The 57,671-nt window shown below is 64.7% G+C and carries 43 protein-coding genes and 1 riboswitch (2 of these 44 cut by a window edge); of the genes, 32 read left to right on the top strand and 11 right to left on the bottom strand.

Features of this window, described 5'->3' with window-relative positions; genetic code table 11:
• On the bottom strand, positions 1–1,423 hold the 5' portion of the coding sequence (locus tag Q0L48_RS11310; RefSeq protein WP_296721018.1) for a recombinase family protein. The gene continues 149 nt to the left of window position 1, outside the view; only the first 1,423 of its 1,572 coding nucleotides appear in the window; the start codon lies at positions 1,421–1,423; its stop codon lies beyond the left edge, outside the window.
• A 68-nt stretch (positions 1,424–1,491) separates the two neighbouring features.
• Between Q0L48_RS11310 and Q0L48_RS11315 the strand changes: the two genes are divergently transcribed.
• Both Q0L48_RS11315 and Q0L48_RS11320 read left to right on the top strand, forming a co-directional pair.
• Positions 1,492–1,848, top strand: a complete 357-nt coding sequence (locus Q0L48_RS11315) for a hypothetical protein (RefSeq protein ID WP_296721022.1) — start codon at positions 1,492–1,494, stop codon at positions 1,846–1,848.
• A 30-nt stretch (positions 1,849–1,878) separates the two neighbouring features.
• Positions 1,879–3,318 carry an anti-phage deoxyguanosine triphosphatase gene (locus tag Q0L48_RS11320; protein WP_367274037.1) on the top strand — a complete coding sequence of 480 codons (1,440 nt, stop codon included), beginning with the start codon at positions 1,879–1,881 and terminating at the stop codon, positions 3,316–3,318.
• Positions 3,319–3,524: 206 nt separating this feature from the next.
• Here Q0L48_RS11320 and Q0L48_RS11325 read toward each other — a convergent pair whose 3' ends face one another.
• From Q0L48_RS11325 to Q0L48_RS11335, 3 genes are read right to left on the bottom strand one after another with little or no spacing between them, the layout of a single operon-like run.
• On the bottom strand, positions 3,525–5,717 hold the full coding sequence (locus Q0L48_RS11325; RefSeq protein WP_296721024.1) for a xanthine dehydrogenase family protein molybdopterin-binding subunit: 2,193 nt from the start codon (positions 5,715–5,717) through the stop codon (positions 3,525–3,527).
• Positions 5,714–6,706: a xanthine dehydrogenase family protein subunit M gene (locus Q0L48_RS11330; protein WP_296721027.1), complete on the bottom strand. Its 993-nt coding sequence runs from the start codon at positions 6,704–6,706 to the stop codon at positions 5,714–5,716. The genes Q0L48_RS11325 and Q0L48_RS11330 overlap by 4 nt, the downstream gene beginning before the upstream one ends.
• Positions 6,703–7,203: a 2Fe-2S iron-sulfur cluster-binding protein gene (locus tag Q0L48_RS11335; protein WP_296721029.1), complete on the bottom strand. Its 501-nt coding sequence runs from the start codon at positions 7,201–7,203 to the stop codon at positions 6,703–6,705. Before Q0L48_RS11335 ends, Q0L48_RS11330 begins: the two co-directional genes overlap by 4 nt.
• Positions 7,204–7,621: 418 nt before the next feature.
• On the opposite strand from Q0L48_RS11335, the gene Q0L48_RS11340 reads away from it, so the two are divergent.
• The 14 genes from Q0L48_RS11340 (at position 7,622) to Q0L48_RS11405 (ending at position 29,157) form a co-directional block, all read left to right on the top strand.
• The gene (locus tag Q0L48_RS11340) at positions 7,622–9,238 is read left to right on the top strand and encodes a TldD/PmbA family protein (protein ID WP_296721032.1); all 1,617 of its coding nucleotides are present in this window, start codon (positions 7,622–7,624) and stop codon (positions 9,236–9,238) included.
• Positions 9,239–9,261: 23 nt separating this feature from the next.
• Positions 9,262–10,593, top strand: coding sequence for a TldD/PmbA family protein (locus tag Q0L48_RS11345; RefSeq protein ID WP_296721033.1), 1,332 nt, complete (start codon positions 9,262–9,264; stop codon positions 10,591–10,593).
• Between the two features lie 24 nt (positions 10,594–10,617).
• Positions 10,618–11,352 (top strand): DUF4159 domain-containing protein, encoded by a 735-nt coding sequence (locus Q0L48_RS11350; protein WP_296721036.1) that lies wholly within the window; start codon positions 10,618–10,620, stop codon positions 11,350–11,352.
• A gap of 14 nt (positions 11,353–11,366) precedes the next feature.
• Complete coding sequence (locus Q0L48_RS11355; RefSeq protein ID WP_296721039.1) at positions 11,367–12,374, top strand: MoxR family ATPase; 1,008 nt, start codon at positions 11,367–11,369, stop codon at positions 12,372–12,374.
• A 3-nt stretch (positions 12,375–12,377) separates the two neighbouring features.
• Complete coding sequence (locus Q0L48_RS11360) at positions 12,378–13,274, top strand: DUF58 domain-containing protein (protein WP_296721041.1); 897 nt, start codon at positions 12,378–12,380, stop codon at positions 13,272–13,274.
• Positions 13,271–14,413, top strand: a complete 1,143-nt coding sequence (locus Q0L48_RS11365) for a BatA domain-containing protein (RefSeq protein ID WP_296721044.1) — start codon at positions 13,271–13,273, stop codon at positions 14,411–14,413. The genes Q0L48_RS11360 and Q0L48_RS11365 overlap by 4 nt, the downstream gene beginning before the upstream one ends.
• Positions 14,410–16,518, top strand: coding sequence for a DUF4175 family protein (locus Q0L48_RS11370; RefSeq protein WP_296721047.1), 2,109 nt, complete (start codon positions 14,410–14,412; stop codon positions 16,516–16,518). The genes Q0L48_RS11365 and Q0L48_RS11370 overlap by 4 nt, the downstream gene beginning before the upstream one ends.
• A complete protein-coding gene (locus Q0L48_RS11375) occupies positions 16,519–18,321 on the top strand; it encodes a carboxypeptidase regulatory-like domain-containing protein (RefSeq protein WP_296721049.1) in 1,803 nt (600 codons plus the stop codon). It begins immediately after the preceding gene.
• 86 nt (positions 18,322–18,407) lie between these two features.
• Positions 18,408–19,400, top strand: coding sequence for a hypothetical protein (locus Q0L48_RS11380; RefSeq protein ID WP_296721052.1), 993 nt, complete (start codon positions 18,408–18,410; stop codon positions 19,398–19,400).
• 34 nt (positions 19,401–19,434) lie between these two features.
• Positions 19,435–19,926, top strand: a complete 492-nt coding sequence (locus Q0L48_RS11385; RefSeq protein ID WP_296721055.1) for a hypothetical protein — start codon at positions 19,435–19,437, stop codon at positions 19,924–19,926.
• Positions 19,927–19,996: 70 nt separating this feature from the next.
• The gene (locus Q0L48_RS11390) at positions 19,997–21,070 is read left to right on the top strand and encodes a hypothetical protein (protein WP_296721057.1); all 1,074 of its coding nucleotides are present in this window, start codon (positions 19,997–19,999) and stop codon (positions 21,068–21,070) included.
• Between the two features lie 26 nt (positions 21,071–21,096).
• Positions 21,097–26,229 carry a hypothetical protein gene (locus tag Q0L48_RS11395; RefSeq protein ID WP_296721124.1) on the top strand — a complete coding sequence of 1,711 codons (5,133 nt, stop codon included), beginning with the start codon at positions 21,097–21,099 and terminating at the stop codon, positions 26,227–26,229.
• A 2-nt stretch (positions 26,230–26,231) separates the two neighbouring features.
• A complete protein-coding gene (locus tag Q0L48_RS11400; protein WP_296721060.1) occupies positions 26,232–28,160 on the top strand; it encodes a CshA/CshB family fibrillar adhesin-related protein in 1,929 nt (642 codons plus the stop codon).
• Between the two features lie 49 nt (positions 28,161–28,209).
• The gene (locus Q0L48_RS11405; protein ID WP_296721062.1) at positions 28,210–29,157 is read left to right on the top strand and encodes an NAD(P)H-binding protein; all 948 of its coding nucleotides are present in this window, start codon (positions 28,210–28,212) and stop codon (positions 29,155–29,157) included.
• Here the strand turns inward: Q0L48_RS11405 and Q0L48_RS11410 are convergent, their stop codons facing one another.
• Together Q0L48_RS11410 and Q0L48_RS11415 are read right to left on the bottom strand one after the other, a co-directional pair.
• The gene (locus Q0L48_RS11410) at positions 29,158–31,059 is read right to left on the bottom strand and encodes a beta-galactosidase (RefSeq protein ID WP_296721065.1); all 1,902 of its coding nucleotides are present in this window, start codon (positions 31,057–31,059) and stop codon (positions 29,158–29,160) included.
• Positions 31,056–33,146, bottom strand: coding sequence for an alpha-galactosidase (locus tag Q0L48_RS11415; protein ID WP_296721067.1), 2,091 nt, complete (start codon positions 33,144–33,146; stop codon positions 31,056–31,058). Before Q0L48_RS11415 ends, Q0L48_RS11410 begins: the two co-directional genes overlap by 4 nt.
• Positions 33,147–33,249: 103 nt before the next feature.
• Here Q0L48_RS11415 and Q0L48_RS11420 point away from each other — a divergent pair, with 103 nt between their 5' ends.
• From Q0L48_RS11420 to gcvPB, 13 genes are all read left to right on the top strand, one after another.
• On the top strand, positions 33,250–34,737 hold the full coding sequence (locus tag Q0L48_RS11420) for a sodium/solute symporter (RefSeq protein ID WP_296721070.1): 1,488 nt from the start codon (positions 33,250–33,252) through the stop codon (positions 34,735–34,737).
• Positions 34,737–35,771, top strand: a complete 1,035-nt coding sequence (locus Q0L48_RS11425) for a UDP-glucose--hexose-1-phosphate uridylyltransferase (RefSeq protein ID WP_296721072.1) — start codon at positions 34,737–34,739, stop codon at positions 35,769–35,771. The genes Q0L48_RS11420 and Q0L48_RS11425 overlap by 1 nt, the downstream gene beginning before the upstream one ends.
• The gene (gene galK, locus Q0L48_RS11430; RefSeq protein ID WP_296721074.1) at positions 35,768–36,931 is read left to right on the top strand and encodes a galactokinase; all 1,164 of its coding nucleotides are present in this window, start codon (positions 35,768–35,770) and stop codon (positions 36,929–36,931) included. The genes Q0L48_RS11425 and galK overlap by 4 nt, the downstream gene beginning before the upstream one ends.
• Before the next feature lie 112 nt (positions 36,932–37,043).
• The gene (locus Q0L48_RS11435) at positions 37,044–38,027 is read left to right on the top strand and encodes a metalloregulator ArsR/SmtB family transcription factor (protein ID WP_296721127.1); all 984 of its coding nucleotides are present in this window, start codon (positions 37,044–37,046) and stop codon (positions 38,025–38,027) included.
• Positions 38,024–38,953 (top strand): methylenetetrahydrofolate reductase [NAD(P)H], encoded by a 930-nt coding sequence (gene metF / locus Q0L48_RS11440; protein ID WP_296721076.1) that lies wholly within the window; start codon positions 38,024–38,026, stop codon positions 38,951–38,953. The genes Q0L48_RS11435 and metF overlap by 4 nt, the downstream gene beginning before the upstream one ends.
• The gene (locus tag Q0L48_RS11445; RefSeq protein ID WP_296721079.1) at positions 38,950–39,996 is read left to right on the top strand and encodes a homocysteine S-methyltransferase family protein; all 1,047 of its coding nucleotides are present in this window, start codon (positions 38,950–38,952) and stop codon (positions 39,994–39,996) included. The genes metF and Q0L48_RS11445 overlap by 4 nt, the downstream gene beginning before the upstream one ends.
• A 117-nt stretch (positions 39,997–40,113) precedes the next feature.
• Positions 40,114–42,744, top strand: coding sequence for a methionine synthase (gene metH, locus Q0L48_RS11450; protein ID WP_296721130.1), 2,631 nt, complete (start codon positions 40,114–40,116; stop codon positions 42,742–42,744).
• Between the two features lie 23 nt (positions 42,745–42,767).
• Positions 42,768–43,985, top strand: a complete 1,218-nt coding sequence (locus Q0L48_RS11455) for a serine hydrolase (protein WP_296721082.1) — start codon at positions 42,768–42,770, stop codon at positions 43,983–43,985.
• Complete coding sequence (locus Q0L48_RS11460; RefSeq protein WP_296721085.1) at positions 43,986–44,933, top strand: sulfite exporter TauE/SafE family protein; 948 nt, start codon at positions 43,986–43,988, stop codon at positions 44,931–44,933.
• 78 nt (positions 44,934–45,011) lie between these two features.
• A riboswitch (glycine riboswitch) is annotated at positions 45,012–45,113 on the top strand.
• Between the two features lie 176 nt (positions 45,114–45,289).
• The gene (gcvT, locus tag Q0L48_RS11465) at positions 45,290–46,429 is read left to right on the top strand and encodes a glycine cleavage system aminomethyltransferase GcvT (RefSeq protein ID WP_296721088.1); all 1,140 of its coding nucleotides are present in this window, start codon (positions 45,290–45,292) and stop codon (positions 46,427–46,429) included.
• A 4-nt stretch (positions 46,430–46,433) separates the two neighbouring features.
• Positions 46,434–46,805, top strand: a complete 372-nt coding sequence (gene gcvH / locus Q0L48_RS11470; RefSeq protein ID WP_296721091.1) for a glycine cleavage system protein GcvH — start codon at positions 46,434–46,436, stop codon at positions 46,803–46,805.
• A gap of 46 nt (positions 46,806–46,851) precedes the next feature.
• The gene (gene gcvPA, locus Q0L48_RS11475; protein ID WP_296721093.1) at positions 46,852–48,228 is read left to right on the top strand and encodes an aminomethyl-transferring glycine dehydrogenase subunit GcvPA; all 1,377 of its coding nucleotides are present in this window, start codon (positions 46,852–46,854) and stop codon (positions 48,226–48,228) included.
• A gap of 32 nt (positions 48,229–48,260) precedes the next feature.
• Positions 48,261–49,781: an aminomethyl-transferring glycine dehydrogenase subunit GcvPB gene (gene gcvPB, locus Q0L48_RS11480; protein ID WP_296721133.1), complete on the top strand. Its 1,521-nt coding sequence runs from the start codon at positions 48,261–48,263 to the stop codon at positions 49,779–49,781.
• Position 49,782: 1 nt separating this feature from the next.
• Here the strand turns inward: gcvPB and Q0L48_RS11485 are convergent, their stop codons facing one another.
• Together Q0L48_RS11485 and Q0L48_RS11490 are read right to left on the bottom strand one after the other, a co-directional pair.
• Positions 49,783–51,102 (bottom strand): lipopolysaccharide biosynthesis protein, encoded by a 1,320-nt coding sequence (locus tag Q0L48_RS11485; RefSeq protein ID WP_296721095.1) that lies wholly within the window; start codon positions 51,100–51,102, stop codon positions 49,783–49,785.
• A gap of 23 nt (positions 51,103–51,125) precedes the next feature.
• Positions 51,126–51,968, bottom strand: coding sequence for an NTP transferase domain-containing protein (locus Q0L48_RS11490; protein WP_296721097.1), 843 nt, complete (start codon positions 51,966–51,968; stop codon positions 51,126–51,128).
• Between the two features lie 89 nt (positions 51,969–52,057).
• Here Q0L48_RS11490 and Q0L48_RS11495 point away from each other — a divergent pair, with 89 nt between their 5' ends.
• A complete protein-coding gene (locus Q0L48_RS11495) occupies positions 52,058–52,798 on the top strand; it encodes a hypothetical protein (protein ID WP_296721136.1) in 741 nt (246 codons plus the stop codon).
• On the opposite strand, the gene Q0L48_RS11500 is transcribed toward Q0L48_RS11495, so the two are convergent.
• Positions 52,795–53,253 carry a hypothetical protein gene (locus tag Q0L48_RS11500; RefSeq protein WP_296721100.1) on the bottom strand — a complete coding sequence of 153 codons (459 nt, stop codon included), beginning with the start codon at positions 53,251–53,253 and terminating at the stop codon, positions 52,795–52,797. The two genes, Q0L48_RS11495 and Q0L48_RS11500, sit on opposite strands and share 4 nt — an antisense overlap.
• Positions 53,254–53,258: 5 nt before the next feature.
• The gene (locus Q0L48_RS11505; RefSeq protein WP_296721103.1) at positions 53,259–54,752 is read right to left on the bottom strand and encodes a CoA-acylating methylmalonate-semialdehyde dehydrogenase; all 1,494 of its coding nucleotides are present in this window, start codon (positions 54,750–54,752) and stop codon (positions 53,259–53,261) included.
• A gap of 141 nt (positions 54,753–54,893) precedes the next feature.
• Between Q0L48_RS11505 and Q0L48_RS11510 the strand changes: the two genes are divergently transcribed.
• The gene (locus tag Q0L48_RS11510; protein WP_296721106.1) at positions 54,894–55,862 is read left to right on the top strand and encodes an SMP-30/gluconolactonase/LRE family protein; all 969 of its coding nucleotides are present in this window, start codon (positions 54,894–54,896) and stop codon (positions 55,860–55,862) included.
• Between the two features lie 6 nt (positions 55,863–55,868).
• On the opposite strand, the gene Q0L48_RS11515 is transcribed toward Q0L48_RS11510, so the two are convergent.
• On the bottom strand, positions 55,869–57,308 hold the full coding sequence (locus Q0L48_RS11515) for a M24 family metallopeptidase (protein WP_296721109.1): 1,440 nt from the start codon (positions 57,306–57,308) through the stop codon (positions 55,869–55,871).
• Positions 57,309–57,431: 123 nt separating this feature from the next.
• Here Q0L48_RS11515 and Q0L48_RS11520 point away from each other — a divergent pair, with 123 nt between their 5' ends.
• On the top strand, positions 57,432–57,671 hold the start of the coding sequence (locus Q0L48_RS11520) for an efflux RND transporter periplasmic adaptor subunit (protein WP_296721112.1). Its footprint extends 810 nt past the window's final position; 240 of the gene's 1,050 nt are visible here — the first part of the coding sequence; it begins with the start codon at positions 57,432–57,434; its stop codon lies off the right edge, out of view.

The following is a 57,671-nucleotide window of genomic DNA, read 5'->3' on the forward strand; positions in this document are numbered from 1 at the left end:
CCTTTGCCACCGCATTATCCGTGTCCATCCGGACAGCCAAAGTGAGGTCGGGACGCAGTTTTTCATCGAGCCGCAATTTCCAGCGATTGCTCCCGGCAGCGGTCTGAAAGCAGCGAGCCATGGTGAGCGAGACCGAGAACTCGTCATTAATGCGGAGCAAATCAGTTTCGGGGTCACACACGACACTGCCGCCCGCCTGCTGGATGCCGGCGATGATTGCGGCGACGATGTCAGGGTGCATCGATCGGAGGCGCCGGTTGATCTCGAGGTAGCGGTAGTCACGGTCGGGAGCAAAGCCGACGAGTGTGTAGGCGCGCAGCAAGCTGCCGAAACGCGAGCGGAATGCGCTGCTCGAGGGACACTCTTCTGCTTCATCGATTATCAAACCCGACAGATAGCCGCGCTGCGCAAAGATTTGGGACAGCGCGGCGAGCATCTCGTCGTCGCTAAGCGTCTCGGATCGTCTGGCGATGATTGCTTGTGCTGCTTCAAATTGCCGAACGTCGACAATAGCTTCAAAGGCACCGTCAGCGCGGACCCAGTCCTCCGGCGCGTTCTCGACATGCTCGCCCTTCAGTTTGCACGAGGTCCGTGCCCAAACATTGTTGCCGATGTACTTCTCGTTGATCAGCAACTGGTGAACCGTGCCGCGGGTCCATTCGCGCCCGAGGTCTGTCCGCAATCCGTTGGCGTTGAGGTCGGATGCGATCGCAGCTTCGCTTTGCCCCTGCTCGACGAAGCGTCGATAGACCTCCCGAACAATAGCGATCTCCTCCTCGGGACCCGGAACGAGGATGACGCGATCGGTGGCAATACTCTTGTGCTCGCCGCGGCCGAGCACGCTTTTCGCATCGCCATGCTGGTCCACGAGCAACCGACGAAGGCCAAATCCAGCAGATCCACCTTGACGATAGCCACGACGGATAAGATTAGCCTGGCCTGCGAACACCTTAACTGACAGCTCTCGGCTGTACTCGCCGGCCATCGCACGTTTAACCGTCTTGATGATCGAAGAGCCGATGCTCCCGTCGTTCTCCCATTCCTCACCTGGGTAGAGAACCCGGACGCCTCGGCTGCGGCAGCGCAGTTCATAGCTGGCAGCTTCGTCTGGATCCTGAAACCGGCCCCAGCGGCTGACATCATAGACCAGAAGGACCTCAAAGTTAGCGCTTCCGCTTTCGATGTCGTCAAGAAGTGCGCGAAGCGCGGGCCGGCCTTTAATGTTCAACCCGCTTTTGCCTTCGTCTGCATAGGTTTTGACGATCTCGAGACCGTGCTTTTCCGCATAGATGGCAATCCTCGCTGCCTGGTTGTCGGTTGAGTACTGCTGATGCTCGGTGGACATGCGAACATATTGCGCCGCCCGGATGGTTGGGGGCGGCTTTGGATCTTCATGATCGTCGTCGGTCCATCGAATGATCATGCGATTCCTTAAGCGCAGAATGCGAAAAGCGCTTTGGCCCTCTGCGCTACACGAGAAAGGAGGGAAAAATGGTTCCTATTAGCGGAAGCAAACTTCGCGGCCCGCCCACGGACCTCTCCGATGCGCTACTCGCGCATATGATTGGCGCGGCGTTACAAGCAGATCTCGGCGGGACACGTCAGGCGACAAAGACGGTGATGCGATGGACGCATGTCAGTGACCATACTGCTCGGTCTTGGCTCAACGGTCACACAAGTCCAAGCAGCCTGCATCTGCTCGAGCTGGCAACGCAGTCGCAAACCGTGATGGCGGTGATACTAAAGGCAACTGGCTATGGCGGATTGGAACTTGCTCATGATCTCGCTGTAGTCGAAAACGCACTCGAGGAAGCATTGGCAAGAGTCAAAGCGCTTCGCGACGCCTAGTTCGCTGTGTCTAGCGAATAGCTCGATCCGATGATGCGAAGGGCGGACGAGCGCGACTCTGATATTCCTCTTGGCTGCGCTTGTGCGGTTACCGCCAATCCTGCATCAGCGTTGGATGAGTTGGAGCAGATCATGAGTTGGAGCGAGCGGCGCGAGAATTGGACACCACAAACTGAGGACGCGCGTGCGGACGGTGACGTCGACTATGGCCGTGTTATCCATTCGGCGTCTTTCCGCCGTCTTCAGGGCAAGACGCAAATTCTCAGCCTCGGCGATAGCGACTTTTATCGCACCCGGTTGACCCATTCACTTGAGGTCGCCCAAATCGCCGGGAGTATCGCTAGACAGCTCGGAAAGAGTTTTCCTGACCATCCGGGAGCAGCACATCTCCCCGATCGCAGCATGATACATGCGATCGGCTGCACGCACGATCTAGGGCATCCGCCCTTCGGTCATGGCGGCGAAGTGGCGTTAAACTACTGCATGCGAGATCACGGGGGCTTCGAAGGTAATGGGCAGACACTCCGGATCCTTTCCCGCATTGAGAGTTTCTCGAGTGAGGCTGGCGCCAACCTGTCACGACGCACACTGCTCGGTGTGCTGAAGTACCCTCTGCCGTACACACAAGTGCGAAATCTGGCTATTCAGCCTTCGCTTCTCAAAGGCACCGCAGTTGTCAGCCTGCTCGACGTAAAATCCTGCAAGCCTCCCAAATGCTATCTGGATTCCGAGCGGGATGTTGTAGATTGGATCCTCGAACCGCTGAGTTTAGCGGACCGAGTGCGCTTCGAAGAAAGCGATGAAAGACCGGGAAAGCACGCACTGCCGAGGCATAAATCGCTTGACTGCAGCATTATGGATGTTGCGGATGACATCGCTTACGGGGTTCATGATCTTGAGGATGCGATCGCACTCGGCCTTGTTTCCAAGGACGAGTTCTTCGCTGCCCTGCTGGATAAATGCCCGACGTTTCTAGATGCCTTGAAAGCAAAATACAGAAATGAGAGTGGCAACGACGTATTCTCGGCGATGGTAACGGATTTATTCGGGGGCAATGCCAGCCGCAAGCACTGCATCAATCGATTGGTACATCACTTTGTTACGGCGGTAGAATTCGTCGAACTTCCTGACTTCAAAGAACCCTTGGCTCGATATCGTGTCGTAATGCAGTCCGGACAGCGGGAGTTCCTGAATGCGCTTCAGGGCTTTGTGGTTGATAAAGTCATCACCTCGCCAGAGGTGCAACATCTGGAGTTCAAAGGCCAATCCATGGTCGTAGCCGTGTTCGAAGCAATCAATTCCGATCCGAAACGCCTTTTGCCACGCGACCAGTATGTGCGGTTTGTGAACTCAGGCAGCGACGTGAGGGTTCTCTGCGACTTTGTAGCCGGAATGACGGATGCTTACCTACTCAGAACCTATGAGCGGCTGTTTAGTCCCAGGATGGGGTCTGTCTTCGACAAGCTCTGATCATATTCGATCCTCAGCGCTGCGAGGTCACTTAACGAGAAATTGGTTGTGGTGCACCCCACCGCAACGATCAGTCTCGCAGGCCCACAACTACTGTCCAATGAGAGTTTTGGTTCCCATTTTCGGACTCCATGGGGCACCAGCCACTCTCCCTTAAAATCAGGCAGTTAATACCGAAGCATGCCGCCAACTTGGCGCCGCCTGTCTCAGGTTTCGGGCATGGCTGCCAGCACCCGGTCGGGCGTCATGGGATAGGCGAACACCCGCGCCCCGCAGGCGTCGTGGATGGCGTTGGCGATTGCCGCCGCGCCGCCGCACAGGCCCAATTCTCCCACACCCTTCGCCTGAATCGGGCTGGCGGCTGCATCGCGTTCCTCCAGCAGCAGCACTTCAAGATCGGGCACGTCGCGGTTCACCGGCACGTGGTATTCGGCGAGATCGCAATTCACCAGATGACCGTCGACCGGGTCGAACAGCAGGCTTTCAGTCAACGCGTTGCCGATGCACCACGTCAGCCCGCCAAGGCATTGCGATCTGGCCGTGCGGGCGTTGAGCACCCGCCCGAAGCCGAAAGCGCCGGTCATGCGCCGGACTCTGGTTTCCCCGGTCCAGCGATTCACCGCTACCTCGGCGAAGAATGCGCCAAAGCTGGAAACCGCCATGTCTTCGGTCGAGGCGCCGGGTTCGAAGTGGCCGGTGCATTCGATCGGTTCTTGGTTCAGCAATTCGGTCAGCGCCTTCTGGCCGCCGCTCCAGCGCGCGAAGCCGTCCTTCAGCGTCAGAGATTCGGGCGCGATGCCGAGCCGTTCGGCCAGTTCCTTGCGCAGGCCTTGGCAGGCAAGGAACACCGCCGAGCCGCACGACGCCGCACCCACGCTGCCGCCCGAGCCCGATCCGGGAGGCAGATCGGTGTCGCCGAGCCGCACTTCGATATCGTCGGGCACAAGTCCCAGCATTTCCCCCGCGACCTGCCCGAGGATGGCGTAGCTGCCGGTGCCGATATCGGTCATATCGGTTTCGACCAGCGCGGTGCCGCCCGGCCGCAATGTTACCCGCGCCTTGGCCTCGACCACTGAGTGGACGCGCGCGGCGCTGGCCATGCCGGTGCCGATCCACCATTCGCCCTCGCGGGTGTGGCGGGGTGTGCGGGGACGCGGCTCCCACCCGAACGCCGTGGCACCTTCACGCAAGGCTTCGGCGAGCTTGCGCGAGCTGAACGGCTTGCCATTGGCGGGATGCTTGTCGGGAATGTTGCGCAGGCGCAGTTCGACCGGGTCGATGCCCACCTTTTCCGCGAGCATGTCCATTGCCTGCTCCACCGTCTGCACGCCCACCGCCTCGCCCGGCGCGCGGACCGAACCGGCGGTCATGCGGTGGATGCGGGCGACCTCGAGCCGGAGCAGCCGGTTCTCGCCCGCGTAGAGAAAATGGCTTGATTGCAGCACCGGTTCGGCAAAACTCTCGCCCGGCAGGTTGGAGACGCGCGCTTCGTGGCCAAAGCCGGTCAGCCGTCCCTCGGCATCGGCGGCGAGGCGGATGCGCTGGTGCGTTTCGGAGCGGCGCTCCACGGTCTGGAACACCTGCTGGCGGCTCATCACCACGCGCACCGGGCGGCCCAGATGCATCGCCGCGAGCGAGGCTGCGACCACTTCCTGACTTACACCGAGTTTCGATCCGAACCCGCCGCCGACATAGGGCGACAGCAGCCGCACTTGCTCCTCCTCCAATCCGATCGAATCCGCCAACTCGGCGCGGTTGAACTTGAGCATTTGCAGCGAGGCGTGAACCGTGAGCTTGCCATCCTCCCACTGTGCCAGCGCCGCATGCGGCTCCATCGCGGCAGACGCATGGCCTTCGGTGGTGAAGACCACGTCGACGCTGTGCGCGGCCTCGGCCATCGCATGCGCCAGATCGCCCTGCCGGGTGCTTTCGCTTTCCTCGGTTTCTACCGCTGCTGGATCGAGCGGAGCCTGTTCGCTGCGCCAATCCATTGCCACGTGCTTGGCGGCGTCGCGTGCCTGCTCGAAAGTTTCGGCCACCACCAATGCGACCGGCTGGCCCCAATAACAGACATCCTTTGCAGGCTGGAACGGAGCTTCGCCCGCCATGCCCTGCGCGGGGCGCCCGGTCATACGCTCGTCGCTAAGCACCGCTATGACGCCGGGCATCGATAGCACCGATGCTTCATCGATCGCAGTCACTTCGCCGCGCACCACGGGGAGCGTAACCAGCACGCCTTCGCAGCATCCATCGACCTCGTATTCAGCGGCGTAGGTGGCGGTGCCGGTGACTTTCAGCAGGCCTTCGGGTCGGGACAGGGGCTCGCCGATCACGCTCTGCCCGGTGAAGTCGAGCACGTTGCGCTCGTCCGGCGCGTCCTGCTTCAGATGCACGGTCATGGCTCCACTCCTGTCGCTTCGCACAGCACAGCGGCGAGCGTCCGGCGCGCGAGCGGGATCTTGAAATCGTTCTCGCCGTAGCCTTGCGCATCCTCGAGCAAAAGGTCGGCGGCCTTGTCGAACAGCGCCAGCGAAGGTTCGTTACCGATCAGCAGGTCGGCGATACGCGGATCGTGCCACGGCTTGTGCGCCAGCCCCCCGAAGGCGAGATCGGCGCGGGTGAAGCGGTTGTCCTCAAGCGCAATCACTGCGGCGACCGAACACAGCGCAAAGGCATAAGACGATCGCTCGCGCACCTTGCGGTACAGATGAATGCCGCCGACCGGAGCGGGCAGGGTGACGGCGGTGATGATCTCGCCGGGTTCGAGCACGTTGTCGCGTTCCGGCGTATCCCCCGGCAGACGGTGGAAGCCGCGCACCGGCACGCTGCGGCTGCTGTTCTCGCTTGCAATTTCGACTGTCGCGTCGAGCGCGGCCATCGCCACCGCCATGTCGCCGGGATAGGTGGCGATGCAATGCGGACTGGTGCCCAGCACCGCATGGATGCGTGCAATACCTTTGATCGCCCCGCAGCCGGAACCGGGCTCGCGCTTGTTGCAGGGCTGGTCGATATTGGTGAAGTAGTAACAGCGTGTGCGCTGACACAGATTGCCGCCGGTGGTTGCCTTGTTGCGCAATTGCTGCGTCGCTCCGGCCAGAATCCCGCGCGCCAGCACCGGGTAATCGGCCCGCACGCGCGGGTGGGCGGCGGTCGCAGTATTGGTGGCAAGCGCGCCGATGCGCAGGCCCCTTGCCTTTCCCGCGCCCTCGTCGGCAATCTCGCCCAGCGAAAGCCGCCCGATATCGACCAGGGTCTGAGGCGTTTCGACCTGCAGCTTCATCAGGTCGATCAGGTTCGTCCCGCCTGCCAGCGCCAGGGTGTCTGCATCCGCTGTTAGTTGCGCGGCGTGGGTGAGCCGTTCGGCGCGCTGGTAATCGAACGGCCTCATGCGCTTTCTCCCGCCACGTCGCGAATGGCGGCCAAGATGTTCGCATAGGCCCCGCAGCGGCACAGGTTGCCGCTCATCCGTTCGCGGATTTCATCGTCGGTCAGGTTCGGCGCGGCCTCCAGATCGGCCGTGGCATCGCTCGGCCAACCGGCGGCCAGTTCCTGCAGCATCGCGGTCGCGGAACAGATCTGCCCCGGGGTGCAATAGCCGCATTGGAACCCGTCATGCGCAACGAACGCGCTTTGCATCGCACTTGGCGCGGCGAGCGTGCCGAGGCCTTCTATAGTCGTGACCTCGTCGCCATCATGCGTCACCGCCAGCGACAGGCAGGAATTGATCCGCACGCCGCCCACCAGCACGGTGCAGGCACCGCATTGGCCATGGTCGCAGCCCTTTTTCGTGCCGGGCAGGCGCGCATCGCGGCGGATGAAATCGAGCAGGCTGGTGCGCGGGTCTTCAGGCAGCGGATAGTCCTGCCCATTGATCGATATGGCCACGGGGTCTGGTCCTCATCTGGCGAAACACAGCGTCGTGAGTGACTTTGGGGCGGACAGCCGCGACAAACCCTAACCTTCATCATCTTTCAGGCGCGCGCCGGAGGTTCCGCAGATCGGACGGCTTGTGCCGACCAATGGTGGACAATGTCCGATCCGGTGGCCCGTTCGTCGATAAAGTCCTGCGGTTCGTCGTCTCGCTTGCCTGATGTGAGGCGCGGTCGTTACCGTTGCTCCTTCGGGCGACATGGTTGCCGCAAGTGAGGAATCTGCCGGCCATTCCCGCGCGGCGATTTGACCATTGCGCAGCTTTTCGGCAGCTATGTCGCCCGTAGCAAATCATTTGCCGGCGGGCCTTCGGATTCCCCGGAGGAAGCCACCGTCCGGGTTGGGGAGTATTACCATGGACCGAAGGGATTTCTTGGCGCTCAGTACCTTTTTTACAGGTGCCGCGCTTTCGCCCTCTATATTCGGCAAGGCAATCGCCGCCAGCCAGTTGCAGGACGGGATCGAGCTGGCGGTGAAGAAGCGCCTTGCTGACGCGGCGCTCGCGGCCGCGACTGCTGCCGGAGCCAGTTATTGCGACGTGCGTGTCGGGCGGTATCTGCGCCAGTTCGTGATTACTCGCGAACGCAATGTGGAGAATATCGTCAATACCGAAAGCACCGGAACCGGTGTGCGCGTGATCGCAGACGGATCGTGGGGCTTCGCGGCGACCAACGGCATGACCGAGGACGCCGTTGCCGATGCTGCACGGCAGGCGACCGCCATCGCCAAGGCCAATGCCCGCACCCAGACCGCACCGGTGCAACTTGCGCCCACGCCCGGCGTCGGTGAGGTGAGCTGGCGCACTCCGATCAAGAAGAACGCGATGGAAGTGCCGATCGCGGACAAGGTCGACCTGCTGATGAGCGTCAACGACGCCGCGCTCGGCGCGGGCGCCAGCTACGTCAATTCGCTGCTGTTCCTCGTCAACGAGCAGAAATATTTTGCCTCGACCGACGGCTCCTACATCGATCAGGATGTCCACCGCATCTGGGCGCCGCTGAGTGTGACCGCTGTCGATACGTCGACCGGCAAGTTCCGTTCACGCGACGGCCTGTCTGCACCGATGGGGCTCGGCTACGAGTACCTCGACGGGAAGCCGGAGGACAAGTTCGTGCTGTCCAACGGACACACCACCTACGGCAATTCCTATGACATGAAGGAAGATGCCATCGCTGCGGCGAATGATGCGCAGGCGAAGCTCAAGGCGCCTTCGGTCAAGCCGGGCAAGTATGACCTCGTGCTCGATCCGGATCATCTCGGGCTGACCATTCACGAATCGGTCGGTCACCCGCTCGAACTCGACCGCGTGCTCGGCTATGAAGCCAACTACGCAGGGACCAGCTTTGCGACGCTCGACAAGCGCGACGCCGCCTTCAAATACGGCAGCGAGATCGTCAATCTGTTCGCCGACAAGACGCAGGTCGGTTCGCTCGGCGCAGTCGGTTATGACGACGAGGGCGTGCAGACCAAACGCTGGGATCTGGTCAAGGACGGCACCCTGGTCGATTACCAGACCATCCGCGATCAGGCGCATATCGTCGGCAAGGATGCATCCGACGGCTGCTGCTATGCCGACAGCTGGTCGAGCGTCCAGTTCCAGCGCATGGCCAATGTCAGTCTCGCGCCCGGCAAGACCAAGCTGAGCCCCGCCGACATGATCGCCGGGGTGGAAAACGGGGTCTATATCTCGGGCCGTGGTTCGTTCTCGATCGACCAGCAGCGTTACAATGCGCAGTTCGGCGGGACGGTGTTCTACGAGATCAAGAACGGCAAGCTCGGGCCGATGATCGAGGATGTCGCCTACCAGATGCGTACGCCCGAATTCTGGGGCGCGTGTTCGGCGATCTGCGACGAGAGCGATTACCGCATGTTCGGTTCGTTCTTCGATGGCAAGGGGCAGCCAAGCCAGGTTTCGGCGGTCAGCCACGGTTCGTCGACCACCCGTTTCGACGGCATCAACGTCATCAACACCGCCCGGTCGCTGGGTTGAGCCTCGCGCAGGAGACAAGAGACATGAGCATTCTTACAGAAGCGCAGGCCAAAGCCATTCTCGAGAAGGTGATCGCCTTCTCGACCGCCGACGAAGCCAGCGCCCAGTTGAGCGGCGGCATTCAGGGCAACGTCCGCTTTGCCCGCAACGACATCTCCACCACGGGCATCGTTGACGATACCGAGCTTGCCGTGCAGGTCGCATTCGGCAAGCGGGTCGGGATTGCGACGATCAACCAGTTCGACGACGCCTCGCTCGAGCGGGTGGTGCGCCGGGCGGAGGATCTGGCGAAACTGGCTCCGGAAAATCCCGAGTTCATGCCCGCCGTCGGCAAGCAGACCTACCGGGCGACCGATACCTTCAGCGAAGCCACGGCAGCGCTGACGGCGGAAGCGCGCGCAAGGATCGCCGAAGCCTCGATCGCGCCCTGCCGGGATCGCAAGTTGATTGCCGCAGGCTTTCTCGAAGACGGCAACACCTTCTTCGCCCACGCCAATTCCAACGGCAATTTCGGCTATCAGCGCTCCACGATTGCAGACTACACCTGCACCGTGCGCACCGAAGACGGCCGCGGATCGGGCTGGGTCGGCAGCAACGTCAAGGACGTCACCGAATTCGACACAGCCACCGACATCCAGATTGCGATGCGCAAGGCTGCGGCGTCGGCGGACGCACAGGCGCTCGAACCCGGCAAGTACACGGTTATCCTCGAACCGGCGGCGGGCGCGGGTCTCGTCAGCTTCATGATGGGCTATTTCGACGCGCGTTCGGCTGACGAAGGGCGCAGCTTCCTCAGCAAGCAGGGCGGCGGTAACAAGCTCGGCGAGCAGATCATGGATCCGCGCGTCAACATCTACACCGATCCCTGGCACCCGGAAGTGCCCGCCATGCCGTGGGACAGCGACGGCCTGCCGCGCGAGCGTGCCATGATCATCGATTCGGGCAAGGTCGCGAACCTCGAATATTCGCGCTACTGGGCGTCCAAGCAGGGCAAGCCCGAGACAGCGGGCTGGGGCAACATCATCATGGATGGCGGCACCAAATCGACCGCCGAGCTGATCGCCGGAACCGAGCGCGGCATCCTTGTCACCCGCACCTGGTACATCCGCATGGTCGATCCGCAGACCGTGCTGCTCACCGGCCTGACCCGCGACGGAACTTTCTACATCGAGGATGGCCAGTTGCGCTACCCGATCAAGAATTTCCGCTTCAACGAAAGCCCGGTGATCATGCTCAACAACATCGAGGAGCTGGGCCGTTCCGTGCGCGTCAAGGCAGACGAGGGCGGATCGATGCTGTTGCCGCCGATGAAGATCAGGGACTTCACCTTCACCTCGCTTTCGGACGCGGTCTGAGGGGACAGAGCGAGCGCGGGTGAAATGAGCCAAACAGCTATCACCCGCGCCGGATTCCTGCGTTTGCTCGGCTGCGCGCTGGCGGGCACAATCAACGCCGGTGCCCTGTCCGCCGCGCAGCGCGCAGGCGGTGCAGGGGCGGGCGGTTACGATTTCTGGTTCACCCGGCTCAGCTACAATTCGGGCGACTGGGATGTCGATCAGCGCATGCCTGCAAATCTGATCACGTCCCTTATCGACTACACCAGCCTGCGGATCGATCCCGAGGAGCATGTCATCGCTCTGAGCGATCCCCGGATGCTGTCGGCGCCGTTCTGCTATCTCGCCGGGCACAAGGCGGTGGAGTTTTCCGATGCCGAACGCCGCAATTTCGAACGTTATGTGCGCAATGGCGGGTTCGTGTTCGTGGACGATTGCAACCACGACATTGATGGGCTGTTCGCCAAGTCTTTCGAGGCGCAAATGGCGCGCATCTTCGGCGGCGAGGCGCTGAAGAAGCTGCCCAACGGGCATCCGATCTATTCCAGCTTCTTCAAGTTCGAAGGCCCGCCTGCGACTTCGTTCGAACTGAACGGCTGGGGGGATGACCTGATCCACGATTACCTGAAGGGCATCACCATCAACGACCGCCTCGGCCTGCTCTACAGCAACAAGGATTACGGCTGCGAGTGGGACTACGACTGGCGCAACAAGCGCTTCCTCGCCGAAGATAACACCCGCTTCGGGGTCAACATCGTCATGTACGCGCTCAGCAATTGAAGGGTTTGGAACAGGTGGCACAGCAGAGTGCGGCGGATGCCGCGCAGATCGAACAACGGATCGCGAAGCTCGACGATCTGAAGCGCGCCATCGCAACCGCGATTGTCGGCCAGACCGATGTCGTCGAACAATTGCTGATCGGGCTGCTGGCGGGCGGGCATTGCCTGCTAGAAGGCGTGCCGGGGCTCGGCAAGACGCTGTTGGTGCGGACGCTGGGCGAGGCTCTGGAGCTCGATTTCCGGCGCGTGCAGTTCACCCCCGACCTGATGCCGAGCGACATCCTCGGCACCGAACTGCTCGAAGAGGATCACGGCACCGGCCATCGGTCTTTCCGGTTCCAGAAGGGGCCGGTGTTCACCAACCTGCTGCTGGCTGACGAACTCAACCGTACTCCGCCCAAGACGCAGGCCGCGCTGCTTGAGGCAATGCAGGAAAAGACAGTCAGTTACGGCGGGCAGACCTATCAACTGCCCAAGCCGTTTTTCGTGCTGGCGACGCAGAACCCGCTGGAGCAGGCCGGCACCTATCCGCTGCCCGAGGCGCAGCTCGACCGCTTCCTGCTGCTGGTGCGCGTCGGCTATCCCACCGAAAGCGAGGAACGCGATATCCTCGCGCTCACCACCGGCCGCGCCGGAGAGCCTGTGCCTTGCGTGATGCACGCAGCCGATGTGCTGGCGCTGCAGGCCAATGTGCGCGATGTTTACCTGAGCGATGATCTGCTCGGCTGGATCACCGCTTTGGTGCGCGCCACTCGGCCCGGCGATCCCGCCGCGCCTGTCGAGGTCGGGAACTATGTCCGCTGGGGCGCAGGGCCACGCGCAGGGCAGGCGCTGGTGCTGTGCGCCAAGGCGCGCGCGCTGCTGCACGGGCGGCTTGCCGCGACGCGCGAGGATATCGCCGCGCTCGCCGCACCGGTGCTGCGTCACCGCCTGCTGCTGTCCTTCGCGGCCGAAGCCGAAGGCAAGAGCGCCGACGATATCGTCGCTGCGCTGCTGGCGCACCTGCCGCCGCCGACGGCTTGATCCATGGGGCGTGCGCCGCTCACGATACCACCGGAAATCCGCAGCCGTCTTAAGCGGCTGATGCTCGGGACCCGGCGCGATCTGGGCTCTGGCGGTTTCGGGATGCATCCCAGCCGCAACAAGGGTGCTGGGCTCGAATTCGCGCAATACCGCGCCTACGAGCCGGGCGATGAGCCGCGCCGGATCGACTGGAAGCTGTTCGCCCGGTCGGACAAGTTCTTCGTGCGCGAGGCAGAGCAGGAAAGCCCGGTTGCAGTGTGGATCCTGATCGATGCCAGTGCCTCGATGGCGCAGGCCGACCGGAGTGCGCCGGACTGGTCCCGCCTCGATGCGGCAAAGCTGCTCGCGCGGTGCACCGCTGAACTTGCGCTTATGCAGGGCGACCGCTTCGGATGGGTCGCCTTGCAGGCAGGGGCGCTCGGCGTGGCGGACCCGCGCGGCGGGCGCGCCCAGATTGATCGCTTGCAGATCGACTTTGCCCGTTTGACGGCGGGGGGCACGTTCCCGGACGCAGGCACGCTCGCCCCGTTGTGGGAACGGATCGGCACGCACGATCTGGTGCTGTTCCTCAGCGACTGTTTCGATGAAGGCGGCATTGCGCTGATCGAGCGGCTGGCCAAGGCGGGCCGCGAGGTGCTGGCGGTGCAAATGCTCACCATCGAGGAGCGCGATTTCCCCTTCGATGGCGGTTACCGCTTCCTCGATCAGGAAAGCGGGGAGGCGTTGATCGGTGACGGGAAAGCCTTGCGCGACACATTCCTCACCCGCTTCGCTGCCGCCCGCGCGGCGCTGGACGAGCGGCTTGACCGTGCAGGGATTCGCCACACTGCTTATGTGCTCGACGAGCCGATCGACCGCCCCTTGCAGGTTTTCTTCGGTCGCGGAGGAGAGCCGCGGTGACGCCGCTGCTGATGGTCCCGCTCGGTCTGGCCGCGCTTGCAGCGTTGGCCGTGCCGCTGCTGATCCACCTGCGGCGGCGGACCGAGGAAGTGCCGCTCGAATTCGCGGCGATGCGCTGGCTTGACGCGCGACCTCGACCGCGGCGCAAGCTGCAATTCGACGAGCTGCTGCTGCTGGCCTTGCGTTTGCTGCTGATCGCGCTGCTGGCGCTGTTGCTGGCGCGCCCTGCGGTGCTCGGCTGGGAGGACGAAAGTCCGCGCATCATCGCCGCTGCCGGGGTTGATCCGGCCGCGGCGCGCGAGGTCGCCGGTCCGGACACGGATGTGCGCTGGATTGCTCCGGGGTTTCCGGAACTCGACACAGCAGCTCCAACGGTCCGGGCGCAAACTTCCAGCCTGATCCGCCAATTCGATGCCGAGCTGCCGCCGGGCGCACCGCTGACGATCCTTGTCCCGCCGGTGCTGGACGGGGTCGATGCCGAGCGCCTGCGCCTCACCCGCAAGGTCACGTGGCGGATCGTCGAGAATGGCACGCCAACTGCGCCGTCCGCTGCGCCGACCGCACCGGTGTTGTCGGTGCGCCACCCGGAAGGACAGGACAGTGCGGTGCGATACTTTCGCGCCGCAGCGCAGGCTTGGAGCGACAAGCCCCGGTTCGATGCAGGCACCGGCACTGCGCTGCCGCCGCGCGCGTCCGTGCTGGTTTGGCTTCAGCCCGGCCCGGTCCCGCAGGCGGTCACTGACTGGATCAGCGAAGGCGGTACCGCTTTGCTGGGCAGCACCGCCGAGATTGCCATGCCTGCGGCCAGCCAAGCGCTGTGGTCCGACGCGATGGGCCGCACACTGGTCGAAGGCGGACCACTCGGCGCGGGGCGGATCATGCGGTTTACGCTGCCGCTGGTGCCAGCGCAGATGCCCAACGTTCTCGCCCCCGGTTTCGCCGCAACCCTGCGTGATCTCGTCGCGGAACCCGCATCGCCGCCCGCGCGGGTCAGCGCTGCGGCCTTTGCGCCGGCCACAGGGGCTGCGCCTTATGCGCTGCCGCCGCGCGAGCTTTTGGCTTGGCTGGGCGTACTGATAGCGCTGGCGTTCCTTGCGGAGCGGCTGCTTGCGACCCGGCGGCGGAGGTTCGCCGGGTGAGCAGCGAGTTTCGCTTCGACGAATGGCTGCGTCCAGCGCGCCGCCGCGCGCTGAGTGATGTCGTGCTGGTGTGGAGCCCGCTGGTGCTGGTGCTCGCGGTGCTGGGCTGGGCGCTTGGCGGCGTTGCGGCGGCGGCGGGCGTTTTTGTGATCGGCGCGCTGGCGCTGGGATGGGCGGCGAGGCAGCGTGCAACACGGCTCGATCGCGGCTGGCTGGTGCGCCGCCTGAATGCGCGTGAGGCGCAGCTTGAAGACAGCGCTGCGCTGGTCTTTGCCGATGCCGATCTCGGCCCGGTCGAGCAATTGCAGGCCGAACGGATTGCTGAGCGGATCGCCGCGATTGATCCGGTGACTATCGCAGACGGCTGGTCGCGGCGCGCCATCGCTGCCGCTTGGGCGATGGGCGTGGTGGCGCTGGCGGGGATCGTCTATTGGCAGGCGCAGGCATCCGCGCCGCCCCCGCTCGCACCAGCCGCGCCCAGCACCGCCACCGCCCCCGGCGAGCCGCGCCTGACCGGTCAGCGCGTGCGGATTGTGCCACCCGCCTATACGGGCCTGCCTGCGCGCTTTGCGACCAGCCTCGACATTCGTGCCCCGATGGGTTCGCGGATCGAATGGACGCTCGCCTTCGCGCCGCAGCCCGCATCCGCGGCGCTGCAACTGGTCGGCGGCCAGCGCCTGCCGCTCAAGCAGGGCGCGGACGGCTGGGGCGGATCGCTGCGGCTCGACGTGCCGTCGCTCTACCGTGTCACCGCCGAGGGGATGGGCGAAGCGCAGCCCGCCCACCGGCTGGAGCCGGTCGCCGACGAACCGCCGCAGGTGCGGGTGATAGAACCGGCCTCGGGCCTGGTTATGACGCAGCCGGGCCAGCGCAGCTGGCGCGTGGTGTTCGAGGCGAGCGATGATTACGCGGTGGACGCGCTCGCTCGCCTCACCGTCACCACCGCGATCGGCGAGGGCGAGAACGTGCGCTTCAGCGAACGCAGCCAATCTGTCAGAGGCATCGGCGATCCCCGCCGCAGGCGCTTTGTCGTCGACCTGCCGCTGGCCTCCTATGGCCTTCAGCCCGGCAGCGATCTGGTCGCGCAGCTGACCGTCGCCGATACGCGCGCGCCCGGTCCGCAAGTGGTGCGCGGCCCCGGCGTAATCCTGCGCCTTCCCGCGCCCCGGCCCCCGCAGGCCGAAGGGTTGGACCTGATGGCCAAGCAGCAGATGCCCGCCTATTTCCGAAGCCAGCGTCAGGTGATCATCGACACCGAGGCGCTGATCAAACAGCGCAGCAATCTGAGCGCGGACGAATTCATGGTGCGATCCGACACAATCGGAGTCGATCAGCGCCTGCTGCGCCTCAGATACGGGCAGTTCGTGGGCATGGAAGCGGAAGAAGCGCCCCGGCCGCCGATGCCGACCGCCGACAAGGATGCGCCTGCCGAGCCGGACCATTATGACGGCGACGGCCACGATCACGGTGCTGCACCGGAATCGCCGGTGTTCGGCGATCTCGGCAACATCACTGCCGAATTCGGCCACGTCCATGACGAGAGCGAGGCGGCGACCTTGCTCGATCCCGATACGCGCGCTTTGCTCAAGTCCGCGCTCGACGCGATGTGGGAGGCCGAGCTCAACCTGCGTTCGGGGCGGCCCGAAGCGGCGCTGCCGTTCGAGAACACGGCGCTCGATTACATCAAGCAAGTGCAGCAGGCGACCCGCATCTATCTGCCGCGCATCGGCTCGCAGCAGCCGCCGATCGATATGGCGCGGCGGTTGGCCGGCAAACGCGAAGGGATCGTCGGCGGCGGTGCGCAGTTGACCCCGTTTGCCATCGAGGACGCGGTGCCGGCTACGGCATGGCGGGCGTTGGCACAGCCGGGCGCGATCGATCTTGACGGGCTGGATCAGTGGGTGCGGGGCAACAGCGCCCGGATCGGCGATCCGCTCGGCGTGCTTGGCGCAATCGATGCGGTGCGCGGCGAACCGGCGTCGAGCAGGCTGCGGGCGAAGCTTCGCGCGCAGCTTTGGACCGTGCTGACCCGTCCACCTGCGCAAGTCCGGCGACGCGGTGATGGCGGGACGCTGGGCCAGCGCTACATGCAGGGCCTGCGCTAAATGATCGGGGCCGAGACCTTGGCAGGGCTGCTGATCGCGGCAGGTTCGCTGGCTGCGGCGGTGCGGCTGCTGATGAAGCTGCGGGGCTGGCAGGCGTGGCTGCTCGCGGCGCTGTCGGTGGTGAGCGGTGTGCTGCTGTATCTCATCCTGTTCCCGCCGTTTCTGCCGATTGGCGGCGAGACGTTGCTGGTGGCGACCGCCGAAACACCGCGCGACCTCCGCGCTAGGCCGGGCGAGCGGCTGATCACACTCCCCGAAGCACCGACGCTAGCAGGGGCCGAGCGCGTACCCGATCTTGCCACCGCATTGCGCCGCCATGCGCAGGTCCAGCGCATCCGCATCCTCGGGCGCGGGTTGACCGCGCGTGATCGTGATGGCGGCGCGGGCTTGCCGGTCGACTTCTCCGCGATGGCGCTCCCGCGCGGCCTTATCCGGCTTGATCCCCCTGCAGACACGCCTGCCGGATCGGTCTTTGCACTGGCGGGCGAAGCGTCGGGACTGGAAGGCGGCATCGCGGAACTGCTCGATCCGGCCGGACGGCAGGTGGACAGCCGGGCAATCGGCAATGAAGGGCGTTTTACCTTGGGCAGCACAGCGCGCGCTCCGGGCCTTGCGCGCTTTACCTTGCGGCTGCGCGGCAGTGACAAGACGATCGTTTCGGACACGCCGGTGCCGCTGCACACAATTCCCGAACGGCCCCTTCGTGCGATCCTGATCGGCGCGCCTTCGCCCGAAGCGAAATATCTGCGCCGTTGGGCCGAGGATGCGGGAATTGCGCTGCAAAGCAGGCTTGAGGCAGGCGGCGGCGTCGACCTTGGCGGCGATGGGGTCAGGCTCGATCCGGCAAGCTTGCGCAACGCCGATGTCGTCATCATCGATGATCGGTCGCTGGCGGGCATCGGCAGCGCCGGGCGCGCTACCTTGGCGCAGGCGGTGGCAGGCGGGCTGGGCGTGGTCGTGCGGATGACGTCCCCCGCAACCGCCAGCATGCGTGACAATTGGCGCGCACTAGGCCTCTCTGTGAACGGCGGCAGCGATGTCGCACCGGTCGCGCTTCCTCCGCTCGCGGCTGATGCAGATGCGCTTGCTGTTAGACGCGGACCCGGCTCCGACGACGTTCCGGACAACATCAACACCATCGACGATCCGGCACCCGATCTCGGGCGTTGGGTGCTGCGTACCGAACCGGACTTCGTACCGATCGTGACCGACGCTGATGGCGGAACGGTATCGGGCTGGCAGAAACGCGGGCAGGGGCGTGTGGCCGTATGGACTGTCGCCAACAGTTTCGCACTGGTTCTGAACGGTCAGGCCGATCGCTATCAGCAATGGTGGAGCGACACGATCAGCGCCGTGGCGCGCCCGGACAGCCTTTTCCGGCCCGAAGTGCCTGCGCTCGCAACAGCGGGCGAGCGGTTGGCGATCTGCGGGATTGCCGCTGGCGCGCGTATCATCCCGCCCGACACGACCGAGATCGCGCTTGCCATCGATCCCGATGCGGGCGCGCGCGGCTGCGCTGCCTACTGGCCTGCTGAGCCGGGTGTTCACACAGTAGTCCAGCCGGGCCGGGACGGGCGGCAGACCTTTGCCTTCCTCGTCATGTCCGAAGGTGCGTTCAAGACAATCGCGGAAAGGCAAATCGGTGAGGCAACCGCGGTCTGGGCCGCGGAGCAAAGCGCTGCCATCACCCGCGATACGCCGGAGCGTCGTGGCCCGGCATGGCCCTATTTCCTCGCGTGGCTCATTTTAAGCGGCGCGCTGTGGTTCGGCGAACGCCGCTTTCGCGCAGGCTACGCGCGCTGAAAACCGGCTGGAGGCATCAGCCCGCAAAGACAGTGAAAAAGCATAACTAACGAAATCCTAACCATCTGCCCGTATTTCCTCGGGGCATGATTACAGATACTCGCCTCAACACCTCGTTATCCATTCTTCTCGGGTCTGCGCTGCTCGGTGGAGTCGTCGCGCCTGCGCCTGCCTTTGCTGAAGGGGTAACGGCCGGCACGCTGATCGAGAATATCGCCGTCGCCAGCTATGATGAAGGTGGCACGCCGCGCACGGTCAATTCCAACACGGTTACCGTGCGCGTGGACGAATTGCTCGACGTGACGCTGACCTCGCTCGACCCCGGCCCGATCGCCGGACGCCCGGGCAACGCGGTTCTTGCCTTCGAACTGACCAATCAGGGCAACGGCCCCGAAGCATTCCGTCTGGTCGCCGACACCGCGGTTGCGGGCAATGACTTCGACGTCGCGGTTCAGGCCATTGCCATCGATAGCAACGCCAACGGCACCTATGAGGAAGGGGTCGACGAGATTCTCGCCAGCCCGCACACCACCGCCGTTCTTGCGCCCGACACCATGCTGACGGTGTTCGTGCTGGTTATCGTGCCCGACGCTGCGGGCGATACGCAGACCAGCACGGTCGTGCTTTCTGCCGCAGCGGTGACAGGTACTGGTAGCCCCGGCACCGCCTTTGACGGCGCAGGAGCCGACGGCGGCGACGCGATCGTCGGCACCACTGGCGCGCTTGCGACAGCGCGCGGATCGCTGATCAATTCCGTCGTCAGCGTCGCGCTGGTCAAGTCGGTGACTTTGCGCGATCCCTTCGGCGGCACGAGCGCCGTTCCCGGCACCATCGCAACCTTCACGATCGAGGCGCAGGTCACCGGCACCGGCACGATCGAGGGTCTCGTCGTTACCGATGCCATTCCAGCAGGCACCACTTACGCACCCGGCACGCTCGCGCTCGATGCCGCCGCGCTGAGCGACGCTACCGATGGCGACGCGGGTGCTGTGTCGGATGCGGCCGGAATTGCAGTCAATCTCGGCAATGTCGACGCCGAGGCTCGCCGCACCATCACCTTCGACGTCGTGATCGACTGAACAATTGAATAATCGGAAAGACAGGGGTTTTACTATGAATTCGTTGCGAAAGCTGATGCTCGCCATGGCTGCTGCCACCGCGCTCGCCGCGCCCGCAATGCCGCTCGCGGCGCAGACTACAACCAGCCCGGTATCGCTTTCCGGAGACGTGAAGGCTGTCAAAGTGGTCAACGATGCCGACGGCAAGGAACGCACCGAACTGGTCGAGCCGGGCACGATCATTCCCGGCGACCGCCTGATATTCGGCACCGATTACGCCAACACCGGCGCAGAGGCCGTAACCAATTTTACCGTCACCAACCCGTTGCCCGCCGCAGTCCGGCTGTCGCCTGACGCCGATCCGGCGCTTGATGTGTCGGTTGACGGGGGCAAGACCTGGGGTGTGCTCGGCGCACTGACCGTCACCGGGCCTGACGGTGCCGGGCGCCGCGCCACCCATGCCGACGTAACCCACGTCCGCTGGGTGCTCGAAAGCATCGGTTCCGGCGCTTCGGGGAGGCTCACCTATCCAGCTATCATCCGCTGACCGGCGGTAGATAACCGCCACCTCCTGCGGGCGGATGCATTCACGCGGGGCAACACACAGGACCAGACCAATGAGAACCACCAAGCAGTTGCTGGGTGCGGTGAGCGCGCTTGCGCTCGTCGCAATGTCCAGCGCGCCTGCGTTGGCCGCAGGGACCAGCGCAGGCGATACCATAACCAACAATGTCTCCGTCAGCTTCGATGTCGGGGGCGTGGCGCAGAATGCTGCGACGGCGAGCGACATCTTCACGGTTGACGCTCGCATCAACGTGACCGTTGCCTCGAACGACACCGGCAATGTCACTGCGACGCCGGGCGGCACTCAGAACGTGCTGTCGTTTGACGTCACCAACCTGTCGAACGAGACCGTCGATTTCGATCTGACGGCATCATATCAGGGTGGCACCGGAACTGACGCCAATATTGATGAAGAGAATGCACTATTCTTCCTCGATGGCGGCGACGGCATCTACAACTTCGGTCAGGCTGGATCTGACGATGTTCAGGTCACTTTCCTCGACGAAATGGCCGAAGATGAAACCCGCACGGTGTTCGTCGTTTCGACGGTCACCTCAAGTGCAGTTGACGGCGAAACCTTCCAGATCGCCCTGACCGCGGATGCGCATCAAGCGGGCGCTACTGGCCTCGGCGCCGAGATCGAGGCGACGAGTGGGGGCAATAATGTCAACGCAATCGACTTCGTGCTCGCTGACGGTACCGGCGTAGGCGGTGCCGAAGTCGGCAATAACGAAGGCGACTTCGCGGCTATCGGCACGCTCGAAGTAGCGGGCGCGGTGGTGACGGTCGCCAAGTCGAGCCGTCTGATCAGCGATCCGGTCAACGGAACGACAAACCCGAAGGCAATTCCGGGCGCAACGGTTGAATACTGCATCACCGTAGCGAATGCTGCGGGCGCTGCGACTGCGACTGATGTCGACGTAACCGACGATCTGCCGTTCGATGTCTCCTATGAGGCGAGCTTCGGCATTTTCGTCAATGGCGACGAACTCTGCACCAATGGTGCGGCGGGCGGATCCTTCAGCGAAGGGACCGGACCTTCGGGCGAAGACCAGGTGCTGGGCGATCTCCTCGACGTCGAAGCTGGTCAGACCCGCTCGCTCTACTTCCGTGTCGTGATCGACTGATCCTGATCCGGACGTAGATCTTGCGTGTGTTTCCCTCCTTGCGGCATTTGGCAGCAGCGCTCATTGCAGTGCTGCTGCCATTCGTCGTGCCGCAGGAGGGGAGCAGCGCGCAATCCGATACCGGCGCATCGGTGCGCACCATCACCAATATCGCCGAAGCCACGTGGAATGCTGACGGATCGAGCCGACGGATTGCCAGTAATCCGGTGCAGTTCGACGTCAGCATCCCCCCTCCAGAACCGCCCACCATCCGGGTGTTCCGCCGCGCACCTTCGGACGGCACAGAGCTGGTGTATCGCCAGCCGCGCTGCGAGACCGACGCCGCTCCGGTGCAGCGCATTGGCAGCTTTGCGACCGCCAGTGTCACTCCGGGCGGAAATACTGTCGCCTTGACCGCGACCGCAAGTGTCCAGCTGACAGACCAGCTGCGCGGAGGCGAACCGGTTTTCTTCGAAATTTCCGCCGAGGCCGCCAATCGCGACCGGAGCGCCATCGACAGCCTTACCGTGGTGCTGACCACCGCAGATGGCGACCGCGAAACGATGACCGTGTTCGAGACCGCGCCTGACAGCGGCGTCTTTGCCGGTACCGCCGACACCGTCCGCATTCCCCCGCCGCTGGTGCAGGAAGACTGCCGCCTGAGCGTGGGGCCGGATTCGATGATCACGATCAGCGCGCTGCAGCCCGGCAGCGACGATATCATGGTAGCGGCCGAAGTGGCCGTGCTGGTCGATCCGTTCGGCGTGGTGTTCGATAGTGAAACCGGCGAGTTGGTAGACGGCGCGCGGGTCACTCTGATTGATGCCATCACCGGCGCGCCCGCCGCAGTGTTTGCCGAGGATGGCGTCACCAGCTGGCCGTCGAGCGTCATTTCCGGTCAGCCGATCACCGATGGCGCGGGCCGTGATGTTGCGATGGGCCCGGGCGAATTCTGGTTTCCGCTGACCAGGCAGGGCCGCTTTCGCCTTCAGGTCGAGCCGCCCGCACCCTACACCGCACCGTCCGTCGCTCCGCGCGAATTGCTGGGCCAGATCACCCGTCCCGATGGGCGGCCGTTCGTGATCCGCGATACCTCGTTCGGGGAGGCCTTCGTGCTCGACAACCCGATCCCCTTCGAAGTCGATATCCCGGTCGACCACCCGAGCCTTGATCTCGCGCTTGCCAAAACGGCATCGCGCGAAACCGCTTCGCCGGGCGATGTGGTGTTCTATGCCGTGACCGTGCGCAACGACGATCCGGCGCGGGTAAAGCGCGCAGTGACGCTGACCGACACGCCCTCACGCTGGCTGCGCCTGCGTCGCGACACGATCCGCATCAATGGCGTGGCCGCTCCGCAAACGGTCACGATCTCGCCCGATGGCCGAATTCTTACCGTCGCGCTGGGAGACCTTGCCGGAGGCGCTTCGGCGCGCGTGACCTATGGCATGACGGTTCGGCCGGATGCCCCTCCGGGCCGCGTGCTCAATGATGCCAATGTGCGCGACGCGCTCGGACGATTGTCGCGCGCGAGCGCCGCGGTCGATCTGGTGCGCGACGGGGTCGCCGACCGCATGACCATCATTGGCCGCATCACCGCCGGACCTTGCACCCTTGAGGAATCGCAACGCATTGGAGTTGCTGGTGTTCGGGTCATGCTGGAGGACGGCAGCTTCGCCATCACCGATGCAGCGGGCCGTTACCATTTCGAAGGCGTTGTGCCCGGCACGCACGTGGTTCAGGTTGCCCGCATGACCCTGCCCGAAGGCGCGAGCATGATCGATTGTTCGCGTTCGACCCGCAACGCCGGCAGCGCCTCATCGCGCTTCGCGATCGGTCAGGGCGGAAGCCTCGTGGTCGCCGATTTTCACGCGCTCCTTTCCGAAGTTGCGGTGCCCGCAGCGATCGCGCCGTCGCAGGCAGTGCCTGTGACCGCGCCCGCCGAAGCGAAGGATCCCGCCTCGACCGTGACCGATTACCTTGCGCTCGGCGATGGCGAAGACGGATTTCTTGCCCCGACGCAAGATGCCAACCCGCGTGCACCCGCAATCCGCGTCGCGATCCGCCACCGCCGCGGACAGAGCGTGGAACTGACCGTCGATGGCAAACCGGTCGATCCGCTCGCTTTCGACGGGACGCAAAACCCCGAGCGCGGCAAATACGCCGTCAGCCAGTGGCGCGGGGTGCCCCTGATCAACGAACGCACCATGATCGAAGCGCGGATCGTCAACAGCTTCGGCGTGGTGACGAAGACCTTCACCCGCGAAGTGTTCTTCACCCGCACCCCGGCCAACGTGGAATTCCTGCCCGCCCTGTCCAATCTCGTTGCCGACGGCCGGACCCGCCCTGTGGTCGCTATCCGCGTGCTCGACCGGAACGGCCGCCCGTTGCGCGAAGGCATTTCGGGCAGCTTCACCATCAATTCGCCCTACCAGAGCGCTGCGCAGATCGACCGGCAGCAGCTCGACCAACTCACCGGCACGGCTCCCGTCGCGGCGCGCTGGGTGGTCGAGGGGGCGGAAGGGCTTGCCCGGATTGAACTCGCCCCGACGATGGTCAGCGGCTCGGTGCGGCTCGCCTTCGCCTTCGACGATGGAGAGATCACCCGCCGTCAGGAGCTTGAGGCGTGGATCGAGCCGGGTGAGATCGAATGGACGATCATCGGCCTTGCCGAAGGTTCGGTCGGCGCGCGCTCGGTGGCCGACAACATGGAACGGGCCGGACAGTTCGCCAGCGATCTGGGCGATGACGCACGCGTCGCGCTTTATGCCAAGGGCCGGGTGCTGGGCAAATACCTGCTCACTCTCGCGTATGACAGCGCCAAGCAGCGCGAGGACAGCCCGGTGCTGGGTGCCATCGACCCGCAGGCCTACTACACGGTGTTCGGCGATGCTTCGGCGCGCCAGTTCGACGCCGCCAGCCGCGAAAAGCTGTATGTCCGCATCGAAACCGCCACATTCTACGCGCTCTATGGCGATTTCCAGACCGCCTTCAACCAAACCCGCCTTGCCAATTACAACCGCACCGCAACCGGCGTGAAGGCCGAAGCGCGGGTTGGCCAGATCAAGGCGCAGGGTTTCGCTGCCGAAATCGCCAGCCGGTTCCAGCGTCAGGAAATTCAGGGGCAGGGCATTTCCGGCCCCTACAGCCTCGCCAGCCGCCGCATCCTGCCCAATTCCGAACGGGTGACGATCGAAGTCCGCGATCGCTTCCGCCCTGAACTAATCGTGTCGGTCCGCGAACTTACCCGCTTTACCGATTACGACATCGATCTGCTGTCGGGCACGATCAGCTTTGCCGCCCCCGTTCTGAGCCGCGACGAGAACCTGAATCCTCAATTCATCGTCATCGAATTCGAAGCCGACGGGGCGGGCGAGGCCGAACTGAACGCGGGCGTGCGGGCCGACTGGACCAGTGCCGACGGCGCGATCCGGATCGGCGCAAGCGCGATCACCGACGCTGGCCTCACGGGGCGCGACGGGCAGGCGCAGCGTACCGATCTCGGCGCGATCGATCTGCTCGCCCGCGTCGGCGACAACACGGAAATTCGCGCCGAACTGGCCGTCAGCCGCCGCGAGGGCGAGGCGGCCACAGGGTGGTTGCTGGAAGCCCAGCACCAGACCGCCAGCCTCGACCTGCTCGCCTATGCGCGCCAGATCGACAGCGATTACGGGGTCGGCCAGCAGAATGTTGCCGAGCGCGGCCGCCGCAAACTGGGCGTCGATGGCCGTATGTTGCTGAGCCAGGAACTGAGCTTCGTCGGCAGCCTGTGGCAGGATGATAGCCTCGCCGATCCGACCCGCCGCCGCGCCGCGCAGGGCCAGATCGTGTTGGCACGGCAGCGCACCGACCTGCGCATCGGCCTCGTCCATTTCGATGACCGCCTTGCCGACGGCAGCAATGCCGCGTCCACCGTGCTCGAAGCAGGCGCGACCCAGCGCTTGTTCGACAACAAGCTGGAACTCTCCGCCGGAACCGCCGTGGCTCTGGGCAAGGCAGAAAGCCTCGATCTGCCGGCCCGCCACCGCTTCGGCGTGCGCTACGCCGTAACGCAGGACGTCCGGATTGTCGGCACCTATGAACTTGCCGACGGCAAGGCTCTCGATGCGCGTCAGTTGCGCGGCGGTATCGAGGTTGCTCCGTGGCAGGGCGGGCAGGTGGTGACCACGCTGGGCGAGGAAACCATCGGCGAGAACGGCACCCGCAGTTTTGCCGCCTTCGGCCTGTCGCAGACGCTCCAGTTGAGCCCCACCCTGACGATCGACGCAACACTTGACGGCAGCCGCACGCTCGGCGGCAATCCGGGTGCGGGCGGCGTTATCAATCCGGCCCAGCCGCCTGCCAGCGGCGGACAACTGACCGGCGGGTTGCTGTTCGAAGACTTCACCGCAGTCACCTTTGGCGCAGCTTGGCGCAAGGATCGCTGGAGCGTGACCGCCCGCGGAGAATTGCGCGACGGCGAGACTGCGGACCGCAAAGGCCTGCTGGTGGGCGCGATCCGCCAACTCGGCGAAGGCAGTCTGGTCGGATCGGGCGCGACCTGGACGCTGTCCGAGGCCGCAGGCGGGGCCAAAGCCGAAATTCTCGACGCCAGCATCGCCTTCGCACACCGCCCTGACGGGTCGCCGATCGCGATGCTGGGACGGCTCGAATTCCGCAGCGATCAGATCACTGGCGGCGTCGCCGGCGAGATCGGCGGAGCAGGCGGGGCCGGACGCACCGCGCTTGTGGTTGACGGGGATGCGACCTCGCGCCGTCTGGTGGGGAGCCTCTCGACCAACTTCTCGCCCCGAGGCCAAGACAACGGCGCGCAGGTGCGTCGCCACGAGGTTTCGCTGTTCCTCGGTGCGCGGCACAATTTCGACCAGTTCGAGGGGACCGAATTCTCGGGCACCTCGGTGCTGGTCGGGGCCGACGGTCGCATCGGGATCGGGGAGCGCTTCGAACTTGGCGCCTGCGCCACGGTGCGCAGCAACCTCGACGATAACACCACCAGCTTTGCCTATGGCCCGACCATCGGCGTGGTACCGGTCAAAGGCATGCTGGTGACCGTGGGCTTCAATGTCGAAGGTTTTCGCGACGGCGATTTCAGCGCCGCCCGCAACACCGACAAGGGCGTGTTCGCAGTGGTGAGGATGAGCTTCGATGCCGACAGCTTCAGCTTTCTCGGGCTTGGGCGCTGACCATGCGGGCGCTACGCCAGATCCACCATGCTAACCGGCTGTTTACCATAATCCCCTATGTCAAGGGCATGATGGCAGGCTGGACAATGCTGCGCAGGCTGATGGCGCTTGTAGTGGTTGTCTGCGGCTTGCTGTGGAGCCCGGCCGCGCGGGCACAGGATTGCGGCCAAGCGACCGCGCAAGGCACGGCGCCAGCAAGCTGGCAGACCTATTGCTGGCTTGATTTCGCCGATTACAATGATGCGACCGCACGGACCGCTGCGGGGCAGAATCTCAGCTTCACGCTTCCCGACGGGTCGGTTCTGACGTTCAATGCGCGGGTATCGGGCAATTCGACTGTCTATAACGCGGTGACGGCGCCTTCCTGGACCGGCGCGGCGATCGGCAATGTCGCGTTCATCGGCATCCCGGGACGCCCTGTGCTCTACACCACATCCGCCGGATCGCGGACGATCAACCTTTCGAACATCACGGTCACTCCGCCTGTCGGTGCGAGCGCCACGGTCTATTCCTTCGTCGTCGCCGATGCGGAATCGAGCAATGATAACGAAGCGCTGCGCTACTCCACCAACGGCGGCGCGTGGCAGTTGCTCGACGCGGTGCAGCCGATCAGCGGGTCGACCTTCCCGTCGATCACCGGGGTCGGCAGCAACACTGTCAACATCACCGGCAGGCCCGGGACCGTGGGCGCCCATATCCTCGGCAGTAACAGCCCCACCAGCGTGACGATCGAAACGCAGGCGGGTGGGCTCCAGGGCGTGATGTTCGCGATCCGCTTTGCCTCGATCCGGCTCCAAACCACGATACAGGGCCCGCGAACCAATTCTGCCGATCAGTTCAGCTATCAGATCGTCAATACCACGACCGGCAGCACGATTTTCGGGGGTACCACCAGCGGCAGCGGCTCCGGCCCCTTCTCCACCGCGCCACTGAGCATGGCGGCAGGGGTGCCCATCACGCTGCGCGAGAATATGGCGTCGGGGAGCGTCAGCACCCTTTCGCAGTATGTCACAACGCTGACATGCGTGAACACAGCAGGTGCAACCCGCGCCAGTCTGCCGAATGGTCTCGCCACTACGAGCGTGAACATCGGCCAGCTCGAATTCGGCGAGTTTCTGGTGTGCACCTTCACCAATGGCGCCCAGCCGCGCCTGCGATTGCGGAAGGCGCTCGACGGTTTTCGACGCTTCAACGGCGATCAGTTCACCGTTCGGATCATGTCAGGCGAGACGGTCATTGCCGCTGCGACCACCACCGGTTCGGGGTCTACGGTCAATGCGGGCGACACCGGCTTCGTGCAACTTGACAGCGGGCTTTCTTATACGCTCAGCGAGATCGCGGCAGGTACAGGCAATCTTGGGAATTATGAGGCCGAGCTTGCCTGCAGCAATGCCACCAGCGGTTCGGCCACTACCCTACCAAACACAGTCGGAGGCAGCATCACACCGCAGCTTGGCGACACCATTACCTGCATAATCACCAACAGCCGCATCACCACCGCAGTGCTGGAGGTCGACAAGACGAGTGTGGTGATCTCCGATCCTGTGAACGGCACCACCAACCCCAAGGCGATCCCCGGAGCAATCGTCGAATATAGCATCACCATCCGCAATGTCGGCAGGCGCTCGGTCGATTCGAGTTCGATTGTGATCATCGACGATATGCCTGCCGACATGGCGTTTTCCACCGGCACTCCGGTGACTTTTCAGGATGGTTCGCCTGAAAGCGGGCTCAACGCTTTCAATGCCGCCACAATGGTACGCTTTTCATCCGCGTCGGGGACAGCAGGGCCATTCACCTACACGCCGAACGGTGCCTTCGATCCCAACGTGCGCACGATCCGGATTGCACCGGCCGGCACGATGGATCGTTCAGGCGGCGCGAGCGACCAGCCGAGCTTCACGATCCGGTTCCGCGCGCGCGTTCAATAGGATGGCTGGCCCGATTGACCATTGAGGCAGCGGGGGTAGGGTGGCTGCGATGGCAAAGCTTGAAACCCCTCACCGTGTTCTTGTCGCCGGGGCCACAGGCACAATCGGGCTGGCTGTGGTTCGGCGGTTGGTCGCCGATGGTCATGCCGTCACTGCGCTTTTGCGACCGAGCACCGTCGGCAGCGATCCCGAGCCACTTGCCGGAGCTGACCTCGCCCGTGCCGCATTGCGGGATAGTGACGCTCTTGCGCGCGTAATGGCGGACGTTCAGCCCGGTTGCATCATTTCCTGCATCGCCTCGCGTAGCGGCGCACCCAGGGACGCAAAAGCGGTGGACTTCGACGCCAACTGCGCCTTGCTATCGGCGGCGCAGGCAGCCGGGGCGCGGCAGTTCATTCTGCTTTCGGCAATTTGCGTGCAGAAGCCGCTGCTGGCCTTCCAGCACGCCAAGCTCGCATTCGAGGCACAGCTGGCGGCGAGCGGGATCGATTACACGATCGTGCGGCCCACGGCGTTCTTCAAATCGCTGTCCGGACAGGTCAGGCGGGTCAAGGCAGGCAAGCCCTTTCTGATCTTCGGGGACGGCGAACTCACCCGCTGCAAGCCGATCAGCGATGAAGATCTGGCGCGGTTCATTGCCGGGTGCATCGACAATCCGGAAACCAGCGGCCGCATCCTGCCCATCGGCGGCCCCGGCCCGGCGATCAGCTTGCGCGAACAGGGCCAATTGCTGTTCGACGTGGCAGGCAGGCCGCCGCGCTTCAAATCAGTGTCGCCCGGTTTGTTCGACTATGCCGAACGGGTGCTGGGGCTGGGGGAAGGCGTGTCCGGCTGGTTCGCCGAAAAGGCCGAATATGCCCGGATCGCGCGCTATTATGCGACCGAATCAATGCTGGTGCTCGATCCCGAGACCGGCCGCTACAGCGCTGATCTCACCCCGGAATTCGGCAGCGACACGCTGCGCGATCATTACGCAAGGCTGCTGGCCGAAGGCTGATCACAGCGGCGCGACGTGCCAGCTGGCAGCGGGCAGCGTCTCGCCCAGATGGGCTGCGAACACCGGCTCGGCGGCATAATTGAAAGTGAAGGCGTGGCTCGCGCTGCGCCGCACCCGGATGCCTTCGGGCAGGTCGATCAGTGGCAAGCCCGCCTCATCCGCCATGCGTTCGATCATAAGCCGTAGCAGCGCCCGGTCCGGCCAGATGGCAAGGTAGCGGACATTCCCGTTGTGGTAGAGAACGCCGCGCCCGGCAGCGTCGGAAAGCTCGGGCGCAAGATCGCTCGCCACGTCCTCGCGCCAGCGGGTGACCGCCCAGCCATCCGCAGCCTCTGCCACTCCGCCGGGCAAGGATTCGACGCGGGTGACGGTGATCGGCAGAAGCTGCCGGATTTCGCCGGGCGCGAGGCCATCGGGAATGCAGAAGCTCGCCGTTTTGCTGCCAGATCGCGGGCCGAGCAGGACGGGGCATGTCAGCCCGGCGAGGCGTTCGACGAAGCCTTCGGGAATGATCGGCAAGGTCGGCACCACCACCATGTGGTAAGCCGAAAGGTCAGCGTCGGGGGCGACGATATCGACATCCAGCCCGCGTGCCCGCAGCGCCGAATAGCATTCGAACACAAGTTCCAGATAGCGGAAGCTCTGCCCCTGCGGCTGGATCCCGACAGTCCACGCTGCCTCATAAGAAAACACCAGCGCCGCCTGAGCCTGCGCCATTTCCTGAGGTCCGATGTCGGTGAGCGCCGCCGCTGCTGCGCGCACTTCGGGAGCAGCTTCGGCTTCGGTGCTGTCGGGGCGCAGCAATCCGGCGTGCATCTGCTCCTGCGCGAAGGGTGCCTGCCGCCAGCGGAAATAGCTGCTGAACTCCGCACCGTGCGCGCACGCCTCCAGCGTCCACAGTGCGACCATGCCGGGCAGCGGCGCAGGGTTGAAGCGTGCCCAGTTCACCGGGCCGGGCTGCTGTTCCATCACGCCCCAGCGACCATTCGAACAGCCTCGGTAAAGGTCATGGTGAAACGCGGCGATATCGGGGTGGCCCTGCCGCAGGTAAGCGCGCTTCTCTTCCGAAGAGAACCAGAACTGTTCGAGAAAGCCGAGCGGATAGGAATCCCACGTCGCCACGTCGATATCGCGGCCCACGTCGTGGTGATCGAATTCGGTGAAGAACCCCATGAAGTTGTGGGTGATGTTTTTATCGGGCGACAGCTTGCGCAGGATTTCGACCTGTTCGCGGTTGAAGTTTGCCACCTGATCGGAGGCGAACCGGCGGTAATCGAGCCAATGTGCGGGGTTCGCCTCGGTCACGGTCAGGTGCGGCGGATCGACCTCGGCGAAGGCGCGGTATTCCATGCTCCAGAACACATTGCCCCATGCGGTGTTGAGCGCCTCAACCGTGCTGTAACGGGCCGCCAGCCACTCACGGAAGCCATTCGCGGCGGCATCGGAGAAGCTGAGCACCGTATCGTGGCAGCCATATTCGTTGTCGGTCTGCCACATCACGATGGCGGGGTGATGGCCGTAGCGTTGTGCCAGCGCGGCTACGATCCGGCGGCACTCGGCGCGGTAACCAGCGTGGCTGAAACAGTAGTGCCGCCGCGAGCCGAAGCCGCGCGGGCGGCCCTGTTCGTCAAGGGCGACGATATCGGGCATGGTATCGACCAGCCATTTCGGCGGGGTGGCGGTCGGCGTGCCGAGGATGATTTTCAGACCCGTAGACGCCAGCGTATTGATCGCGCGGTCGAGCCAGCCCCACTCGTATTGGCCCGGATGCTGTTCGATCCGGCTCCATGCAAATTCGCCGATGCGTACCAGCGAAAGGCCCATGTCCGCCATCCTGCGCGCATCCTCGGCCCACACCTCTTCCGGCCAGTGTTCGGGATAATAACAGCAGCCGAGTTTCATGCAGGAAGCCTTTCAAGCGCGATGAGCCACGCGGTTTCCGGGTGTGTCAGTGGCAGCGCCAAGCCCTGCGTCATCAGCGCCGCGCCCGATAAGGTGATGCCCATGCGCCACAGGTCGGGGTTAGCAAGGTAGTCCCGCGCCTTGTTCGGCCACGGTTCGGGAAGGGTGACGCGATAGCGTGCATCGGGCGCGAGACCGGCGAGGCGCACGGGCGCACCATCGAACGCTGCGGCAAAACCGGTCTGCGCGACCAGCGCCAGCGCTTCGTCGCGGTGCACCGCGATCAGCCCGCTGACCCCCGGATCGGGATGGTCGAGCCGCCACAGCGCGCCCTGATGCAGCACCCCGCGCCACGCCTTGTAGAGCGCGATGTGCGCGGCAAGGTTCGCGCGGTCACGCTCGGTCATGCGCGCCGGATCGGCCTCGACACCCATATGCCCGAAGACCGCCACTTTGGCGCGGAAATCCATCGCGAGCTGCCGCCCGGTGATCGGATTGGGCGAAGGGCCGACATGGCTGCCCAGCACTTCCAGCGGCAGGAACTGGCTCCACGCACGCATGATCTGCAGCCGCTCGATCGCGTCGTTGTTGTCCGAAGGCCAGACGCGGTGGGTGCGCGAAAGGATGCCAAAGTCGATCCGCCCCCCGCCGCTCGAACAGCTTTCGATCTCCACATGCGGGTGCGCGGCGCGCAAGGCATCAAGCAGGGCGTAAAGCCCCTCGGTCTGCCGCGCGCCTGCAGGAAACAGGTCGCGGTTGTGGTCCCATTTGAGATAGGCGATTGCGTGCGCCCGCAGCAGCGCGTCGAGCCGGTCGAAGAGGCAATCGCGCACTTCCGTCCGCGCCAGATCGAGCACCAATTGCCCGCGCATCGTGAGCCGCTCGCGGCTCTCGGTGTGCAGGCACCAGTCGGGATGGGCACGATAAAGGTTGCTTTCGGGCGAGACCATTTCCGGCTCCACCCACAGGCCGAAATCCATGCCGAGTTCGTGGGCGCGGGCGATCAGCGGGTCGAGACCTGCGGGGAACACCTCCGGCGAAACCGTCCAGTCGCCAAGGCTGGTCTGATCGTTGCGGCGACCTGCGAACCACCCGTCGTCGAGCACGAAGCGTTCTATGCCGAGCGCCGCCGCATCCTCGGCCAGCGCGATCAGCTTGTCTTGCGAAAGGTCGAAGCCGAGCGCTTCCCACGAATTGAGGTGAACCTTGCGCGGGCTCCAGTTGGCGCGGGCGGGCAGGACTTTGGCGCGCAAGTGGGTGTGGAAGGCTTGCGACAGCGCGCTGCGGTCAGGCGCGATTGCGAAGACTGCCGGACAGCTGGTGAAGCTTTCCCCCGGTGTCAACGACAGTTCGCCCGCGTTCCAGTTAGCACCCATTTGCAGCATCGCGCGTCCATCGCCCGCGCCTTGCGCATCGGGCTCCAGCGCCAGCCGATGATCCCCGCTCCATGCCAGATGCGCGCCGAGCACTTCGCCTGTTGCATGGAGCAACACCCAGTTGCCACCGCCGAAGCCGGGCTTTCCGATGGCCGACTGGCGGGTGGGGCCATCGGGCGTAATGGCCTGGCGGTGCTCCTGCATCTCCGCCGCCCAGCGGCCGGAATAGCTCGTCCGTTCGGTGAACCGCGCCGGGATCGGCAGTGCCAGCGAAGTGAGGCAATCGATATCGAGCGTGGCATCGCCTCGGTTGGCAAGGGAAAGGCTTGCAGTGACCACATCGCCCGCACCGATGCGCCAATGGCAGGCGACCTCTATTCCTGCGACAGCGTCAACGAAGGTGATCGCAATGCTGCAATCCTGAACGTCCCAGTCGCTGACCCGGCAATCGGTCTCGATCCGCTGCCCTGCGCGCCGTAAAGCCAATGCCGGCGTCCCGCTCCACCCCCCTTTGCGTTCGGGCAACAGGCCCGGGCGCGGCGGCACATCGGGCTGGCTTTCGTGCCGCCCGCGCGCGCTGGCGGCGGTGAGCGCCGGCAGGTCTTCGCCACCGGGCAATCGCGGGCCGACATAGACGAGATACGCCCCGCCGCCGCGCGCGACCGCGAACACCAGCGTCAGCGCATCGCCATCCAGCCGCACGAATTCCACGCTCGCCTTCTCCCATCGGTTCCGGTGATGAGCGCAGCATGCAGGCTTGCCCGGTATCCGGCAATCGGCTGTAACCGCACCAAACGTGAGGGGAAAGCGTCCAATGTTCGATACCATGCCGACCGCGAGCCTGATCCAGATCGCGGTATGCGTGGGTCTGACCGCATTGGTGGGTGTGGCGACATGGGCGACCATTCGCCGCAGCGCCCATGATGGTTCGCGCAAGGACGTGTATTTGGCGGGCGGCAAGCTGTCGTGGCTGTTCGTGGCGGGTTCGATCACGCTCACCAACCTTTCCACCGATCAGCTGGTGGGGATGAACGGCAACCAGATGCTGCTGCTCGCCTGGTGGGAGATTGCCGGGTTCTTCGGCCTGCTGATCCTCGCCTTCGTGTTCGTGCCGGTCTATTACCGCGAACAGTGCACCACGGTGACCGAGCTGCTGGAAAAGCGCTATGGCGGGCGCAGCATTCGCACGCTGATTTCGGCGCTGTTCCTGCTGGGCAATGTGCTGATCTATCTACCCGCCGCGCTCTATTCGGGCAGTCTGTTCATGCAGTCGCTATTCGGCGCCGGGGTGCCGCTGCTGGCCTTCGCCGCAGGGCTTGCGGTGATTTCGGCGGGCTACACGATCTTCGGCGGTTTGCGGGCGGTGGCGGTGATGGACACCTATTCGGGGGTCGGCATTCTCGGGCTGGCAATGCTGATCGTGGTGCTGGGGCTGGCGGCGGTGGACTGGGATATCATCAGCGGCGTCCCGGTAGAGCGGGTGACCATGTTCGGCGGGCCGGACAGCCCGATCCCGTGGCAGACGCTGTTCACGGGCATGATCTTTATCCAGATCTTCTACTGGTCGACCAACCAGAACCTTACGCAAAAGGCGATGGCCGCTCCCACCATCCGCGAGGCGCAGAAAGGCGTGATGGTGGCCGCTTTCATCCGCATCCTGATCGTGCCGCCGATCGTGGTGATCCCCGGCATCGTCGCTTTCAAGCTGTTCGGCGATGTCGGCGATGCGGCCTATGGCAGGCTGGTGGCCGAAATCCTGCCGCCGTGGCTTTCGGGCGCGTTTGCGGCGATGGTGGCGGCGGCGGTGATCACGACCTTCAGCGCGGTGCTGAATTCCTCGGTCGCGCTCTATGCCGTCGATTTCCACGAACAGTTCATCGGCGAGGTCAAGGATCACTGGAAGCTGTCCGCCGCGGTTTCGACGCTGCTGGCCGTGGTGGCGATCATGCTGGTGCCGATGTATCAATCCGCGACCAGCATCATCAACCTGCTGCAGCAGCTGAACGGGCTGCTGTCGATGCCGATCCTGTCGGCTTTCGTTGCGGGCCTCCTGTTCCGCGGCGTTGCGGCTCCGGCAGCGATTGCCGGGGTGGTGTGGGGCGTGGCGCTCTACGCGCTGTTCACGTTCCAGCTGCAGCCGGCCGGGATCATCACGCTGCATTATATCCACTTCATGGTGGTAACGCTGGTGACGAGCGTCATGGCGGCGCTGGCGGTCAACCGGTTCGTGCTGGGGGGACGCGCCGAGTTCGCGCCGGGTCAGGCGCTGGTCCGCCGGGGAGCTGGGGCGGAGGCGGTCTGATGCCAGTGGATTTTTCGAAGCCGCACCGCCGCTGGAACCCGCTTAACGGCGGCTGGGTGCAGGTTTCTCCGCACCGGCTGGACCGGCCATGGCAGGGCGAGGAAACCCAGCCCGCGCCGCCGGTCCCGGCCTACGATCCGCAATGCTACCTGTGCCCCGGCAACGCCCGGAAAGGCGGCGCAGTGAATCCCGAATATCAAGGCGTTCATGTTTTCGACAACGATTTTCCGGCGCTGATGGACGAAGGAAGCGCCGACAGCGACCACGACCCGCTATTTCGCGCTGAGACGACGCGGGGGCTGTCCCGCGTCATCTGCTTTTCGTCCGATCATTCAAAGACTTTGCCGGAACTCTCCAACCTTGCGATCCGCGAAGTCATCGACGTTTGGGTTGCCCAGACGCAGGAGCTTGGCGAGCGCTTCGGAAACGTGCAGATTTTCGAGAACAAGGGCGCGATGATGGGGTGTTCGAACCCGCACCCGCATGGACAGGTGTGGGCAACGGAGCACTGGGGGCTGGAGGTGGCGCGCGAAGACAGTCACCTGCGCCAATATCGCGAACAGCATGGGGGCTCGCTGCTGCTGGATACCGCCGAGCGCGAGCTTGAGCAGGGCGAACGGGTGGTCGAGGCAAACGCGGATTGGCTGGCAATCGTGCCGTTCTGGGCCGCATGGCCTTTCGAAACGCTGCTCCTGCCGCGTTTCGAGGTGCAGCGGATGCCGCAGCTCGGCGCCAGTCAGCGCGATAGCCTCGCCAGCATCCTGAAGGCGCTGACCACCCGCTACGACAATCTGTTCGAGACCAGCTTTCCCTATTCGATGGGCTGGCACGGCGCGCCTTTCGGGATGCCCGATATCGATCATTGGCAACTCCACGCCCATTTCTACCCGCCGCTGCTGCGCTCGGCTTCGGTGCGCAAGTTCATGGTCGGCTATGAAATGCTGGCCGAGCCGCAGCGCGATCTGACGCCCGAGCGCGCCGCCGAAATGCTGCGCACCGTCAGCGGGACAGTGCATTACAGGAGCCGCGCATGAACCGCCGCGAAAAGCTGATCGCCCGCGTCATCGCAGGTTACCGCGCCGCCTATGGTGCCGATCCCACGCAGCTGTTCGCCGCGCCCGGTCGGGTCAACCTGATCGGCGAGCATGTCGACTATAATGACGGCTTCGTCCTGCCCTGCGCCATCGACCGCGAAACCATTATTGCGCTGGGCGAGGGCGTGGGTGCGCAGTTCGAGGCGGTCGCTCTCGACATGGGTGAGGGCGCGCGTGACAGCTTCGCGCTCGATGTGCCGATCGCGCGTGACCGGAGCGATTGGCAGAACCACCTTCGCGGCGTCGTGCATTTCATTCAGGCTGGCGGGCACGGTGTGCGCCCGGCGCGGATCGCGGTGGCGGGGGATGTGCCGATTGGGGCGGGCCTCTCCTCGTCCGCGTCCCTTGGAGTGGCGGCGGCGCTCGCGGTGTCGGCGCATTCCGAGCTTGGTCTGATACCCGCGCAACTCGCCAGAATAGCGCAGGCGGCGGAGAACGAGTTTGTCGGCTGTGCCTGCGGGATCATGGACCAGATGGCATCGGCGGCGAGCGTTGCGGACGCGGCGTTGCTGCTCGATTGCCGGACGCTCGCAACCCGCGCGGTGCCGATCCATCCCGATCTCGCCATCACGGTGATCGATTCGGGCATCCGCCGGCAATTGACCGAGAGCGCGTTCAACCAGCGCCGCGCCGAATGCGAAGCGGCGGCTGCGCATTATGGTGTGGCGGCGCTGCGCGATTGCGATCCGGCACAGCTGGAGGCGGGGCGGGGCGGGCTCGATCCCGTGCTGTTCGCCCGCGCCCGGCATGTGGTTTCGGAAATCGGCAGAGTGGCGCCGTTCGCTGCCGCATTGTCCGGCGGTGACACGGCCACGATTGCCCGACTGCTGGGCGAAGGGCACCGTTCCTTGGCAGGAGATTTCGCTGTCTCGCTCCCCGCACTCGATCGGCTGGCGGGGCTGGTGCAGGCGGCGCTCGGCTCGGCGGGCGGGGTGCGCCTGACCGGAGCGGGCTTCGGCGGCTGTCTCGTCGCAGTGAGTCAGGCTGCCGCCCTCCCTTCGATCGGCGAGGCCGTTGCCCGCTACAACACCGATGCCGCGCAATCGGCCCTGATCGAAGGGTTCCGCCCGGCTGGCGGCGCGGCGCGGATCGCGCTTTAGCCGATCGACCACATCTGGGAGTCGAATGATACGAGTATCGGCCTCGCTTGACTGACAATCCTCGCATCCAGACGATTTACAGATATAAAAATATCTTTATATGTTCCTCATCATGGTGATCGAGGATATCTTCAAGGCACTGGCCGATCCGACCCGCCTGCGCATCGCGCGGTTGCTGTCGGCGATGGAACTGGCAGTGGGCGAACTGGCGCAGGTGCTGGGGCAAAGCCAGCCGCGTGTCTCGCGCCATGTCGGCATCCTGTGCGATGCCGGTCTTGCCGAGCGTCGGCGCGAAGGCAGCTGGGTGTTCCTGCGCCAGACCGAGCCGGGCGCTCCGGTGGTCGAGGCGGTGCAGCGCCTGCTCGCCATCGCCGAGATCGAAGAGCCCGACTTTGCGACCCTATGCGAGGCCGACCGCCGCAAGCTTGCCGCGATCCGGCAGTCGCGAGAAAGTGCGGCGGAACATTATTTCGCCCGTCACGCCGGCGAATGGGACGACCTGCGCGCGCTTCACAGCCCCGACGCGGAGGTCGAGCGCCGGCTGGCCGAGGCTTTGGCCGACGCGCCGCTGGGCCATGCGCTCGACATCGGCACCGGCACCGGGCGCATGGCGGAATTGTTTGCCGAGTCTGCCGAGCGGATCGTCGCGCTGGACAAGAACCTCGAAATGCTGCGCCTCGCCCGCGCCAAGCTGCAACACCTGCCGACCGCGCAGATCGAACTGGTGCAGGGCGATTTTTCCGATCTGCCGTTCGCCGATGCCGGGTTCGACACCGTGCTGCTGCATCAGGTGCTGCATTTCGCCCCCGATCCCGCCCCGGTGCTGGCCGAAGCCGCACGGGTGCTGCGGCCCGGCGGGCGCATCGCGATCGTCGATTTCGCCAGCCATGACCGCGAAGAATTGCGCGACCGCCACCAGCACGCGCGGCTGGGCTTTGCCGACCGGCAGATGGCCGATCTGCTGCGGGCGGCCGGATTCACCTCGCGCGAGCCGATGGCACTCAAGGGCGGGGAACTCGTCGTCAAGATCTGGATCGGCAAACGCCGCGCCTCCGCCTCCGCCCCAAGGATTGCCGCCATGGAACCCGTCCGATGACCCCTACTCTCGACCAGCTCCACGAATACCGCACCGCCACCGACACGCCGCTGTTTTCGGGCCTGCCCGGCGACGTCGCGGTCAGCTTCGAGTTCTTCCCGCCCAAATCGGAAAAGATGGAAGCGCAGCTGTGGGACGCGGTGACGCAGCTGAAACCGCTCGGCCCCAGCTTCGTTTCCGTCACCTACGGCGCGGGCGGATCGACGCGGGAACGCACCCATGCCACGGTCGCGCGGATAATCGCCGAAGCGGGGATGCCTGCCGCCGCGCACCTTACCTGCGTTGCCGCATCGAAGGCGGAAATTCGCGAAGTGGCCGAACAGTACTGGGAAGCGGGCGTGCGCCATATCGTCGCGCTGCGCGGCGATGCGGGCGAACCCGGCGCGCCGTTTACGCCCCACCCCGAAGGCTATGCCAGCGCGGCAGAACTGGTCGCCGGCCTGAAAGAGATCGCCGATTTCGACATTTCGGTTGCCGCCTATCCCGAAACCCATCCCGATGCCGATTGTCCGCAAACCGACATCGACAATCTCAAGCGCAAGCTGGATGCAGGCGCGAGCCGGGCGATCAGCCAGTTCTTCTTTTCCGCCGAAACCTTCTTCCGTTTTCGCGACCAGTGCGCGGCGGCGGGGATCGACGCGCCGATCCTGCCGGGCATCCTGCCGGTTACCAACGTCGCGCAGGCGCGGAAATTTGCAGGAGCCTGCGGCGCGGCAATCCCGGCGTGGATGGACGGATTGTTCGAAGGGCTGGATGAAAAGCCCGCTGCGCGCCAACTGGTCGCCGCCACGGTCGCCGCCGAACTGTGCCGCCGTCTGTATGCGGGCGGGGTGCGCGATCTGCACTTCTACACCCTCAACCGGCCTGAGCTGGCCTATGCGATCTGCCACATGCTCGGCAAACGACCTGTCGGAGATGCCGCATGAGCGCCCGCCAACACTTTCGCGATGCCGCTGCCAAGCGCGTGCTGATCTTCGACGGCGCGTTCGGAACGCAGATCCAGAACCGCAAACTGAGCGAAGCCGATTACGCGGGCGATCTGGGCCTGCCTGCCGATCAGAAGGGTAATAACGACATTCTGGCGCTCACCCGGCCCGATGTGATTGCCGATATCACCCGCGCCTATCTGGATGCGGGATCGGATGTGGTCAGCACCAACACCTTCTCGGCCAATCGCATCAGTCAGGCCGATTACGCTGCCGAAGGTCTGGTGGCGGATATCAATATAGCCAGCGGCAAGATCGCGCGCGAGCTCGCCGATGAATATGCCGCGAAGGATGGCCGCCCGCGCTTCGTCGCAGGCGCGATCGGGCCGACCAACAAGACGCTGTCACTCAGCCCCGATGTTGAAGACCCTGGCTATCGCGAGATCGACTTCGATGAACTGGTCGCGGTCTACAATGAACAGGCCGCTGCCCTTGTCCAAGGGGGCGTGGACTTCATCCTGATCGAGACCGTGTTCGACACGCTCAACGCCAAGGCCGGGATCATGGCGGTCAAGCAGCTGGAGCGCGATCTTGGTCACGAGGTGCCGGTGATGATTTCAATGACGCTCACCGACCTGTCGGGCCGCAACCTTTCGGGCCATACAGTTGAAGCCTTCTGGTACGCGGTGCGCCATGCCAAGCCGCTGACCATCGGGCTGAATTGCAGCTTCGGCGCCGAGCAGCTTCGCCCGCATGTGAAGGTGCTCTCGCAGATCGCCGATACGTTGCTGATGATCTACCCCAATGCCGGTCTGCCCAACGAACTGGGCGAATATGACGAAGCGCCCGAGACAACCGCGGGGCTGGTCGCCGACTGGGCCGATCACGGGCAGGTCAATATCCTCGGCGGGTGCTGCGGATCGACGCCGGAACACATCGCCGCGATTGCGCAGGCGGTGGCGAAGGCTGAGCCGCGTGCGGTGCCGCACCCCGAGCCTGCCATGCGGCTGGCGGGGCTGGAGCCGTTCACGGTGGCGGCCTGACACACAAAAGCCCGTTCGTGCTGAGCTTGTCGAAGCACTGTCCTTCTTCAAGTGCACGTCCCGAATGAAAGTGCAGCCCTTCGACAAGCTCAGGGCGAACGGAAATTGAGAACTGAGATCGTGAACCAACCCTCCTCCTCGCGCTTCATCAACATCGGTGAACGCACCAACGTCACCGGCTCGGCCGCGTTCAAGAAACTGATCATGGCGGGCGATTACCCGGCTGCGGTCGAAGTCGCGCGCCAGCAGGTCGAAAACGGCGCGCAGGTGATCGACGTCAACATGGACGAAGGGCTGCTCGATGCGGTCCACGCGATGACGACCTTCCTTAAACTGATCGCTGCCGAGCCGGACATTGCCCGCGTGCCGGTGATGATCGATTCCTCGAAGTTCCACGTGATCGAAGCGGGCCTGAAATGCGTCAGCGGCAAGCCGATCGTCAATTCGATCAGCATGAAGGAGGGCGAAGAACAGTTCCTCGAACAGGCGCGCATCTGCATGGATTACGGCGCTGCCGTTGTCGTCATGGCGTTCGACGAGGTCGGGCAGGCGGACACCAAGCAGCGCAAGATCGAAATCTGCAAGCGCGCCTATGATCTGCTGGTGGCCGAGGGATTTCCGGCAGAAGATATCATCTTCGACCCCAATATCTTCGCGGTGGCGACCGGAATCGAGGAGCATGACCGCTACGGCCTCGATTTCCTGGAGGCGGTTAAGGAAATCAAGGCGCAGTGCCCCCACGCCAAGACATCGGGCGGCCTCTCCAACCTCTCCTTCAGCTTCCGCGGCAATGAAGCCGTGCGCCGCGCGATGCACTCGGTGTTCCTGTATCACGCGATCCCGGCGGGCCTCGACATGGCGATCGTCAACGCAGGCCAACTGGACGTCTACGACCAGATCGACCCGACCTTGCGCGATGCCTGCGAGGACGTGATCCTCGCCCGCCGATCCGACGCCACCGAACGCCTGATCGACCTTGCCGAAAGCTACAAGGGCAAGAGCGTCGCCGATGAAAAGGCCGCCGAGGAATGGCGCGGCTGGCCGGTCGAACGCAGGCTCGAACACGCGCTGGTCAAGGGGATCGACGCCTATGTGGTCGCAGATACCGAAGAAGCCCGCGCCGCCCGCGCTGCCAATGGCGGCCGCCCGATCGAGGTGATCGAAGGCCCGCTGATGGACGGCATGAACGTGGTCGGCGACCTGTTCGGCAGCGGCAAGATGTTCCTGCCGCAGGTGGTCAAATCCGCACGGGTGATGAAGAAGGCGGTCGCACACCTGATCCCCTTCATCGAGGCGGAGAAAGACCTCCTTCCTGAAGAAGAGCGCAAGGCCAAGGGCAAGATCATCATGGCGACGGTGAAGGGCGATGTGCACGACATCGGCAAGAACATCGTCGGCGTCGTGCTCCAGTGCAACGGCTATGACGTGATCGACCTGGGCGTGATGGTGCCCTGGCCGAAGATTCTCGCCAGTGCGAATGACAACAAGGCCGACATGATCGGGCTGTCTGGCCTGATCACGCCCAGTCTCGACGAGATGGTCACCGTCGCTGAGGAGATGCAGCGCGCGGGCATGACCATGCCGCTGCTGATCGGCGGGGCGACCACGTCCAAGGTTCACACCGCTCTCAGGATCGATCCCGCCTACGAAGGTCCGGTGATCCACGTGCTTGACGCCAGCCGCGCTGTTGGGGTGGCATCGAAGCTGCTCTCCGACACCCAGCGCGATGAATATGTCGCGCAGATCGAGGACGAATATACCCACGTCCGCGATGCGCGCGCGGGCAAGTCGCAAAGCGTGCTGCTCAGCATCGACGATGCGCGGGCGAATTTCTACGACGCGTTCCTGTCGGACAAGCCTGCGCCGCCCGAACAGCCGGGGGTGCATGTGTTCCCCGACTGGTCATTGGAACACCTGCGCACCTTCATCGACTGGACGCCGTTCTTCCGTGCGTGGGAGTTGCACGGTAATTATCCCGCCATCCTCACGGATGAAGTGGTGGGCGAAACCGCGACGCAATTGTTCGCCGATGCCAATGCGATGCTCGACCAGATCATCGCCGAGAAATGGCTGACCGCGCGCGGCGTGGCGGGGCTGTGGCCCTGTGCGCGTGACGGGGATGACGTCACCATCCATCTCGCCGAGCAGGAAGAGCACGTACGCCTCCCCTTCTTGCGGCAACAGGTCAAGAAGTCGCGCGACCGGGCCAATATGTGCCTTGCCGATTTCATTGACCCCAACGGCGACTGGATCGGCGGCTTCGCGGTCGGCATCCACGGGATCGACCCGCATTCGGCGCGGTTCCAGGCGGACAAGGACGACTATTCCGACATTCTCCTGAAGGCGCTGGCAGATCGCTTTGCCGAGGCTTTTGCAGAGGCGCTGCACCAGCACGTGCGCACCACGCTTTGGGGTTATGCGCCCGGCGAGCAGCTGACCAGCGAGGCGCTGATCAAGGAACAATATCGCGGCATCCGCCCGGCACCGGGATATCCTGCGTGCCCCGACCACAGCCTGAAGCCGATCCTGTTCGATCTGCTCGATGCGCCGAAGAATGTCGGCCTTACCCTGACCGAAAGTTTCGCGATGTGGCCGACGGCAGCGGTATCGGGCTTCTATTTCGGGCACCCCGAAAGCCAGTATTTCGGGGTCGCCCGCGTGGGCCGCGACCAGCTGGAGGATTACGCAACGCGCCGCGGGGTCGATCTGGCGACGGCGGAACGCTGGCTCCGCCCGAATCTGGATTGATTGTAAGCGGTTTGGCGGCGATTATGCGCGCCATGCTTCGCCATCTACTCGCAGCCTTAGCGCTGATCGCACCGTGTGCAGCCGTCGCTGCGCCGCCGCCCGCGACGGTCGTCATCGCGTTCGACAGCGAATCCAGCCGTTCGCTGATCGTCGAGGGGCTGGCGAACAAGGAAACCGGGCGTCCGGTCGAAGCCAATGATCCGGTGCGGATCGCAAGTATCTCCAAGCTGATCATGGCGCTGACGGCGCTGCGACTGGTGGACGAAGGCAAGGTCGATCTGCACCGCGATGTTTCGGACTATCTCGGGTGGAAGCTGCGGTCACCCTTGCACCCCGATGCGCCGGTAACGCTTGCGCACCTGCTGTCGCACCGCGCGGGCCTTTCCGACAAGGCGGGCTACGTCATCCCGCTGGGAGAAAGCCTGGAAGCTAAACTCGCCGATCCGGCCGCGTGGCGTGACACCGGCCCGTCGGGCGAGCCGGCGTTTGAATATGCCAATCTCGGCTCGCCCCTCGTGGCGACCGCGCTCGAAGCGGCATCGGGCGAGCGTTACGATCGGTTGGTCGAGCGGCTGGTGTTTGCGCCGCTGGCGGTGAAGGCTTGCATCAACTGGATCGGCTGCGGTGCCGACATGCAGGCCCGCGCGGTGACGCTCTACCGCGACACGGGCGAAGTGGCGAAGGATGGACCAGCCGACCTTCCGCCGAACTGCACGATCCCGGTGGCAGAAGGGCAGGCCTGCGATCTGGAAAATTACGTCCCCGGCACCAATGCCTCTATCTTTTCGCCGCAGGGGGGCATCAGGATCGGAATGTTGGACCTCGCCAAGATCGGGCAGGCGTTCGATGAAGACCGTGCATTCTTCTCGGATCGTGCGAAACAAGGCTTCGACCTCGCGTGGAACACGAGTTTCCATCCCGGCCAGGAATTCTTCTGCATCTATGCCCTGCATCTTCAAATCATCGATTCGCCCCAAGCGCTGTGGGCGAACGCGGAGCAGCCCAAGCCTGCGACTTGCCGGGACGAGCTGTTCGGCGACGGCGAGGCAAGGGTGGGCCACTCTGGCGAAGCCTATGGCCTGCAATCGGGCCTGTGGTTCGACCTCGGCACCGGCCGGGGCTTTGCCTATTTCACGACCGAAGTCCCGCCACCCGCAGGCGGCGAGGATACCGGCGGTTTCACGGCCCGCGAAAAGGCGCTGATGGCGCGGGCGCAGGCTATGGTGGCGGACGCGGACTAAGTGACCACCAGCACCCAAGCCCCGTGCAGCCCTGCGCTGCCACCCGGACGGCTGGTTGCGATCGGCGGACTGGTGCTGCTCGCTGCCTATATCGTTATTTGGGCGCTGGTGCCCACCGAGCGCCAGCTGCTCGAGCAATTGTGGTTCCTCCCCGGCGTCGGCGTCGTCGGCGCGATCATCGCCAACACCTCCGGCACTGGCGGCGGGGTAGTGTTCATCCCCGTGTTCAACGCCTTGCGCGAACTGGGCGTGATGAGCCTTGCGCCGCTCGGCGTGGTGGGCGTGTCGATGGGCATCCAGAGTTTCGGCATGAGCATGGGGGCGCTGCGCTGGACCGACCGGCTCCTGCACCAGCCTGCGTCCGGCCCATTGGAAGCTCAAGTGCGGCTCGCAGACTTCGCTACGGTGGTGCTGGCGGTGCTGGCGCTGTCGCTGCCCGCGATGCTGGCGACCCAGCGGCTCACCGCTTTCGATCAGCAGGATGTACTTTATGCCTACAAGGCGTTCTCGATCCTGCTGGGCTGCGCGCTGATCGCCGCGACCTGGACGATCAACGCTGCCCGCCCCGAACGGGTGCGACTGGCGCGGATTGACCTGATCGTACTGCTGGCGCTGGCAATCCCCGGCGGCGTGCTGACCGCGCTGTTTTCGGTCGGAGTGGGCGAGTTGGTCGCGCTCTACCTGTTCATCCGCCACTATCCGGTGTTGCTGTGCACGGGTGCGGCCTGCGTAATCTCGGCGGTGAGCTGCATTTCCGGCACCGTCTGGCATATCGGCGCCGGCACCATCCAGTGGGAGGTAGTGCTGCTCGCCGGCCCGGCGGCGGCGCTCGGCGGCTTCCTCGCCCGCCCGATCGCGTTGTGGCTGGGGGCAAAGCGATTGAAGACGCTGGATGGCAGCTGGATCGTGCTGTCGGCCGTTTATTTGCTGTGGCTCAACGCGAAATAGCGGTGTGGCCCGATTGACGCGGTGCAGCATTTCGCGCAGTGCTGATGCGTCTTCCGCGCGCGAAGTGATTCTTGCGCGGGCAGGCGAGCGGGAGAGCCCGATGCCCCTTTGACGGGGGGCAAAGGCGCCGAAGGAGCAACCGCCCCGGAAACTCTCAGGCCAACGGACCGCTCGGCTGCATGACACTCTGGAAAGCGTCCCGGATGAATGTCCGGGGCCACCGAAGGGGAGGTGCTGCGCCACACTGGCGGTTGCACCGAAGCTCTCAGGTTCACCCGACAGAGGGGGCAGGATCGTGGCGGTGCTTGCAAAAGCGTCGTCGGACTGCCGACTTTCTGTTTTCGGGATGAATCCAAGTGACCGACCACGACAACGACGAAACGCTCGAAGACCTGCCGCTTGACGCGCTGCCGCTTGATGCCTGGCACCGCGCGCGGGGTGCGCGAATGGTGCCGTTCGCGGGCTATGAAATGCCGATTCAGTATGAGGGCATCGTCGCCGAGCACAACTGGACGCGTGAGAGTGCAGGGCTATTCGATGTGTCGCATATGGGGCAGCTGCTGCTGTCGGGGCCGGGGTTGGACGCGGCGGTCGAGGCGGTGCTGCCGATCGACCTGTCCACCCTGAAGCTTGGTCAACAACGCTACTCGCTGCTGCTGGACGATGATGGCGGCGTGCTGGACGACCTGATGGTCTCCCGCTGGCCCGATGCGTTGTATCTGGTGGTGAACGGCGCGACCAAGTGGGATGACATGGGTACGCTGCGTGAAGCGCTGCCCGATGACATCACGCTGAACTATCTCGATGATCGCGCGCTGCTGGCCTTGCAGGGCCCCAAGGCCGCCGAGGCGCTGGCGCGCCATGCGACCGGCGAATATCCGCTGTCAGCGCTTACCTTCATGCGGTTCGGGCGTTTCCGGATTGCAGGCCATGACGTCACCATCGCGCGGGCAGGCTACACCGGCGAGGACGGTTTCGAAATCTTGCTCCCTGCCGATGCCGCAGCCGAGATCGCCGATCTGCTGTGTGCCGAGCCGGAAGTGCAGCCGATCGGCTTGGGTGCGCGCGATTCGCTGCGGCTGGAGGCGGGTTTGCCGCTGTATGGCCATGACATGTCGCCCGAGGTCAGCCCCATCGAAGCGGGCCTGATCTTCGGCATCAACAAGCGCCGCCGCACGGAAGGCGGCTTCCCCGGCGCAGACCGCATCATCCGTGAGATCAATGAAGGCACGGCCCGCAAGTGGGTCGGCCTCAAGCTCGAAGGCCGCCTGCCCGCCCGCGAGGGGGCCGAGGTGTTCTCAGGCGCAGACCCGGTCGGAACGGTCACCAGCGGCGGCTTCTCGCCCACCTTGGGCGCGCCGATCGCGATGGCCTACGTCGCCGCCGCCCATGCCGCGCCCGGCACCGCACTCGACGTCGAAGTCCGCGGCAAACGCCTCGCCGCCACTGTCACCCCCACACCATTTGTCCCCCACCGCTATTACCGAGGGAGCTGAACCGATGACCCGTTATTTCACCGATGAACACGAATGGATCGACGTCGACGGCGATGTCGCGACAGTCGGCATCACCGACTACGCGCAGAGCCAGTTGGGCGACATCGTCTTCGTCGAACTGCCCGCCGTCGGCACAAGCGTCGAGAAGGGCAAGGATGCCGCCGTGGTCGAAAGCGTCAAGGCTGCGTCGGACGTTTACGCACCGATCACCGGCGAAGTGACCGAAGTGAACCCCGCGCTCGAAGAAGACCCCGCACTGGTCAATTCCGCGCCCGAGGGTGACGGCTGGTTCTTCAAGATGACCATCGGCGATAGCGGCCAGCTCGAAGGATTGATGGACGCCGCCGCATACAAGGACTTCGTCGCCTCGCTGTAAGGCGCAAGGCCACTTTCTTCCTCTCCAATCGTCAGGCCGATAACCCATGCGTTACCTTCCTCTCACCGATACAGACCGCGCGGCGATGCTCGAAACAATCGGCGCTGCAACGGTCGATGATCTGTTCGTCGACGTGCCCGAAGTCGCCCGGCTCGACGGGCCGATCCGCGACCTGCCGATGCACGCGAGCGAGATGGCGGTCGAACGCCACATGAAAAAGCTGGCGGCAAAGAACCTGGTGGCGGGCGAAGTGCCGTTCTTCCTCGGCGCAGGCGCATACCGGCACCACGTTCCGGCGAGCGTCGACACGATCATCCAGCGCGGCGAGTTCCTGACGGCCTACACGCCCTATCAGCCGGAAATCGCGCAGGGCACGCTGCAGATGCTGTTCGAGTTCCAGACGCAGGTCGCGCGGCTGTATGGCTGCGCGGTGGCCAATGCCTCGCTGTATGATGGCTCGACCGCGTGCTGGGAGGCGGTGGCGATGGCGACCCGCGTCACCCGCCGCAAGCGCGCAGTGCTGTCGGGCGCGCTGCACCCGCATTATGCCGAAGTGGTCAGGACCATGGCGAGTTTCACCGGCGACGAAATCGCCGATGCGCAGCCGGCCATCACCGCCGAGCCCGATCTCGATGGCCTGATGGCCCGGATCGATGACGAGACCGCCTGCGTGGTGGTGCAATATCCCGACATTCTCGGCCGGATCAGCGATCTGACCCCGGTGGCCGAAGCTGCCCACGCCAAGGGCGCGCTGCTGGTGGTGGTCAATACCGAACCCGTAGCGCTCGGCGCGATCCGTTCGCCGGGCGAGATGGGCGCGGATATCGTCGTGGGAGAAGGCCAGTCGCTGGGCGTCGGGCTGCAATTCGGCGGGCCGTATCTCGGCCTGTTCGCGGTGCGCGATCCCAAGCATGTGCGCCAGATGCCGGGCCGCCTGTGCGGCGAGACCACGGATGCGGAGGGGAAACGCGGCTTTGTGCTGACGCTGTCCACCCGCGAACAGCACATCCGCCGCGAGAAGGCGACGAGCAACATCTGCACCAATTCGGGCCTGTGCGCGCTGGCCTTTACCGTCCACATGACGCTGCTGGGCGAACGCGGCCTGCGCGAGTTGGCGGCGGAAAACCACCGGCTTGCCTGCCTTGCTGCCGACCGGCTGGCCAAGGTGCCCGGGGTAAAGGTGCTCAACACCGCCTTCTTCAACGAATTCACGCTGATCCTCGAAGGCAAGCCCGCGCGCGAGATCGTGCGCGATCTGGCGGATCGCGGCGTACTGGGCGGGGTATCGCTGGGCAGGCTCTACCCCGGCGTGGCCGCGCTCGAACACGCGTTGCTGGTCGCCGTGACCGAAACCGCGACCCAAGAGGATATCGAGGCGCTCGCCCGCGAACTTGAAGCCAGCATCAAGGAGTCCGTAGCATGAACGCCCCCAACCAATCCGGCTGGAAGCCCGCTATGATCGCCTCCGAAGACGGGATGCATAACGGCCCCGCCACCACCACCGGCAACCGCGCGCTGATGCTGGAAGAACCGCTGTTGTTCGAAATCGGTCGCAGCGATGTGACCGGGGTCGATCTGCCGCCGGTTGACGCGGATGCGCCGACCCGCCTTGGCGCGCTCGGGCGCAGCGAAGCGATCGGCCTCGTCGGCTTGACCGAACCGGAAACGGTACGCCACTATACGCGCCTGAGCCGCCAGAACTACGGAATCGACTTGGGCTTCTTCCCACTCGGCAGCTGCACCATGAAGCACAATCCTCGCCTGAACGAGAAGGTCGCGCGCCTGCCGGGGTTTGCCGATGTCCACCCGCTCAGCCCGCAGAACGCGGTGCAGGGCGCGCTGGACGTGATCCACCAGCTGGGCGGTTGGCTGTGCACGCTGACCGGCATGCCCGCCGTCGCGATGAGCCCGAAGGCCGGCGCGCACGGCGAACTCTGCGGTATCCTCGCGATCCGCGCCGCCCACGAGGCGCGCGGCGATGCGCGTGAAGTGGTGCTGGTGCCCGAAAGTGCCCACGGCACCAACCCCGCCACCGCCGCCTTCGCCAATTACCGGGTCGAGGATATTCCCGCGACGCCCGAAGGCCGGGTCGATGTGGCGGCGCTGAAGGCGCGGCTGGGCCCCGACGTGGCGGCGGTGATGATCACCAATCCCAACACCTGCGGGTTGTTCGAAAAGGACTTCCGCGAAATCGCCGATGCGGTCCACGCGGCGGGCGGTTACGTCTATTGCGACGGGGCGAACTTCAACGCCATCGTCGGCAAGGTGCGCCCGGGCGACCTCGGCGTCGATGCCATGCACATCAACCTGCACAAGACCTTCTCCACCCCGCATGGCGGCGGCGGGCCGGGTTCGGGGCCGGTGGTGCTGTCGGAAGCGCTCGCGCCCTATGCCCCGCTGCCATTCGTGCGCCAGCAGACCGACGGTACGTTCTATCTCGTCGAGGAGGAAAACCGCGAGGAGCGCGGCCCCAGCTTCGGGCGCATGACTGCGTTTCATGGCCAGATGGGCATGTTCACCCGCGCGCTCACCTATATGCTCAGCCACGGCGCGGACGGGCTGAAGCAGGTGGCCGAGGATGCGGTGCTCAACGCCAATTACATCCTGCGCAGCATGGAGGACATTCTCCACGCGCCCTTCGCAGGCTCCGGCCCGTGCATGCATGAGGCGCTGTTCGGCGACAAGGATTTCACCGGCGGCCTCTCTACGCTCGACGTGGCGAAAGGCCTGATCGACGAGGGCTATCACCCGATGACGGTGTATTTCCCGCTGGTGGTGCACGGCGCGATGCTGGTCGAACCGACCGAGACCGAGAGCAAGGCCACCATCGACCAGTTCATCACCGCATTTCGCGCCGTGGTGGAACGCGCTCTGGCAGGCGACGAGGCATTGAAGCAGGCGCCCTATTATGCGCCCCGCCGCAGGCTCGATGAAACGGCAGCGGCCAGAAAGCCCAAGTTGGCGTTCGAGGGGTGATCTAGCGTTCGGGCGGAGGGGCGGGCAGTGGCTGCTCCTCCGCCGCCGCATCCTCCGGCTCCACCACCAGCCGGATCTGGCTGAGGTTGAGGATCGCGACATAGAAGCCGATCACTGCCAGCGAGCTTGATCCGAGCATTGCGAAGGCCGCGCCCTTGGCGCCGTTCCAGTCGATTGCTGCGTCCAGGAAGACCAGCGCCAGCACCGTCGGCACCGCGCGCACGATGAATGAAATATGCGCCTTGCCCGCCGAAACCAGCAGCGACTCAAGGCTCGCGCCGACCAGTTCGACCGCGCCTGCGATGGCAAGGATCACCATCGCCCAATAGAACACGCCGAATTCGTCGCCCGCGATCAGTTCCAGTCCGACCCGCCCGAACACCAGTGCGGTGACCACCGCGATCACGCCGCCCACGGCGGCGATGTTCGCCATGCGCCGCGCGATCTCCACTGCGTTCTCGCGCGCGTGGACGAGTTCGGGCAGGATCGCCTTGGACACGGTTTGGGCAAGGCTCACCAGCGCCTGCCCCAGCTGGCTCGCCACCCGGAAGCCCCCCGCCAGCGCCGCACCGCCGAAAGTGCCGACCAGCAGGATCATCACCTGCTTGCCCGCGATCGAGAGGCTGCCCGAAAGGTTGGTCGACACGACGAACCGCCAGGCATCCCTGTGGCGTGCGGGAATCGTCTTCAGGCTCACTGCTTGCCAATGCAACGGCTGAACCCGTGCCGCCACCAGCCAAAGCGATATTGCGACTGCCACTTCTGCCACCGCATAGGCAATGATGAAGCCCGTCACCGTGGGCATGAAGACGAAGGCCAGCCCCGCACCGACAGCGCGGATCAGCGGCTGCACTGCTTCGGCTCCGGTGGCCTTGGCGTACTGGAAATGGAGCCGCAGGATGCCGGTCGGCGTGGTGCGGATCGCGGAGAGCGATACCACGCAATAGGCGAAGGCGAGCCACAACAGATCGGGCGGCACTTCCAGCCAATACGGCGCGCTCAGTATCATCGCACCGGCCAGTGCGATGCCGAGCGCCACCGACACGAAATCTAGCGCAATTGCAAAGCCGGTCGCTTCGGCTGCCTTGGCGGGATCGACGCTGCCGCCGTCGCCGTTGGCGCCCCACCGCACGATGAATTGCCAGGTCTGGAAATTGGCCAGCCCGGTGATGGCCTGCCCCAGCGCCACGATCAGCGCGAAATGGCCAAAGCCTATCGTTCCCAGCGCCCGCGTCGCGAGCGCAAGGTAGACGAGGCTGAGCACCGCGTTGAACCCGCGCCCGCCCAGCAGCCAGCCCATATTGGAAAACAGCCGTTTCATGCCGTGCCGGGTCTTGACCGGTATCAGCCGGCGCTGTGCGGGTCTGGCGCCGCTGCAGGGGTGGTGCGATCGCCCTCGCGCCGCTTGAGGATTTTCTCGGTCACCGCAAAAGTGCGTTCGTTATCAACATCGATGGCGAAATGCCCGTCGGACAGCACCACCGGCACCAGTTTGAACCCGAACCGGCGCGAAATTTGCGCGAAAAGTTTTTCCTTCGAACCCCAGCCCATGCGGAAGCGGATCAGGTTTATGAGCCCGAACGCCTTGATGATGCGGCGCGGAAATTTGATGAACTGCCCGCCCTCGCGCATGATCTCGGCAGCCGAGAGCGCCTCGGCGCTGCCGAGCCAGTAGGTGTTGCAGTTGGAATAGGCTCCGTCGCGGAATTCGTAGAACCGCTTTTGCCCGATCGGGTCGGCGGTCTGAACGTCCTCGCGTCGGGCCAGTGCCGCCGCGCCGCCTGCATCCGCCGCAAGGCATGCGGCGACGAATTCGGCGTAGCCTTCGGGCGTGACGAGGCAATTGTCGGCGGTGGTGATCAGCAGCGGGAAATCGGCGCCCTGCGACCCGGCAAAAACGCTGTCGACGATGTTGAAGCGGCCCTCAACCATCGAAAGACGGCCCTCCGCGATCAGTGCGGCGATGGTCGGCAGGCGGGCGATCTCGCCCTCGTCATGCGCAACCACGCGGATCGCGCCAATGGCGGGGCAGGCGGCGACCTGCGCCACCACGCGCTCGATCATCGGCACGCCGTTGACCGGCACCACTGCCTTCTGCGAGACGCCCGCACGCTCGGCAAGCGGATCGAGCACACCCGAACGCTTGCCCGCCATCACGAGCGCGGTAGCCTTTACGTCGTTCACCATAGCGCGCGGCCCTTAGCCGCTTGTGAGCACAAAAGCCAAGCTTGGATGGTGCGGCTTGCGCAACAAAGCGGGTAGGGCGATGAGAGGTGATGCGCATCATGTTCTCCCGCAAGGGTTTTGACGGCACCTCGGGCGGCGGGCCTTCGCCGATCGTCGGGGGCTGTCCGCTGAGCCTGCCGATCCCCGATAGCAAAGGGCTTTCGCCCGTCACCTATGGCGATCTGGGGCTGGGCGCACACGCCGCGAAGGCAAGTCGGGGGCGGTTGGGTGCGGGCGATGCCTGTCATCACGATCCCATGTTCCTTGCCGATGGCACCGCTGTTCTGGGCCAGTGCCATGCGGCGCAGGGACATCTGGTGAAGCAGGGCGTGACGACAGGCGATGTCTTCCTGTTCTTCGGCCTGTTCGATAGCGAAGGGGAAGGGCGGCACCACCGCATCTTCGGTTATCTCGCCATCGAGCAGCGCATCGATCTGGTCACCTGCGACGAGGATACCCGCGCGCAATATCGCACGATGGGCCAGCCCCACGCCTTCGGGCTGCATGGTTCCAATGACATGCTCTATGTCGGACGCGGGGCGACTGCGAAGACTGCGCCCGCGTGTTTGCGGCTGACCGCCCCGGGGCAGAAGCCGAGCCAGTGGATCGTGCCTGAATGGCTCACCCGCACCGGACTCAGCTGCCACGATGCACCTTGGCGCTGGGGTGAGGATGGGCGCTTGCAGGCGGTGTCGCGCGGGCAGGAATTCGTCGCGCATGTGGGCGACGATCCCGAACCACGTGGGTGGCTCGATCAAGTGATTGCGACGATCGAGGCCGGGGAAGCCTAGTCGGAGCAGCGCACCCGCACGATTGCATCGCCGCCTTCGGGCAGGCCGACATCCTCCATGCTCAACCGGTCGCCGTCGAGGACAAGCTGGTATTGCGTGGCCCACGCGTCACCCTCGCCCTCCATCGAGAGGCTGGCGGCAATCCGGTCACCTTCCCCGGTTGTGCCAATCACGTTACCCACGCTTTCGTAGAACAGGATACGCCGAGCGTCGATTTCGACGCGCTGCTCCGAAGCCGGATCGCAGCTGCCACCGGGCACGTCCCATATGCCGTGGAACTGCGCCGGGATCGGGGCCGTCGCGATCCCCGCGCCGTAGTCGGCGCCGGAAGGGTCCTCCTGTTTCGGGCTGTCTGCCGCGGCGTCTGCGGGCGGGACATCGTCGCTCGCAGGGCTACAGGCCGAAAGAGCAAGAGCGACGCCGAGCGCCGGGACGAACTGGAGAGCCTTGCGCATGCCCCTCACCCCATCGTCGGGATCACGAAGGCGTTGCTGCCGTCCATCCCGCCATCGGGCCAGCGTTGGGTGACCTTCTTGTTCTTGGTCCAGAACCGCAGACCTTCGGTGCCGTACTGGTCGATATCGCCGAAGCCCGACCGCTTCCACCCGCCAAAGGAGTGGTACGCGACCGGCACCGGGATCGGCACATTGATGCCGACCATGCCGACATTGACCCGCGCGGCGAATTCGCGCGCGGCGTGGCCGTTGCGGGTGAAGATCGCGACGCCGTTGCCATACTGGTGTTCGGACGGCAGGCGCAGCGCGTGTTCGAAATCATCGGCGCGCACGATCTGGAGGACGGGGCCGAAGATCTCTTCCTGATAGCTCTTCATCTGCGGGGTGACGTGATCGATCAGCGTCGGGCCGACAAAGAAGCCCTTTTCATGACCCTGAAGCGAGAACCCTCGCCCGTCGACGACGATTTCCGCGCCTTCATCTTCCGCCACGCCGATCCATTGCTCGATCCGCGCCTTGTGTTCGGGCGTGACCACCGGGCCGTAGTCCGCGTCGGGATCGCTGGAGACGCCGATGCGCAGGGCGGCGATTGCGGGGAGCAGCTTTTCGCGCAACCGGTTGGCCGTATCCTCGCCCACCGGCACCACCACCGGCAGCGCCATGCAGCGTTCGCCCGCCGAGCCGAAGGCCGCGCCTGCGAGATCATTGACCACCTGATCGAGATCGGCATCGGGCATCACGATCCCATGGTTCTTGGCCCCGCCGAACGCCTGCACCCGCTTGTTGTTCGCGGTTCCGCGTGAGTAGATATATTGCGCGATGTCGGAGGAACCGACGAAGCTGATCGCGGCGATATCGGGGTGGTCGAGGATCGCGTCGACCATCTCCTTGTCACCGTGGACGACCTGCAGCAGCCCCTCGGGCGCGCCAGCTTCGAGGAACAGTTCGGCAAGTCGCACCGGTACGCTGGGGTCGCGCTCGGAAGGCTTCAGGATGAAGGCGTTTCCGGCTGCGATTGCCATGCCGAACATCCACATCGGAATCATCGCGGGAAAGTTGAACGGGGTGATGCCCGCACCGATGCCGAGCGGCTGGCGCATCGAATAGACATCGATCCCCGGACCTGCGCCGTGGGTGTATTCACCCTTCATGATCTGCGGGAGGCCGCAAGCATATTCGATCACTTCCAGCCCGCGCTGCACGTCGCCTCGCGCATCGGGCACGGTCTTGCCGTGCTCGCTGGAGAGCATTTCGGCGAGGTCCTGCATATTCGCCTCGACCAGTTCCTTGAAGGCGAACATCACCCTCGCGCGGCGCTGCGGGTTGGTGGCGGCCCAGGCTGGCTGCACGCGCTTGGCAGTCTCCATCGCGCGGGCCAGCAGCGCGGCATCGCCTAGGGCGACTTCGGCCTGCACTTCGCCGGTCGAGGGGTTCCAGATGGCGTGCTTGCGCACTGGCGCGGGGCTGTCGCCGACGATGAAATGGTCGATCTGACGCATGGGAAAGTGTCTCCTGTCTCTGCCTCCCCAATGGCGATGCTGGCCCGCGCTGGCAAGAGCACGCTTCCCCTCAAAAGTGCTGGCACACTGGGGCGCAAAGGGGCAGGCTGTTGCAACAGCACGGTGGCAAGGAGCAGGCCAATGGACAAGCTATGGGCATATGTGGCGGGGTTGGCGGCATTCGCGGCCAGCGGCGCATTGGCGCAATCGGTCGACCCTGCGCCGAAGGCCGATGATGGCGTGTTCGTCCCCGGCAGTCTGGAACTGGTGGCAGATGGATACACCTTCACCGAAGGCCCGGTGTGGGACGGGACGCGGGTGATCTTCAGCGATATTCCGGGCGATACGGTTTATGTGATGACGCCGGCAGAAGGGCCGCCGACGGTACTCTATACCCCGTCTGCCCTGGCCAACGGTCACACATTTGATCGCGAAGGGCGGCTGCTCAATGCCGAACACGGCAGCGGCGAGATCACCCGCTGGACGCCCGAAGGCGGGCGGCAGACCGTGGTGGCGGAGTATGAGGGCAGGCATCTCAACAGCCCCAATGACGTGGTGGTGCGCGCATCCGACGGCATGATCTTCTTCACCGATCCGCCCTACGGCCTCGGCAGCGCCTATCAGGGGGTCAAGCGCGAGGCCGAGGTCGGGTTCAACGGCATTTATGGCTTCGACGAAGCGACAGGGCGCATGGTGCTGATCGACGATGCGCTTGCCCGGCCCAACGGCCTCGCCTTTTCGCCCGACGAAAGCGTGCTGTATGTCGGCGATACGGCGACGCAGACGGTCTGGGCCTATGACATCGCCGCCGATGGCACCGCTTCGGGCAAGCGGCTGGTGGTCGATGTGACCGACGAGGGCAAGCAGGGCCGGGTCGACGGGGTGCGGGTGGACAGCGAAGGGCAAGTCTATTTCACTTGTCCCGGCGGGCTGTGCGTGGTCGCGCCCGACGGAAAGCTGATCGCCCGGCTTGAAACGCCCAAGCGCGCGACGAACCTTGCGTGGGGCGGGCCGGATCTTTCCGAGCTTTACATCACCGCGCTGTCCGACGTTTACCGGGTAAAGACGAACGCACGCGGAATCGGTTCGTCGAGCATCCCTGCGCGCTGATCGGCCCTAATCCGACGGGATCAGCGTGATCTCGGTCTGCCGTCCGTCGATGAAACGCACGGTTTCGCCATCGAAGAAGGCATCTTCCTCGGTACGGAAATCCACCCTCTGGCCGCCCCATTCGGGCACGCTGGCATAGGATGTCAGCTCGATCGACCATGCGGTGTCGGCGTTGATTGCGCCGTCCCCGCGCGGGTCGGGGTTCTGGTTGTCCCAGAAACCGATGCTCGGCCCCGCGCCGTGCCCGTGGTGGCCGATCGGGTGGGTGTAGATCGACGGGTCTAGCCCCGCCGCAATCGCATCGGCGCGCGCGATAGCGAGCGCTTCGTTACCGCTGCGCCCGACCGCGAAGGCGCGGGTCAGGAAATCCTGCACCCGATTGCTGTTCGCCAGCCCGGCGCGCAAGCCTGCGGGCGCCTCGGTCTCGCCCGGTTTGAGCACGTAGGCCAGATGCTGGGTATCGGTGTTGAGCCGCAGGTAAGTGATGCCGAAATCGGTCCACAGCAGATCGCCCGGCTGGATCACCTCCTCGCCTTCGATCATGCCCTCGCGCCCTTGCCGCTGGATCGCGACCGAGGGGTGGAACCACGGATCGAGGCCGAGCCCGATCAGCCGGTCACGATACCACCACTGCACCTGCTCAGCGGTCGTCACGCCGGGGGTGATGACGTTGCGCGAAAACGCCTCGCCGATCACCGCGTGGGCGGTGCGCACGATGCCGGGGTAAAGCGCCATTTCAGCCGGGGTGCGGGTTTCAAGCCAGCGGACCGACAGACGCTCTCCGGAAACGACCCTGTCATGGAAACGCTCGGGCAGTGCGGCCATGAATAGCCTGTGCTGGCTCAGCGTCATGCCGTCACCGAACTGGGTAAGGTCGGAGGTGTTGATCGCGATCTTCTCCGGATCGCGCGCGGCGATCAGTGCTGCCACGGCCTCCCACTGGTCGGGCTGTTCGTCCGGGTTCCAGGCCGGCTCGAACAGTCCGCCCAAGCCATAGCGGCTGACAGTCAGCCGTTCGACCGGCCGCCCTTCGCCCGGATCGTGGAAGATCAGGATCGTCCGGCGGCGGGCATGCATGTTTTCGGCATCGAGCATCGATGCGACCACCGGCTCCTCGAAATATTCGCGCGCCATCAGCAGCCACAGATCGATGCCCTGTTCGCGCATGATTGCGGGAATAATGGTATCGAGCCGCTCGGCCAGAATACGGTTTTCCAGCGCAGCCCGTTCGCGCGGGGACAGGATTGGCGGCAAGGCGGGAGCAGCTTGCTCGGTTTCGCTCATCGCGATCGGCGCCGTCTCTTCGGCACGGACTGGCGCGGCGGACAGAATGGCAGGGGGCATCGCGATCGCCGCCAGTGCCGCCAGCATAACCGAATTCCGGTTCGTCTGCCCCATGTGCCTCATCGCCGATCCTTTGCCCTGTTGCTCTTGTGCACCGATCATGGCGCGGGCCTGCGTGCCCGGCAAGCGCCAAGCGCGGCTTCGCTTTGGCCGACCCGGGGGAACCCTATGCCGCGGGCGTGGTTAGTTGGACAAACCTGCAGAGATACGAAATACCCCGAACCGATGCGATTTATCCTTTCCCTGGCGGCCATGGCGCTGCTGGCCGCCTGCTCTGCCGACGAACAACGCGCCGACGAGCGTGAAGTTGCCGTGGTGGCCGAGCCCGTGCGCATGCTCGCCGACGAGGATGTCGTCGAAGCGGTCGGCACGGCGCGTGCAGCGCGTTCGGCCGAGATTTTCCCCGAGGTTTCGGGCCGGGTTGCCGCAGTGCGGTTCAGCCCCGGCGCGTTCGTGCGGCAGAGC

It is taken from the genome of Erythrobacter sp., assembly GCF_024305245.1.
Classification (GTDB): Bacteria; Pseudomonadota; Alphaproteobacteria; order Sphingomonadales; family Sphingomonadaceae; genus Erythrobacter.

Coding starts and splice junctions, on each gene's coding strand:
- Q0L48_RS11315 (WP_296721022.1), top strand. CDS start 1,492: ATGGTTCCTATTAGCGGAAGCAAACTTCGCGGCCCGCCCACGGACCTC.
- Q0L48_RS11320 (WP_367274037.1), top strand. CDS start 1,879: ATGATGCGAAGGGCGGACGAGCGCGACTCTGATATTCCTCTTGGCTGC.
- Q0L48_RS11325 (WP_296721024.1), bottom strand. CDS start 5,717: ATGACCGTGCATCTGAAGCAGGACGCGCCGGACGAGCGCAACGTGCTC.
- Q0L48_RS11330 (WP_296721027.1), bottom strand. CDS start 6,706: ATGAGGCCGTTCGATTACCAGCGCGCCGAACGGCTCACCCACGCCGCG.
- Q0L48_RS11345 (WP_296721033.1), top strand. CDS start 9,262: ATGAGCATTCTTACAGAAGCGCAGGCCAAAGCCATTCTCGAGAAGGTG.
- Q0L48_RS11350 (WP_296721036.1), top strand. CDS start 10,618: ATGAGCCAAACAGCTATCACCCGCGCCGGATTCCTGCGTTTGCTCGGC.
- Q0L48_RS11360 (WP_296721041.1), top strand. CDS start 12,378: ATGGGGCGTGCGCCGCTCACGATACCACCGGAAATCCGCAGCCGTCTT.
- Q0L48_RS11375 (WP_296721049.1), top strand. CDS start 16,519: ATGATCGGGGCCGAGACCTTGGCAGGGCTGCTGATCGCGGCAGGTTCG.
- Q0L48_RS11380 (WP_296721052.1), top strand. CDS start 18,408: ATGATTACAGATACTCGCCTCAACACCTCGTTATCCATTCTTCTCGGG.
- Q0L48_RS11385 (WP_296721055.1), top strand. CDS start 19,435: ATGAATTCGTTGCGAAAGCTGATGCTCGCCATGGCTGCTGCCACCGCG.
- Q0L48_RS11390 (WP_296721057.1), top strand. CDS start 19,997: ATGAGAACCACCAAGCAGTTGCTGGGTGCGGTGAGCGCGCTTGCGCTC.
- Q0L48_RS11400 (WP_296721060.1), top strand. CDS start 26,232: ATGCGGGCGCTACGCCAGATCCACCATGCTAACCGGCTGTTTACCATA.
- Q0L48_RS11405 (WP_296721062.1), top strand. CDS start 28,210: ATGGCAAAGCTTGAAACCCCTCACCGTGTTCTTGTCGCCGGGGCCACA.
- Q0L48_RS11410 (WP_296721065.1), bottom strand. CDS start 31,059: ATGAAACTCGGCTGCTGTTATTATCCCGAACACTGGCCGGAAGAGGTG.
- Q0L48_RS11420 (WP_296721070.1), top strand. CDS start 33,250: ATGTTCGATACCATGCCGACCGCGAGCCTGATCCAGATCGCGGTATGC.
- Q0L48_RS11425 (WP_296721072.1), top strand. CDS start 34,737: ATGCCAGTGGATTTTTCGAAGCCGCACCGCCGCTGGAACCCGCTTAAC.
- galK (WP_296721074.1), top strand. CDS start 35,768: ATGAACCGCCGCGAAAAGCTGATCGCCCGCGTCATCGCAGGTTACCGC.
- Q0L48_RS11435 (WP_296721127.1), top strand. CDS start 37,044: ATGGTGATCGAGGATATCTTCAAGGCACTGGCCGATCCGACCCGCCTG.
- metF (WP_296721076.1), top strand. CDS start 38,024: ATGACCCCTACTCTCGACCAGCTCCACGAATACCGCACCGCCACCGAC.
- Q0L48_RS11445 (WP_296721079.1), top strand. CDS start 38,950: ATGAGCGCCCGCCAACACTTTCGCGATGCCGCTGCCAAGCGCGTGCTG.
- Q0L48_RS11455 (WP_296721082.1), top strand. CDS start 42,768: ATGCGCGCCATGCTTCGCCATCTACTCGCAGCCTTAGCGCTGATCGCA.
- gcvH (WP_296721091.1), top strand. CDS start 46,434: ATGACCCGTTATTTCACCGATGAACACGAATGGATCGACGTCGACGGC.
- gcvPA (WP_296721093.1), top strand. CDS start 46,852: ATGCGTTACCTTCCTCTCACCGATACAGACCGCGCGGCGATGCTCGAA.
- gcvPB (WP_296721133.1), top strand. CDS start 48,261: ATGATCGCCTCCGAAGACGGGATGCATAACGGCCCCGCCACCACCACC.
- Q0L48_RS11485 (WP_296721095.1), bottom strand. CDS start 51,102: ATGAAACGGCTGTTTTCCAATATGGGCTGGCTGCTGGGCGGGCGCGGG.
- Q0L48_RS11490 (WP_296721097.1), bottom strand. CDS start 51,968: ATGGTGAACGACGTAAAGGCTACCGCGCTCGTGATGGCGGGCAAGCGT.
- Q0L48_RS11495 (WP_296721136.1), top strand. CDS start 52,058: ATGCGCATCATGTTCTCCCGCAAGGGTTTTGACGGCACCTCGGGCGGC.
- Q0L48_RS11500 (WP_296721100.1), bottom strand. CDS start 53,253: ATGCGCAAGGCTCTCCAGTTCGTCCCGGCGCTCGGCGTCGCTCTTGCT.
- Q0L48_RS11505 (WP_296721103.1), bottom strand. CDS start 54,752: ATGCGTCAGATCGACCATTTCATCGTCGGCGACAGCCCCGCGCCAGTG.
- Q0L48_RS11510 (WP_296721106.1), top strand. CDS start 54,894: ATGGACAAGCTATGGGCATATGTGGCGGGGTTGGCGGCATTCGCGGCC.
- Q0L48_RS11515 (WP_296721109.1), bottom strand. CDS start 57,308: ATGATCGGTGCACAAGAGCAACAGGGCAAAGGATCGGCGATGAGGCAC.